The following is a 52,798-nucleotide window of genomic DNA, read 5'->3' on the forward strand; positions in this document are numbered from 1 at the left end:
GGTGCAGGGGCCTCTGCTCGGCTCCCCCGGTTGGATTCGAACCAACAACCCTTCGATTAACAGTCGAATGCTCTGCCGTTGAGCTACGGGGGAATGTGCCGCGAACCGCCGGAGCCGTTCGGACAACGGATGGAACTCTACCAGAGCCCCTGCCTGCGCGCCACCCGGCCGCGGGGCGCCGTCGTCGTCCTACCCACGCCCGGGGACCGGGCCCTTGCCAGGCACGGTTCCGGCGGGCCTACGGTGCGCGGACACCCCAAAACCATCAGGAACGGACCCGAAGGAGAGACGTGTCCATGACCATCACGACCCTCACACGCAAGACCGCCCTGACCGGCACGGGCATGCTCGCCGCCCTCGCCCTCGCGGCCTGCGGCACCACCTCCGACAACGGCGACGACGGCTCCGCCTCGCCGGGGGTCGACGCCTCCTCGGCGGTGGCGAGCACCCCCACCACGGACGACGCGTCGGGCTCGGCGTCGTCATCAGCCTCCTCCGCTTCGGCCTCGTCGACGGCCGCCGCGGCCGGCAGCGGCTCGGCCACCGGCCAGGCCGACGAGCCCGCCCACGCGGTGATCGACGCGGTCCTGGAGAAGTACGCCGACGGCATCATCGTCGCGGTGGATGCCGACGACGATGACACGACCTGGGAGGTCGACGTCGTGGTGGGCGAGGAGGTGAAGGAGCTGGACGTCACCGCCGACGGCGACATCACCGAGACCGACCGCGAGTCGGATTCCGAGGACGTCCAGAAGGCGAAGGAGGCCGAGGTCACCGCCAAGCAAGCCCTCGACACCGCCCGGGAGGGCCGTGACGGGGTGACCCTGGACGAGATGGACCTGGACGACGACAACGGTACCCTCCAGTGGGAGGTCGGGTTCGACCGCGAGGACGGCTCCGACGGCCCCGAGGTCGAGATCGACGCCACGTCCGGCGAGGTGCTCACGGTCGACGAGCACTGACGCCGCGCGGCTGGCGGACCGCCGTTTCCCGAACGAAAACGCCCCTGAAGCCGCCGTTTCCCGAACGAAAACGGGTGGGGGTCAGTCGTCGGCACGGAGGGCCCGGCGGCGCGCCTCCAGTTCCATGAGCTCGCTGTTGAGGCGGGTGAACTCGGCGGGGTCGCCCTCGGGGCCGAGCCGCTGCAGTCGCCCGAGCAGCTCCTCCTTGCGGTGCACGATCTGCAGGGCGAACAGGCGGTTCATGATGTCCCGGCAGTACCGGTCCACATCCTCGGGAGTGCGGGCGGGCAGGTCGCGGACGGCCAGCTCGGAGACGACGCCGGCCACCTCCTGGGGCACCGCGTCCCGCACGGCGTCCACCCAGCGCTGCGGTGTCGCCCCCGCCGACCCGGCCACCTTCACGCCCTGGTGGACGGCGGCGTACTGCGGGACCGTGAAGCGGGCGGCGTACAGCGCGGTCCACTGCTCCGCGGAGAGCAGGGTGGGGTGCTGCAGCACCACCTCGAGGGACTCCCGCTCCCGGCGGGCGACGGGGTCACGCGGGTCCACCGGCACCACGATCCGCGGCGCCGGGGCGGCAGCCTCCCCGTGGCGGCCCTGGGGCCCGACCGCCTGCCCGTCGCTCGCCGGGGTCGGCCGTGCCTCGGGCTCGGGCCCCCGCCGCGGTGCGCGCCCGGCCGCGGCCACGGCCCGGTGTACGGCGTTCGGGTCCAGGCCGAGCCAGCCGGCCAACTCCCGCTCGTAGCCCGGGCGCAGGACGGCGTCCTTGATCCCCGCCACGATCGGCGCCGCGTGGCGCAGGGCGCCGGCGCGGCCCTCCACGGTGTTCAGGTCGTAGTCCTTCAGCCCCGCCCGGATCGCGAATTCGAAGAGCGGCCGCCGCGAGGCGATGAGCGCGCGCACGGCCTCGTCGCCCTTCTGCATGCGCAGGTCGCACGGGTCCATGCCGCTGGGCTCCACGGCCACGAACGTCTTGGCGAGGAACCGGTGGTCCTCGTCGAACGCCTTGAGCGCGGCCTTCTGCCCGGCCTCGTCGCCGTCGAAGGTGAAGATCACCTCGCCGCCCGTGCCGTCGTCGGAGATCAGGCGACGGGCCACCTTGATGTGGTCCGCGCCGAACGCGGTGCCGCACGTGGCCACGGCCGTCCCGACGCCGGCCAGGTGGGCCGCCATCACGTCCGTGTAGCCCTCGACGAGCACCAGCTGGCGTTCCTTGGCGATCGTGCGCTTGGCCAGGTCGATGCCGTAGAGCACCTGGGACTTCTTGTAGAGCGGCGTCTCGGGGGTGTTCAGGTACTTGGGGCCGGGATCGTCGTCGTAGAGCTTGCGGGCGCCGAAGCCGATGGTCGCGCCGGTCATGTCCCGGATGGGCCAGAGCAGGCGGCCGCGGAACCGGTCGTACAGGCCGCGCTGTCCCTCGGACACCAGCCCGGAGGCGCGCAGCTCCTCGTCCCGGAAGCCGCGCTGCCGGAGGTGGTCCAGCAGATGCGACCACCCCTGCGGGGCGTACCCGAGGCCGAACTGCGTCGCGTGCTCCTGCGTGAATCCCCGCTGGGTGAGGAAGTCGCGGGCGGCCTGGGCCTCGGGCGAGCCGAGGGCACGACGGAAGAACTCGTCCGCCACCTTGTTCGCCTCGAACAGGCGACGACGGCGCCCCGTCTCCGCCTTGTCCGGGCCGGTGCCGCCGTCCTCGTAGTGCAGCTCCACCCCCACGCGGGACGCCAGCCGCTCCACGGTCTCCGTGAACGTGGTGTGCTCCAACTCCATGAGGAAGCTGATGACGTCCCCGTGCGCGCCGCAGCCAAAGCAGTGGTAGGTGCCCACGCCGGGGCGCACGTGGAACGACGGCGTCCGCTCATCGTGGAACGGGCACAGCCCCTTGAATGAGCCCACGCCCGCCGAGCGCAGAGTGACGAACTCCTCCACGACGGCCTTCAGATCCGTGCGCTCGCGGACGAGGTCGATGTCCTTGCGCACGATCAGTCCAGCCATGCGGACCATTCTAGGGACGGGGCGGGGCGGTCAGCCCCGAGCGGAACCGGCCTCCGTGGACGGCTCGGCCTCCGCTGCGGCCTGTGCAGGACCGGTCCCCGCCGTGCGGGGCGCTTCGGTCCGCGCCGCGCCCGCTCCCTCGGACGCGGGGCGCCCGGTGGCGGGGTCGATGACGGGCAGCGCGCCGGTGGCCGCCTCGACCAGCGGATGGAACAGCGCGGCCGAAGCCAGGCCGCCGTGACGGCGGCGCGCCGAGGACACGAACGAGAGGCTCATGTCGCCCACCATAGCGACTCGCGACCGTGATTCCGGTCACGGGAAGGCAACATTCTGGGCGGTCAGGTCACGGTTCGACGCGCGCCCGCCCCCGCGGACTGCCCGTGCAGCGGCAGCAGCCGGGGCACCAGCCGGACGAGGCTCACCATCACCCCGAGCTCCACGAGCGTCTGCGTCACCACCACGAGCGGGGCCGGGTCCAGGCTCGCCGGCAGGGCCAAGGCCAGCGGCAGCATGACCAGGGAGTTCCGCGTCGCGCCCGAGAACACGAGTGCCCGTCCTGCGGGCACGTCGAGATGCGTCCACCGCGCAGCCACCACGCCGAGGGCCACCATCACGGCGGCGAACGCCGCGAACAGGGGCACGACGGCGGCCAGCGCGGGCAGCCGCTCCCCCGCCCCGCGGATCTGCGAGGCGACCACCGTGAACAGCGTGACGACCATGAGCGGGACCATCGCCGCCGTGAACCCGCACCCCACCGCGGCCGCGCACCGCACCCCACTGGAGCAGCGCCGCGAGCGCGAGCGGCGCCAGGATCAGCAAGACCAGGGCACGGACGAACGGCCCGGCGTCGACCACGGCCACCGCCGCCTCGCCGGCGACGACGCGCAGCAGCACGGGCAGCACGGGCAGGACGGGCAGCACGACCAGCTGGACGAGCATGAGCAGTGGAGCCGCCGCCAGCAGCCGCTCGGCCGCCCCGCCCGCGAGCGCGGTGAACGCGATGACGTAGTCCACGCACGGGGCCAGCAGCACGAGGAGCACGCCCACGAGCAGCACGTCGTCGTGGGCCACGAACCGACTCAGCCCGAACACCACCGCCGGCACCACCAGGAACGTCGCCAGCAGGAGCGGCGCGAGGACCGGCTCGACGAGCACCGCCCACGCGCCGGCCCCGGGCACGGCCCACCCGACGACGGCGCCCGCGGCGATCCCGGCGGGGGCTGACCCCTACGCTGGGGGCCATGCCCACCGCCCCCGCACCGTCCGAGGCCGCTGCCACCCCGTTGCACGTGGCCGTGCGCACGCTCGACGCCGCGGCGCTCGCGGCGGCCGGACACACGGCGGCGACCGCCGTGGCCGCGGTGTACGCACACGCGGTGGTGCGCGGGGCGGCGTCGTTCTGGCTGGACTCGGCCCTGCCGGACCCGGCCGAGGCCCGCTGGTCCGTGGCGGGCGACGGCCTGGACGTGCTCGGCGAGGAGCAGGGCCGTGTGCCCTCCCCCGGACCGCGCCTGGTCCGGCACGACGACCCCGCCGATCCGGACCGCGCGTGGGCGGGCCTCGCGGCTGCGGCCGCGCCCCGGCCGGTGGTCGGCGGCGAGGGGCTGCCCCTGCGCGGCGGCCTGGTCGGCTGGTTGGGCTACGAGCTCGGCCTGGCGGATCTGGGGGTGACACCGCCCTCACGTCGAGCCGAGGACCCCGCGCCCCTGCCCGCGCAGTTCTGGGTGCGCCCGTCCCGCTACGTCGTGGCCGACCACGCGGCCGGGGTGCTGCACTGCTGCGTCGTCTCCCTCGATCCGACCACCGCGGAGGCCGGGGCCGACCGCTGGGCGGCGGACGTGCGCCGCGCCCTCGCCGCGGCCCGCCGCGCTCTCGAGACGGCGGCGGGCGACGCCGTCGTCCCCCCGCCGCAGGACGCCGTCCCGGGGCCGCGGGCCGATGAGGAGGCGCCGGGCACGTGGCGCGAGGACCGGGCGGCGTACGCCGAGCAGATCGCCCGCTGCCGCGCCGCGCTGCACGCCGGCGACTCCTACGAGCTGTGCCTGACCACCCGCTTCGACGCCGATCCCGGGCTGCGCGTGGACCCGCTGGTCCTCTTCCACGAGCTCGCCGCGCACCAGCCGGCCCCGTATGCGGCGCTGCTGGAGCACGGCACGGGCTCCCGCCGGTGGGCCGTGGTCTCCGCCTCCCCCGAGCGCTTCCTCTCCGGGCGCGAGGGCCGGTACAGCACCAAGCCGATCAAGGGCACCGCCGCCCGACTGGCCGACCCGGCCGGGGACGCCGAGGCCGCCCGCGCGCTCGCCGCCGACCCCAAGACGCGCGCCGAGAACCTCATGATCGTGGACCTGCTGCGCAACGACCTCTCCCGCGTGTGCGAGCCCGGCTCCGTGCAGGTGCCCTCCCTCATGGCGGTGGAGAGCTACGCGAGCGTCCACCAGCTCGTCTCCACGGTCACGGGGACCGCGCGGGCCGGCATCGAACCCGTGGACGTGGTGCGGTCGCTGTTCCCCGGCGGGTCGATGACGGGCGCGCCGAAGCGCCGCAGCGTCGAGCTGCTGGCCGCGTGGGAGGCCTCCCCGCGCGGGGTCTACTCCGGGGCGCTGGGGATGCTGAGCGCGGACGGGACGACGTCGTTGTCCGTCGTGATCCGCACGGCCGTGCTCGCCGGGGGCCGCTGGTCCGTGGGGGCCGGCGGGGCGATCGTCGCGGACTCTGACCCGGCCGCCGAGCACGACGAGGTCCTCATCAAGGCCCGCGGCCTGCGCCGGGCCCTCGCCCGCGCCGCCGGCACGGGCCTGCCGACGACGGCGCCCGACGTCGCCTGACCCCACCCTGTGGTTCGGGGGCGATATTCGGCGGTATTCCGACGGAATAACGCCGCAAACCGCCCCCAAACGAGGGGGGCGCCCACCCGTGCGGCCTGCCTAGGCTGGGGACATGGCCGATCCGCACCCCGTCCTCGCCGCCTCCGCCCCCGACCTCGACCCTGACGCGCTGGACGCCGTCCGCGCGCTCGTGGCCGCCGCCGAGCGTCCCGTGGTGCTCTCCGGGGCGGGGATGAGCGCCGAGTCCGGCATCCCCACGTTCCGCGACGCCCAGACCGGCCTGTGGGAGCGGTTCTCCGCGGAGGAGCTCGCCACGGAGGAGGCGTTCCTCGCGGATCCCGCGCTCGTGTGGTCCTGGTACCGTTGGCGTGCCCGGATGGTGCGGGCCCGCCGACCGAATCCGGGGCACGACGCCGTCGCCGCCTGGCAGCGCCGCACACCCGGCCTGGAGGTGGTCACCCAGAACGTGGACGACCTGCACGAGCGCGCCGGCGCCCGGGTCCTCGCGCACCTGCACGGGTCCCTGTTCGAGCACCGCTGCGCGGACTGCGGGGCCCCCGCCGACGTCGGCCCGGGCGCGCCCGCGGACGAGGCGACGACCGGCTCCGAGGCCGACCTCGAGGCGATGCTCCGCGAGGCACCGCCGGCCTGCACCGTGTGCGGGGACGGGCTGATCCGCCCGGGGATCGTGTGGTTCGGGGAGATGCTGCCGGCCGAGCCCTGGGACCGGGCGTTCGCCGCGCTCGAGGACTGCGACCTGTGCGTCGTCGTCGGGACGTCGGGCATCGTTCAGCCGGCGGCGTCCCTGCCGTTCGTGGCGCTGGGGGCCGGGGCCGCCGTCGTCGAGGTGAACCCCGTGGAGACCGAGCTGAGCGGCGCGGTGACGCACGCGCTGCGCGGCTCGGCCGGGGCGGTGCTGCCCGCGCTCGTCGCCGGCGTCTGGCCCGGGCCGTCGGGGGCCTTGTCGACTGCGAGGCACGTCACATGGTGACGCAATAGACAACACACGCATGACTTAATAGGCTCCCCTTGCCGGCCCGCCAGGAACCCCTGGCCCGCGGCGCCGCCCCCGCCACTCCTCCCGAATCGAGATTGCCATGCCCCAGTCCCGCGCCCTCTCGCGTGGTGTCCGCCTCTCGGCCGTGTCCGCCACGCTGCTGCTCGCCCTGACCGCCTGCGCCGGCGGCACCGGCGGCTCCGGCTCGGACTCCGCGTCCGGCGCGGCGTCCGGCTCCGCCTCCGCCGCCGAGTCGGACAAGAAGGTCACCCTGTACTCGGGCCGCAGCGAGGACCTCGTCCAGCCGATCCTGGACGAGTTCACCGACGAGACCGGCATCGAGGTGGAGGTCCGCTACGACAAGACCCCCGCCATGGCCGCGCAGCTGATCGAGGAGGGCGAGGGCTCCCCCGCCGACGTGTTCCTCTCCCAGGATGCGGGCGCGCTCGGCGCCGTCGCCAAGGAGGGCCTGTTCACGCCCCTCGCCCAGGAGACCCTGGACCGCGTGCCCGAGACCTACCGGGACGACGAGGGCGACTGGGTCGGCCTGACCGGCCGCGTCCGCGTGCTGGCCTACAACGAGGAGAAGGTCCCCGAGGCCGACCTCCCGACGTCGGTCGACGAGCTGACCGATCCGAAGTGGAAGGGCCGCGTCGGCGTCGCCCCCACCAACGCGTCCTTCCAGACGTTCGTCACCGCCCTTCGCCTGCAGAAGGGCGAGGACGAGGCCCGGACCTGGCTCGAGGACTTCGCCGCCAACGACCCGCAGCGCCGCGAGAAGAACGGCGAGATCCTCGCCGACGTGGACGCCGGCACCCTGGACACCGGCCTGGTCAACCACTACTACCTGTTCGAGCTGGCCCGGGAGAAGGGCGTCGCCCCGGAGGAGCTGGGCGCGTCCCTGCACTTCTTCCCCGACGGCGACCTCGGCTCGCTGGTGAACGTGTCCGGCATGGGCCTGGTGGGCGAGCAGGAGGACGGCGACGCCGCCGCCCTCGTGGAGTACCTTCTCTCCGAGGACGGTCAGTCGTACTTCGCCGAGGAGACCGGCGAGTACCCGCTCGTGGAGGGCGTGGAGCAGCCGGCCGGCTTCCCGGAGCTCTCCGAGGTCAAGGCCCCCGACGTGGACCTCAACGACCTGGACGACCTCCAGACCACCATCCAGATGATCCAGGAGGCGGGCCTGCTCTGACCCCCCGAGCGCCGGAGCCGGCCGTCCGCCGCACGCGCGGACGGCGCGCTCCCGCGGCGCTGACCGCCGCGGCCCTCGTGGCCGCGGCGGTCGCGCTCGTCCCCATCGGCTACCTGTTCCTGCGCACCGCCCAGGGCGGGTTCGGCCCCTGGCTGGACGCCGTCGTGAGCCCGCGCGTGGGCGCCCTGGCCGCCACCTCGCTCGCGCTCACCGCCGTGGTGACCGCGCTGTGCCTGGTGATCGGCGTGGGCGCCGCCTGGCTCGTCACCCGCACCGACACGCCCGGCCGCGGCCTGCTGGCCGTCCTGCTGGCGCTGCCGCTGGCCGTGCCCTCCTACGTGGCGGCGTTCACGTGGGTGTCCGTCTCGGACCTGCTGCCCGGCGTGGAGGCGGGGCGCTTCGAGGGGTTCTGGGCCGCGGTGACGGTGATGACCCTCTACACGTACCCGTACGTATACCTGCCGGTGGCGGCCGCGCTCTCCCGCATCGACCCCGGCCAGGAGGACGTGGCCCGCTCGCTCGGCCGCGGCCCCGCCGCCACGCTGTTCACCGTCACGCTCGCCCAAGTGCGCCCGGCGATCGCCGGCGGCGCCCTGCTGGTGGCCCTCTACGTGCTCTCCGACTTCGGCGCCGTGGCCATCCTGCGCCTGGACACCTTCACCCGGGCGATCTTCACGGCGCTCGAGGTGGGCTTCAACCGGCAGCTCGCCCTCACCCTGGCCACCGTGCTCGTGCTGCTGACGGTGCTGGTGCTCTGGGGCGAGTCCCGCACCCGCCGGGCCGACGACGGCGTCCGCTCCGGTCGCACGGTCCGCCGGGTCAGCGTGCACCGGCTGGGCCGGTCCCGCTGGGTCGGCACCGGGCTCCTCGCCGTGGTCACGGGCGCCGCGCTGGGCGTGCCCGCGGTGAGCCTGGTCCGCTGGATGGGCGAGGGCACGTCCCTGTCCGCCGTCCGGGACCGCTGGCTCGACGCCGTCTCCGGCTCCGTGGTCCTGGCGGGCGCGGGCGCGGCGCTCACCCTCGCCCTCGCCCTGCCGATCGGCATCCTCGCCGCCCGCCACCCGGGGCGCGTCTCCCGGATCGCCGAGCGCGCCGCGTTCCTCGCGCACGGGCTGCCCGGCGTCGTCGTGGGGCTCTCCCTCGTGTTCCTCGGGGTCTCCCTGGTCCCGGCGCTCTACCAGACCACGTGGATGGTGGCCTTCGCCTACGCCACCCTGTTCCTGCCGCTGGCGGTCACGTCGGTGGCCGGGGCCGTCGCCCAGTCCTCCCCTGCCCTCGAGGAGGCGGCCCGGTCCCTGGGCTCCTCGGGCGCCGAGGTGCTGCGCCGCGTGACCCTGCCGCTGGCGCTGCCGGGGGTGGGCGCCGGCGTCGCGCTGGTGGCCCTCACCGCCATGAAGGAGCTGCCCGCCACGCTGCTGCTGCGGCCCACCGGCATGGACACGCTCGCCACCCGCCTGTGGAACGCCACCAGCGTGGGCCGGTACGCCGAGGCCGCCCCCTACGCGCTCACCCTCGTGCTGCTCGCCGCGGTGCCCACGTGGGTGGTGGTCCACCGCACGGGGATCGTCGCGGCCGTGCGCGGCCGCTCGAGCGCCCCGTCGACCCCGAACGAGGTGTCAGAATGACCGCCATGCCCTCCCCCGCCGCCTCGACCCGCGCGTCCCGCCCGGCCGGTCCCCGGCCCGGCGTCGGCCACGCCGTGTCCGTGGCCGACCTCGGCGCCTCCTACGGGGAGGGGCCCGTCCTGGAGGGCGTGCAGTTCGACCTGGAGCCGGGCGAGCTGCTCGCCGTGCTCGGCCCCTCCGGCTGCGGGAAGACCACGCTGCTGCGCTGCCTGGCCGGCTTCGAGCGCATCGAGTCCGGCCGCATCAGCCTTGCCGGCTCCGTGGTGGCCCTGCCCCGCGTGCACGTGCCCGCCCACCGCCGGCACGTGGCCGTGGTGCCCCAGGACGGCGCCCTGTTCCCGCACCTGAGCGTGGCGGAGAACGTGGGCTTCGGGCTGCGCCGCCGCCGGCCCGGGCGGATGGCCCGCATCCAGGAGTGCCTCGAGCTCGTGGACCTCGCCGGCCACGGCGAGCGCATGCCGCACGAGCTCTCCGGCGGCCAGCAGCAGCGCGTGGCCCTGGCCCGGGCGATGGCCCCGCGCCCGCCGCTGATCCTGCTGGACGAGCCCTTCGGCGCCCTCGACGCCTCCCTGCGCAGCGGCCTGCGCCGGGACGTGCGCCAGGCGCTGAAGGAGGACGGCGCCACGGCCGTGCTCGTCACCCACGACCAGTCCGAGGCCCTGTCCATGGCCGACCGCGCGGCCGTGATGCGGGCCGGGCGCCTGCGCCAGCTGGGCACGCCGGACGAGGTGTACGCGCACCCGGCCGACGCCTGGGTCGCCGCGTTCGTCGGGGAGGCCTCCCTGCTGCCGCTGCTGGACGTGACCGGGCCGGAGCGCGACGGCGGCCGGCGGATCGGGCGCACCGCCCTCGGCCCGGTGCCCCTGCACGGGGCGCGTGCGGCCACGGCTGTGCCCGGGGACCTCGTGGTGGTCCGCCCCGAGCACGTGCGCGGCACCCTCGACCCGACCGTTGACGTGGACGGGGTCGAGGCCGCGCGCGTCTGGACGCCCGCCACCGTGGTGGACGTGGACTACCGCGGCCACGACTCGGTGGCCACGGTCCAGCTGGCCGACGGCACCCGGGCCCAGGCCCGCGTGGAGGGGGCGCTGCCCCCGCTCGACGCCGCCTGCGGGGTCCGGCTCGCGGGCCCGTGCGCCGTCGTCGCCCCGGGCGAGTGACCGGCCCGGGGCGGCCCCTCAGATCCAGACGCGCCGGAACTCCGCGCCCTGCACCAGGGTGTGATGCCACTCGACGGCGGTCGAATCGGTGAGCGAGGCGATCTGGTCGATCACCACGCGCCGCCGGGCGGCGTCGTCGGGGGCCTGCGCCCAGTCGAACGTGAACATCGGCTCGAGGTACCGGTCCCCCGTCGCGTCGAGCAGCGCCACGAGCTCCGCGAGCACCTCGCGCTGCCGCGCGTAGAGCGGCTGGCGCTGCTCGGCGGTCATCACGTAGGCCGCCGCGATGCCCTTCATCACGGCGATCTCGGTCTCCGTCTCCTCGGGCACCACGACGTCGGCGCCGTGGCGGGTGAGCGGCTCGTTGCCGAACACCTGGCGCGTGGCGTCGAAGGCGGCGCTGCAGAACCGGCCGATCAGCTGGCTCGTCATGTCCTTCATCGCCGCGAGTGCCCGCCGGGAGCCGTCCATCTCGGAGACCCACACGTCGGTGGCCTCGAGGCGGGCCAGGGCCGCGTCGACCTCGGCCGGGTCCGTGTGCGGCAGGTACCACTGGCGGGTGGTCTCCACGACGCGCTGCCGATGCTCCGGGATGGCCAGCCACTTGAGCTGGAACACGGCGTTGACCACGCCGTCCTCGACGTCGTGCACGGAGTAGGAGATGTCGTCCGCGAGGTCCATGACCTGGGCCTCCATGGACGTGCGCGTGCCGGACACCCCGGCGCGGAACCAGCGGAACACGGGCAGGTCGTCCTCGTAGACGCCGAACTTGCGCGAACGCGTGCCGTCGGGGCGCAGCGGGGCGTCCTCACGGGTCCACGGGTACTTGCATGCGGCGTCGAGGGCGGCGCGCGTGAGGTTCAGGCCCGCGGAGGAGCCGTCCGCGAAGAGCTTCTTCTGCTCGAGGCGGGCCAGCAGGCGCAGGGTCTGGGCGTTGCCCTCGAAGCCGCCGACGTCCTCGCTGAGCGCGTCGAGCGCCTTCTCCCCGTTGTGCCCGAAGGGCGGGTGGCCGAGGTCGTGGGACAGGCAGGCGGTGTCCACGAGGTCGGGGTCGCAGCCCAGCGACCGGCCGAGCTCACGCCCCACCTGCGCCACCTCGAGCGAGTGCGTCAGGCGGGTGCGGGCGAAGTCGTCCGCGTCCGGGGCGACCACCTGGGTCTTGGCCCCCAGCCGGCGCAGGCCCGCGGAGTGCAGCACGCGGGCACGATCCCGCTCGAAGTCCGAGCGGTACGAGGACTTGGGCGGCTCGGGCAGCCACCGCTCCCGGTCCCACGGCGTGTAGCCGGGGGTCTGCACGGCGCGGCCGGCATACGGGGGCCGGCCCTCGGGGCCGAACAGCACCGGCTGGTGGGCGGCGCCGGTCCAGGGCGACGACGGCGCGGCGGGCACTCCGGCGGCGGGCTCCGGCGTCGTGGGCTCAGCCACCGGAGACGTCCAGCTCGGCGGCCGCGATCATGGCCTGCTGCTCGGCATTGAGCTCGCGGGAGTCGAGCCAGCCGTCCGGCAGGTGCGGGCGCTTGGGGGCGCCGGCCCGGCCGCGCGGGCCCTCGGCGGCCTCGCCCGGGTAGGGCTGGTCCCGGTCCACGCGGGCGAGGATCTCGCGCAGCGTGGCCAGGTCCGGGACGGTCGCCAGGGCGGTGCGGATCTCCGAGCCCACGGGGTAGCCCTTGAAGTACCAGGCCACGTGCTTGCGGATGTCCCGTAGCGCCTTGAGCTCGTCGCCGCCGAAGGTGTCCACGAGCAGCTCGGCGTGGCGGTACAGCGTGTCCGCGACCATGCCCAGGGTCGGGTGGAACCGGTCCTGGCGGCCCTCGAACGCGGCCTGCAGATCCCCGAACAGCCAGGGCCTTCCCTGGCAGCCGCGGCCGATCACGACGCCGTCCACGCCCGTGCGCTCGACCATCGCGATGGCGTCCTCCGCGGACCAGATGTCGCCGTTGCCGAGCACGGGGATGTCCGGCAGGGCCTCGCGCAGCCGGGCGATGTCGTCCCACACGGCGGTCCCCGAGTAGAACTGGCGGGTGGTGCGGCCGTGGAGGGCGACGGCGGCGACGCCGAGGTCGCGGGCCGTGCGGCCGGCGTCGAGGAAGGTCAGGTGGTCCTCGTCGATGCCGCGACGCATCTTCACGGTCACCGGGATGTCCTTCTTGGCCGCCTCGGTGACGGCGGCCTTCACGATCGAGGCGAACAGCTCCGACTTCCACGGCAGGGCCGAGCCGCCGCCGCGGCGGGTCACCTTGGGCACGGGGCAGCCGAAGTTCATGTCGATGTGGTCGCAGCGGTCCTCCTCGACCAGCATCCGCACCGCCGCGCCGGTGGTGACCGGGTCCACGGAGTAGAGCTGCACGGAGCGGGGCACCTCGTCCGGGTCGTGCTGGATGATCCGCATCGACTCGGGCTTCCGCTCGACCAGCGCGCGGGCCGTGACCATCTCGTTGACGTAGAGGCCGCCACCGTACTCGCGGCACAGGCGGCGGAACGCCGTGTTGGTGATGCCGGCCATCGGGGCGAGCACCACGGGGACGTCGATGGTCAGCGGCCCCAGCCGCAGCGGGGGCAGGGCCAGGCGGTCCGTCGTCGGGGCGGGGTGGCGGGCCTCGTGGAGCTGATCGTCGTCGGTGATGCGGCGGCCCGCACCGGCGGACTTGGCGTAGTGCGCTGCGTGGGGGTCGACGACGTCGGGGGCGCCGTCGACCGCCGCCGCGGCGGGGAGGGTGTGGGAAGAAGTCATGTCGGACCCCATTCTTCCATTCCGCCCGGCACCCGCGTCACCGTGCCCCACGACGAGGCCCGCTGGGAGGCGATCGCAGAGGCACCCCGCCGGGACGGGCAGACCGTCCTCCCGGCGGGTCAGGCCTCCGACGCCGGCGCCGCGTCCCCGCCGTCGAGCACCGCCAGCAGGTCAGCACCGGCGAACATCTGAGCGGTCTGACGCGCCGAGGGGGTGCCCGCGTCCGGGTCCGCACCGGCCGCGAGCAGATGCCGCATCGAGGCGACATCCCGTTTGAACGTGGCGCAGGTCAGGGCGCGCTGGCCGCGATCGTTGGCGTGCTCGATCTCGGCGCCGGCCTCGATCAGCATCGCCACCGTGTCCGGGTGCTCGTGATAGGCGGCGAGCGTGAGGAAGGAGTCGCCCGCGTGGTTGCGCAGGCGCGTGCTCACCCCGGCGTCCAGGTACGCCTTCAGCTGGGCCGTGTCCCCGTCACGCGCCATGTCGAAGAGCCGGTTCGCCAGCTCGATGTCCTTCTCGCTCCACTGCTCACTCATGCCCGCCAGTATGGCGGACGCCGCGACGATCGACCGCTCCGCAGCGACATCTCCGCGGGTCTGCCCGCAGGTGATGTCGCCGGCCGGCGGTCAGACGAGCACCGGGAACAGCCCCGCCCGCCCCGCGGTTGCACCCGGCATGACCCGCAAGCACCTCGGCTTCCTCAACTTCGGCCACTGGATCCACCGTCCCGGCGCCGAACCGGACGCGCGGCAGGCCCTCGACGACGTCGTCGCCATGGCCGTGGCCGCCGAGGACGCCGGGCTCGACGGCGCCTGGCTCCGCGTCCACCACTTCCAGCGGATGTTCTCCTCGCCGTTCCCGATCCTCGCCGCGATGGCCGCCCGCACCGAGCGGATCAGCCTCGGCACCGGCGTGATCGACCTGCGGTAGCGCATGTCGGGGTTGCAACACTCGTCCACGTAAGCTTGGTTGCATGGTCGAACTGGTAGCGCTGAGGAAGACGAACGAGGTGGCGGCCTACGTCCGCGCCTCCATGGACCGCAAAGGCGACCGCTGGACGGTCGATACACAACTGAGGAAGATCAGGGCATTGGCCGAGGCCAAGGACTGGAACGTGGTCGAGGTCTACGAGGACAACGCGGTGTCGGCGACGAAGAAGCGTCGAGCTGGCACCCGCTGGGCCGAGATGTTGGACGACGCCCGAGCAGGTCGATTCTCGATGGTCGTCGCCGTGGACATGGACCGACTGCTGCGGAGCACGAAGGACCTCAACACGCTGATCGACCTCGGCCTGCGCGTCGTCACAGTGGACGGCGAGATCGACCTCTCGACGGCCGACGGAGAGTTCCGAGCGACGATGCTCGCCGCTCTCGCCCGGTTCGAGGCTCGACGCAAGGCGGAGCGGCAGATCAGGTCGAACGAGCGCCGCCGCGCCGAAGGCATCCCGGCGTCCACCTGGAAGGCGTTCGGTTGGACGAGGGAGGGCGAGCTGATCGAGGAGGAGGCCGCCGCAGTTCGGCGGGCCTTCGATGCGTTCCTCGGTGAGCCGTCGCTTTCGATCCGTCGCATCCGGGAGGACTTGAACAGCGCTGGCCACCTCACCGCCCGCGGGTCGGAGTTCTCCGTCGATGCTGTGCGGTATCTGCTGGCGAACTCGCTCTACGCTGGCTTCATCCGCCACTACAAGACCGGCGAGCTGTACCCGGTGCAGGGCGAGGCGTTCCCGCCCATCGTCGGCGAGCAGACGTGGCGGGCCGCGGTGGCGAAGCTGGAGGACAACGTGCGGAGGTCGGCGAGGCAGGGCAATCAGCCGAAGTACCTCCTGTCCACGATCGGCCTCTGTGGGAAGTGCGGCGCGACGCTCGTCTCGGGGACGAACAGCCGCAAGCAGCCGACGTACCGTTGTGGCGAGCAGTTCCATCTCACCCGCCAGCGCGAGCCCGTCGATGCGATGGTCACCGAGGCGGTGCTCACGCGCCTGTCGTCCGTGGACGTGCACGACCTCGTGATGCCGCAGGAAGCCGCCGGGCCGGATCGCGAGGAACTGCTGACCGAACGGAACGCCCTGGTCGAGCGGGTGAAGGAGCTGAGCCCGCTGCTGCGCGACATCCATCAGCCGGTCCTGGAGATCACGGCGGCGATCAACGACGTGAAGGCTCGCATCGACGAGATCGACGCGGAGCTGCTCGACCGCTCGGTGTCGGTGGCGGCGAAGCTGCTGGCGGAGGTCGATGAGCCGGTCGGCACCGCGGAGCGCCGCGAGGTTGTCGAGTCGAAGTGGAAGGCGTTGGACATGGACCGTCGCCGGATGCTCGTGGACGAGCTGGTGACGGTGACCATCGAGCCCATCATGCCGGGTCACGTGAAGTTCGACCCCGATCTCGTGCGGATCGAGCCGAGACGCGACTGACTCATGACTCGACTCGTCATTGCACTGGTGAGTCGAGTCATGGAAGAATGGTTGCAGACAAGAAGATCCCACCGGGGCCGCGACTTAGAAGCGCGGGGTTCTGCTCCCGGATGAGTAGCCGGTCAAACAGCCCAATTACCGTGGCGGGGAACCGGAAGATACTCATGTCTGAGGACTTCCGATGTCTGTCGTTATCGACGTTCCCCGCGCATCCGCGCTCGTCCGCCCTGGCCTCGATCAGGGCTCCGCTCCTTCTCCGCAGGCAGACGGCCACGATCCCGTCATCGCCGCCGCCCGCGCCGCTGGCCGCCGAGCCGGTGAGCGCCTGGCACTCACTCCGCTGACCCCGCGCCAGCGCGCCGCCGTTGCCTCTGTGATGGGCGGTGGTCGCTGATGAGCGCGAACTCCGCCGCCTTCGATCACTTGACCGGCTTCCGCTGGCGTCAGGGCGACCCGTCCCTCGCCGACGCCGAGGCCCAGCTCTACGACCTCGGCGTGCTCCGCTCTGTGCTGGAGGAGGCCGTCGAGATCGCCGTCGCCGACGCCCGAGCCGATGGGGTGACCTGGGCCAGGATCGGCGACGCCCTCGGCGTCACGCATCAGGCTGTCATCAAGCGCTACGGCCGGGGCGGTGGTCGCTGATGTACGCCGACGCACGCAACCTCAGCACCGCTCCCACCAACCTGACCCCGCCCGGAGGGCCTGGCCTGGCACCCGCCGAAGGCGGGCTGCCCGTCGTCGTGATGGCTGCCCGTAGCCGTGCTTCGCACTCCAAGAGTTACGAGACCCCCATTCGTTCCTACGGGCGCGGCAAGGGCTTGTCGATTGCCGCGCCTTGCAACAACATGCCTGGTCAGCGGCCTGTTCCGCCCTCGCTCCGTCGCGTGGTCCCGCGGGATCATATGGGGTCTCATTTGGGGGTCAATAGGGGGTCATTTAGGCGCCGCACTCCCTCTGAGGCCCTCCGCGCCGCCCGCGGCGGGGGTGGTCGCCGTGGCTAAGCAGGAGAACAACCCGACGAGCATCGGGCTCACGCAGTACCTCGATCCGTCGTACTGGGCCTGGGCTGCCGAGGACCCGAACGGGGCCGCGCTGCTCCAGCAGGGTGCCGAGGCGATCCTCGCCTACGTGGTGCAGCGGCTCGAGGCCACCGGCTGCCAGGTCGTCGAGGCCTACGGCATCGTGCACGACAGGGACGAGCGCGAGGTCTGGAGTGACACGGAGAAGGCCCTGGTGGTCGAACCGAAGCCCGAGCACCTGCACGCCGTGATCAAGTTCGCCAGCCGTGCGAAGAGTGCGCCGCTGGATCGGCTCGCGTTCGGCATCGGCGTCGAGCCCCAGTACGTCGAGAAGCCTGGCCGCGGGCGGTACGCCTTCGACAACATGCTGTCGTATCTGACGCACGTGAAGTACGCGGACAAGCACCAGTACGCGCCTTCGGAGGTCGCCACGGTGCGTGGGCCTGACTACCTCGGGATCGACGCCCAGCGCCGGGAGACGTGGCTGAAGGGCCGCGCCCACGTGAAGAAGAAGATCGTCGCCGAGAACTTCGAGGACATGCGGGAGCGCGTTCTCCAAGGTGAGATCACGCGGGATCAGATCATGCTCACGGACGAGCTGTTCGATATCTACTCGCGGCATCAGCGGGAGATCGACGACGCGCTGTCGGCCTACGGCCAGCGTCGCGCATACCGGGCGGCGGCGAAGCTGCGCGCCGGTGAGTTCTCGACGCACGTGGTGTTCGTCCATGGGGATGCCGGGATCGGCAAGACCCGGTTCGCCACGGACTTCATTACCGAGGCGATCAACGCGGCGAACGCGCACGGCGAGCGGTGGCAGGTCTACCGGGCCGCGACGGGGAACCCGCTTGATGACTGGCGGGGCGAGGAAGTGCTGCTGCTGGACGATCTGCGGGCCTCGGCGATGGATGCGAACGACTGGCTGCTGCTGCTCGATCCGTACAACGCCTCGCCTGCGAAGGCCCGCTACAAGAACAAGGGCGAGGTCGCCCCGCGCCTCATCGTCATCACGGCGACGATCGAGCCCGTCGAGTTCTTCTACTACGCCCGCCAGAAGGGCAACGTGGACGAGGCGCTGGACCAGTTCATCCGCCGGCTGGCCTCGGTCGTGAAGGTCTATCGTGCCGACGACATCAATCGTTACCTCGTGCAGCACATCGGGAAGATCGAGCCCTACGAGTGGCACCAGTGCAGCGTTCCGACCGCCGCGCACACGCCCGGTATGTACGGCAACGCGTACCACCAGAACGTCGGGTCGCGGGAACTGACCTACGGCCCGGAGACCTCGGCCGAACATGATGCGGAGGGCGCGGTTGCTGAGCTGCTGGGTGGGCTCGCGGTGCGGAGCCCTGACGTGCCGCTGGCGCTGATCGGAGGTGCCGCATGAGCACCGAACGCGATGCGCTCTTCCAGGGGGTCGAGGGGGCCGGAGGCCCCTCGCAAGCAGCCGGGGAGGACATGAGCGCCAGCGAAACGTCCGACACGGCTACTGCTTGCCACTCTGGCGTACAGGTGGAGCAGCAGACCGACTCCCAGGTGAACACCGGTCGGGCTGATGCGGAGGCTGTGCGCCAGAGTCACGGCGGCGCGAAGCGTCGTCGTGGGGGCGGCGGGAGGCTCGACACCCGCTTCGATGACGCCACGCTCGCGGCGCTTCGCACTCGTGCGAAGCGGCTCGGGCTGGCTCCGAGCACGTGGGTGCGGACCGTCGTGCGCGATGCCCTGCACGCCTCTCGGAGCGAGGAGCTGGATGCCGCCGTGGCCGCGCAGCTGCTCGGGGTCGAGGAGCGCGTGCAGGCGTCTGCTGATGCTCGGGAGCTGGCCGCCCAGGTGCGCCCGCTCGCGATCAACGTCAACGACCTGGACCGCCGTGCTCGCGCGGGTGAGCCGGTGGCGCTGTCGGCGGAGGTGCCCGAGCTGATCGAGCTGCTGCACGAGGTCCGCGCGCTGCTCGGGGATCGGGCGGCCTCATGAGCACGACGCATTACAGTCCGAGCGCCAACGCCGCCGACACCGAGCGCTACATCCGGGGCAAGGAGGACGAGCGCGGCGTCGCGATCACGGGCGACGTGCCGGGAGGCCCCGGCGCGTTCTCGGCGCGCGCCCGCGCGCTCACCCAGAACACGAAGCGTGACGTCGAGGCGCTGCACTACAGGCAGTCGTTCAGCGACGACGAGTTCGACCCAAAGAATCCTGAGGACGTGCAGCGGGTGAACGATCTGGGTTACCAGCTCGCGAAGAAGATGCACCCCAACGCGGACTGCCTCGTGGTGAGCCATGTGGACGGACGCGGGAAGAAGCCGCACAACCACATCTTGGTCATCAACCACAGCAATCGGACGGGGAAGGCGCTCTCGGACTATCGCACGTTCCACGACCGCAAGGCCGGGAACCAGCGGGGCGTTCAGTCAGCGAACGACGAGCTCATGCGCGAGCACGGTCTCTCGGTCGTGAAGCGTCTGGAGCACGCGCCGAAGGACTGGGAGCTGCGCCGCGAGGACTTCGCCGAGGGCGGGCTCGACCGCGAGATGGGCGACCGGATGAGCGCCGCCCTGGCTGATCCCCGTGCGGTGGACAAGGCCGGTCTCGAAGCGGTGATCGAGGAGCAGAACCAGCAGCTCGGCGATGACGGGGAGCGGGTGCCGCGGATGCGGTTGCACAGCCCCGTCAGCAAGAAGGGCAAGCGCGCCGGGCAGGAGACCTGGACGCTCTACATCGAGGACCGCCGCGGCGAGTCCGGACGCGCCGAGCGCCGCAAGCGCGCGAGCGCACTCTCGGCGGACTTCACCCCGGAGGGCGCGCAGGCGTTCTTCGACTATCACCAGCAGCAGGAGGAGCAGGAACATGAGCGCAGCGCTCGACAGGCTGAAGCAGCAGAACGCGCAGAGCGGATCGCAGCAGCAGCTCGACAGTCCGGAGACGATGGAGGCGTTGACCTCGATCCTCGCCGCCGTCGAGGCGCAGAACGCGAGGCTCGACCGGCTGGCCGAGCAGCAGAAGAAGCTCGCAGGGTTCGTGAAGGTCATGGACGAGGAGACGACGAGGCGGCTGGAGCGGATCACGGCCTCGGCGTCGACCTCCTCGCCCTCCAGCGACGCGTCCGCGAGGATCGCGAGTATCGAGAGCAGGCTGAACGAGATCGCGAGCACGCTCGGCGAGTTCGCGCAGAGTCTCAACGGCGAGAGCTTGAACGCCGCGTCGCAGAGCTTGGTCGCGGAGGCGCAGAGGAATCACGCGGCTACGGCATCGGCGATTGAGGGGCTCAAGGCGCAGGCCGCGGCGAACCAGAAGCTCGTCAGCCAGGTCGGCGGCGCGGTGCAGCGGATCGAAAAGCGCACCGAGGAGCGAGTCGTGAAGGCCGTCGAACAGGTCGCCGGGGAGGCGTCTGCCACGATCGCGGCAAACCTCGACGCATCGAACGAGCGCGCCGAGCGGATCATCGCTGCCACGGCGAAGCTGGAGGCCCGTCAGCTCTGGTCGGCCGCCGCCGCGATGTGCCTCGCACTCCTGCCGGTGGTGGTGGTCGTCGCCGGGCTCTGGATGGGCATCGCTGGGCTCATCACAGGCGCTCAGTGGGCGCTGGACGTGGACGGTAGCGTGTGGCTCGGGATCGGGCGCTGGCTCGTGATCGCCGCGGGCCTCGCGGCGGCCGGCTACGGGGTCTTCGCGTCCGTCCGCTGGGTTGCTGGCCTCGTGGAGACCTGGAAGGGTCGCGGGATGCCGACGTGGCCGAACTGGCGACGATGACTGGAGCCACTCGAACTACTGACCCCGGTCAGTAGTCGAACGATTGCCGCAGCAGCCGGTCGAGCGACGTCGGTGCCGCCGCAGTCGCCGGAGGACGATCGCCGCTGTGACGGCCACCCCGACTGCGATCCCGGCACCGATGAGCCAAGGGTTGCCGAGGAAACCTCCGATACCTGCGAGGGCTCCGCCCGCGGCGAGGAGAGGCAGGCCGCAGCAGATCAGCAGCGGAAGCGCGCAGCATGCCAACAGGAGCAAGCCCGTCCCAGCACCGACAAGCACGCCCGCGCGATGCGAGTCGTGGTCCTTATCGCCGCTCATCGTCTGTTCCTCTCCCAGCTGAGCGTTCCCCCCGATTGTCTGCGTGCGCGTTCACGCGCAGCACGACAGGAGCGACGGATCGGTGGTGAAGGCCTTGGCGGCGATCCGGATGCCCTCGGCCATGGTCAGGTAGGGGGCCCAGGCGTCGGCGACCTCGGCGACCGTCTTGCCGAGCACGTGGACCCCGGCGGCGGCGAGCTCGCCGGCGTCCTTGGCGACGGCGGTGATGCCGAGAATCTTCCCGGTGTCGGCGTCCACGACGATCTTGACGAAGCCGCGGGTGTCGCGGTTGACCAGTGCGCGGGGCACGTGGTGCAGCGGCAGGACGCGGCAGTCGCAGCGGATCCCGGCGGCGACGACGTCCTTCTCGGTCATCCCGACCGCGCCGATCGCCGGGCCGGTGAACGTCACCCTCGGCAGTCGGGCGTAGTCCACGGCCCGGTCGGCGTCGGCGAACGCGTTCTCGGCGACGAGGGTGCCGTGGTGGGCGGCGACGTAGACGAACTCGGGGTGGCCGGTCACGTCGCCTGCGGCCCAGATCCGCGGGTGGGAGGACTGCATCCGGTCGGAGACGACCACCTCGCCGAGGTCCCCGGTCTCGACCCCGACCCTGTCGAGGCCGAGCCCGTCGGTGACCGGTCGTCGTCCGAGGGCGACGAGCACCTGGTCGGCGCGGAACTCCTCCCGCCCCCCGGCGACGTCCGCGGTGACGACGGCCTGCCCGGTCGCGGCGTCGCGGGACACCCGCGTCGGCAGCGCGCGGCGGACCACCCGGATGCCCTCGTCGGCGAACACCTCCTCCAGCGTCCTGGACACCTCCGGCTCCTCCTTCGACGCGAGCCGGGACCGGACCAGCACGGTGACCTGGGAGCCGAGCCGGGCGAACAGCTGCGCCTGCTCCAGGGCGACGTAGCCGCCGCCGAGCACGAGCAGGGACTCAGGGAGTTCGGTCAGCTCCATCGCCGTGGTCGAGGTCAGGTACCCGGTCTCGTCCAGGCCGTCGATCGGCGGGGCCCACGGCCGAGAGCCGGTCGCCACCAGGAAGTGCCCGGCCTCGATCGTCTCGGTGCTGCCGTCGTCCCCGGCGACCTGGAGGACCGGAGCGTCGGGGGTGCCGGCGAACGCGGCGTCGCCGCGGCGGACGGCCCACCCGTAGGAGTCGGCGACGTCGGCGTACTTCTCGCCCCGCAGCGACTCGACCAGCGCCTGCTTCCCGGCGATCAGGGCGGGCATGTCCACCGGCCCCGCCGTCGTCGCGATCCCCGGGAACCGGTCGGCGGCGTCGGCCGCGGAGTGCCGTGCGTCGGCCGCGGCGATCAGGGCCTTCGACGGCACGCAGCCGGTGTTCACGCAGGTGCCGCCCAGCGTCCCGCGCTCGATCATCACCACCGACTTGCCGAGCGTGGTCGCGCGGATCGCGGCGGCGAACGCACCACCGCCCGATCCGATGATGGCGAGGTCGTACTTCGTGGGCATCGCAGCTCCTGTCAACACTTGGTCTTCCGGTCTGTCTCAGCCATACTGGACCTTCCAGTGCAGGGGAAGGTCAAGAGGACTTCTGCCGAAAGAAGAGGGGGCCTGCGATGCGCATCGGGGAACTCGCCGAGCGGGCGGGAACGACGGCGAAGACGCTGCGGTTCTACGAGGAGCAGGGCCTGCTGCCGCCGGCCGAGCGCACGCCGTCCGGATACCGCGACTACGCGCCCGAGACGGCCGCCCGGATCGACTTCGTCCACCGCGGCCAGGCCGCGGGCCTCACCCTCGCCCAGATCCGCCAGATCCTCGACATCCGCGACGACGGCGCTGCTCCCTGCGAGCACGTGCGCGACCTCCTCGACGCACGCCTCGCCGAGATCGAGCAGCAGATCGCCCAGCTCGCCGCGCTGCGCGACACCATCACCGAGCTCAGACGCGACGCCGCGCAGCCCGACCCCGACTCGTGCAGCGCGGACCAGGTCTGCCGGTACCTGTAAACGGCAGAGCCGGTCGCACCAACGCCACAAGCCCGACATGCGGTATGAGAACCCCCTGTACATGGCCGAGGCCGCGGCCACCACGGACCTCATCTCCGGCGGCCGGCTCGAGCTCGGCGTCTCCCGCGGCTCACCCGAGGCCGCCCTCGACGGCCAGGCGCAGTTCGGCTACGCCCTCGACGAGGGGCAGACCTGGGCCGACGTGACCCGAGAGCGCGGACGCCGGTTCCTCTCGGCCGTGCGCGGCGAGGGCATCGCGACGCCGGACCTCACCTCCGGCTGGGCGCACAGCTCGCAGCCGCTGCGGATCGAGCCGCACTCCCCCGGGCTCGCGGACCGCATCTGGTGGGGGTCCGGCTCCGTGGGCTCGGTGGCCGGCGCCGCCACGGACGGCTACAACATGCTCTCCTCCACCCTGCTCCTGCAGGACGACGGCCGACCCTTCCACGTGCAGCAGGCCGACCAGATCGCCCGCTACCGGGAGGCCTTCGCCGCGGCCGGCCACACGGGCCCGGGCCGCACGGCGGTCACGCGCTCCGCGTTCGTCATCCAGGACCGGGAGGACGAGCTGTACTTCGGCCGGGAGCGGGCCTCGCGCGACTCCTCCGGCATGCTCGAGGGCGGCGCCGCCCGCTCCGGCCCGACCTATGCCGGGTCCGCCGAGGAGGTCGCGGAGAAGCTCGCCGCCGACGACGCCGTCGCCGCCGCCGACTGGGTCCTGTTCGCCAACCCCAACCAGCTCGGGGTCGAGTACAACGCGAAGATCTTCGCCGGCTGGGCGGAGGTCTGGCGCCTGCTCGGCTGGGATGCATGAGCGAGGCCCCGCCTCACCTTCCGGCCGCCGACGACGGCGTCGCCCGAGCCCGTCGCGCGCGCTGGGCCGTCACCGCCGCCTTCGCGACGAACGGCGCCCTGCTCGGCGCGCTCATCCCGCACTACCCGGAGGCCAAGGCCGCGTTCGGCCTGGACCCGGCCGCGTTCGGCCTGCTCGTCATCGCGCTCGCCGTGGGCGGCACGCTCGCCGGGCCCCTGCCCGCGCCGATCCTGCGCCGGTTCGGCGCCCGCCGCGTCATGCTCGCCGGCAGCGTGGCCATCGCCCTGCTCACGACGGCGGCCGGTCTCGTCCTCGACGTCGCCGGGGCGGGCGCGGGGGCCGGGCACGGTGCGGGCACGGCCGCGGCCTGGCCGCTGTGGGTCTTCGCGGGCCTCGTCGTGGCCTCGGGCGTGCTCGACGCCGTCGTGGACACCGCCCAGAACGCGCAGGGCCTGCAGGTGTAGACCCGGCTGGCCCGGCCCGTGCTCACGACCATGCACGCCGGCTGGAGCCTCGGAGCGGCCGCCGGTGCCGGGCTCGGTGCGGCGGTCATCACCGTGGGCGGCCCCGCGGCCCTGCACCTGGGGCTCAACGGCGCCGTGTGCGTCGCGGTGCTGCTGGGGGTCCGGCGCCTGTTCCTGGCGGAGGCTCCCGTGGACTCGGCGTCCGCCCGCGGCGCCGCGGATCAGTCACCCGCACCGTCGGAGACGTCCACGCCGCCTGCCCCGGCCGCCCAAGCCCTCCCCCGCCGCGCCGCCGTGGCCGTGCTCGTCCCCGCCGTGGTGATCGCGATGGCCGGGTTCGGCGTGGAGGAGTTCGGCAACGCGTGGGCCACCCTGTTCCTGATCACGGAGCGCGGCCTGGATCCGGCCGCGGCGGTGCTCGGCGCGTCGACGCTGCTGGGCGCGCAGTTCGTCGGACGCCTCGCGGGCGACCGCACCCTCGCCGCCCTGGGACGCCGCGGGGCGCTGACGGCGGGGCTGGGCGCCGTCGTCGTGGGGCTGGGGCTGGCCCTGGCGCCGCTGCCCGAGCCGGTGGCCGTGCCTGCCGCGTTCGCGGGGCTGGCCCTGGCGGGGCTCGGCTGCGCCGTGGTGGTGCCCGTGGCCTATGCGCTCGGCGACGAGGCGCCCGGGCTCCGGCCGCAGACCGGGCTGGCGGTGACGAGCTGGTGCATGCGGCTGGCCGGGGTTGGGCTCAGCCCGGCGGTCGGGGCGCTGGCCGGCGCCGTCGGTCTTGCACCGGCGCTGACGGTGTTCCTGGGCCTGGCCGCCGTCGGGGCGGTGCTCGCCGCCCGGCTGCCCGCCGCCCCGTAGGAACCGCTCAGTCGTCGTCGACCTCGCCGGCGAGGGCCTGGGCCGCCAGGTGCTCCTCGGTCGCGGCCTCCCAGATCTCCTTGGCGGCGGAGCCGTTGAGCAGCACGAGAAGCACGCCCACGATGATGTCCGCCCAGCCCGACGCCGTCAGCACCGTGATCCCGGACAGGGCGATCAGCACGACGCCGGCCACGAGGTCGTTGCGCGCCGCGAGCCAGGCCGCCCGGGTGAGGGAGCCGCCGTCGGTGCGGACGCGGGCCAGCAGGGCCACGCACACGATGTTCACGAGGAGCGAGCCGACGGCCGCCCCCAGCAGCACGCCCGCGGCGGGCGGCTCGGGGTCGCCGATCTTCGTGGCTGCCATGACGAGCGCCGCCACGGCCGGGAGCACGATGATCCCGGCCATGACCTTGCCGATGACCGCCTGCCGGGCCGCCGTCCACCCGAGCGCCACGAAGATCAGCAGGTTGACGGCGAAGTCCTCGAAGAAGTCGACGGAGTCCGCCACGAGGGCCACCGAGCCGATCCCCAGGGCCAGGATGATCTCGACCACCAGGTAGGCGCCGTTGAGCAGGGCCACCGCCAGGACGGTGCCCCGCAGGGTGCGGGTGCGCCGGCGGTCCGCTACGGCCGCCCGGTTCACGCGCCCGGCGCGTCGTCCACGAACACGTACGTGTCCACCAGCGTCCGCGCCGCGTTGCCGCCGATGAGCCCGTCCACGATCCGCTCCAGCGGGGCCATCGCCTCGTCCACCTCGATCTGCACGGGGTACTGGGCCACGAGCAGGGCGAGCAGGTCGGCCACGGCCTGCAGCGCGTCCTCCTCCCCCAGCTCCGGATCCCAGCCCACGAGCACATCGGCCGGCGCGTCCTGGCGCTCCGGGGTGTAGGACACCGCGAACGCGCGGATGCGCCCGCCCTCGGCCTTCGGCGCGTCGCGGAGCACGACGGCGCCCGCGGCCCCGGTGGCCGGGCCCAGCAGCAGCTGCTGGGCGGCCCCGACGCTCAGGGTCGACGGGTCCCAGGCGTGCACGGCGTCATAGAACGCGGTGACCGCCTGCGTCAGCTCGACGGAGCCGGTCGAGGCCTCCTCGAGGACCACGCCGTCCGGGTGCTCCTCCCCGCGCACGTCCGGCAGGCCGATGGCCCCCGGGGCGATCGCGACGCGGCGGGAGCGCTGCACGGGGGTGAAGCCCTCGGCCACGAGGAACGCCTCGGTGCCGGCGGCCAGTGCGGCGGTCTGGGACCGCACGGCCTCCGTGTCCACGGGCGGCTGGCCGGCCGGGCCCTCGGCGTCGGTCTGCGGGTCGGCACCGCTCACGCCGGGCACCAGGGCGTCCTTGGCGAATCGGGCCTTCAGCGCGGTCGTCGGGATGGCGCCGGCGGCGTGCGCCTCCGCGGCGAGCCCCCGCAGGGCCGCCACGAGCGCCCGGCCGATGCCCCGGCGCCGCTCGGCGGCCGCGGTCTCGACGTACAGCCACAGCCGCCGCGGGTGCACGGACGAGGCATAGACGACGCCGGCCGCCACCGGCACGCCGGCGGCCTCGGCCACGAGCGCGCGGCGCCAGGGCCGTTCCGCGTCCTCGGCGAGCATCGCCCGGTCCTGGTGCTGCTGCGCGTTGGCCGGGTCACCCCACACCTCGAGCAGGGCCAGGTCGTCCCCGGGCCGCCAGGGACGCAGCACGATCTCCCCGCCGGCGACCGCGGCGGAGTCGAACAGCGCGCCGCCGTCGTCGTGTCCCGCGGCCCCGGCCGCTCCCGTCACGTCCCCGCTCACTTGACCAGGCGCTCCAGCAGGTAGGACTTCACCTGGGACAGCGCCACGCGCTCCTGGGCCATGGTGTCCCGCTCGCGGATGGTCACGGCCTGGTCCTCGAGGGTGTCGAAGTCGACGGTGATGCAGAACGGGGTGCCGATCTCGTCCTGGCGGCGGTAGCGACGGCCGATCGCGCCGGAGTCGTCCGTCTCGATGTTCCACAGGCCGCGCAGCTCCGCCGCGAGGGACTGGGTGGCCGGCTGCAGCTCGGGCTTCTTCGACAGCGGGAGCACGGCGGCCTTGACCGGGGCCAGGCGCGGGTCCAGCTTGAGCACGGTGCGCACGTCCACGCCGCCCTTGGCGTTCGGGGCCTCGTCCTCGGCGTAGGCGTCCACGAGGAACGCCATCATGGCGCGGGTCAGGCCGAAGGACGGCTCGATCACGTACGGGGTGTAGTGCTCGTTGTTGGCCTGGTCGAAGTACTGCATCTTCGTGCCGGAGTGCGTCGTGTGCTGGCCCAGGTCGTAGTCGGTGCGGTTCGCGATGCCCATCAGCTCGCCCCAGCCGTCGCCGCCGGTGAAGCCGAAGTCGTACTCGAGGTCGATGGTGCCGTCCGAATAGTGCGCACGGTCCTCCGCGGGGACGTCGAACTTCCGCAGGTGCGCGGGGTCGATGCCGAGGTCGATGAACCAGTCCCAGCAGTCCTCGACCCAGCGGTCGAAGTGCTGTTTCGCCTCGGCCGGCGGCACGAAGTACTCGATCTCCATCTGCTCGAACTCGCGGGTGCGGAAGATGAAGTTGCCCGGGGTGATCTCGTTGCGGAACGCCTTGCCGATCTGGCCGATGCCGAACGGCGGCTTCTTCCGGGCCGCGCCCAGCACGTTGAGGAAGTTCACGAAGATGCCCTGCGCCGTCTCCGGGCGCATGTAGTGCAGGCCCTCCTCGTTGTCCACGGGGCCGAGGTAGGTCTTGACCAGGCCCGAGAACAGCTGCGGCTCGGTCCAGGCACCCTGGGTGCCGCAGTCCGGGCACACGATCTCGGCCATGCCCTCGGCCGGCCGGCCCTTCTTGGCCTCGAACGCCTCGAGCAGGTGGTCCTGGCGGTGGCGCCTGTGGCACTGGGTGCACTCCACGAGCGGGTCGGTGAAGGTCTCGACGTGGCCGGAGGCCTCCCACACCGCGCGCGGCAGGATGATGGAGGAGTCCAGGCCCACCATGTCCTCGCGGGAGCGCACGAAGGTCTTCCACCATTCCGCCTTGATGTTCTCCTTCAGCTCCACACCCAGGGGCCCGTAGTCCCACGCGGAGCGCGAACCGCCGTAGATCTCACCGGCCTGGAACACGAAGCCTCGGCGCTTGGCGAGGTTGATGACGTTGTCCAGCGGGGACTTGGCAGCCATGGGGGCATCACTTCCGTACTCATCGGCGGGGCGGGAGGGGATCACGACGACGACGGCGCCCGGCCGCCTTCGAGGCGGCGGGCCCGTTCCGGCGCGGCGCGCCGGTCGATCCCGTCCAGCCTACCGGCCATGATGGACACCATGACCGAGACGAACGCACCCGACGCCCAGCCCCTGCCCATCCGTGACGAGTCCATCCGCCTCGGCCAGGCGCTCAAGCTCGCCTCCCTCGTGGAGGACGGGGCCATGGCCCGCGACGTCGTCACCGACGGACTCGTCACCGTCAACGGCGCGGTGGAGACGCGCCGCGGCGCCCAGCTGCACGACGGGGACGTCGTCGAGTTCGCCGGAGAGGCGTTCGTCGTCCAGGCCGGGCAGGCCTGAGCCGACGCCGCGGCGGGCGGCCGCGGCGCCGTCGTCGAGCAGGTCCGGCGCGTCAGCCGCGGGGCGGCACCATGTGGGCGAGGTACTCCTTCACGTGGCCCAGCTCCTGCTCGTTGATCGCGTGGCCGAGCCCGGCGTAGACGATCTTCATGAGGTCCACGTGGGCGTTCAGCCAGGCATGGGTCTCCTCGACCCGGGGCTCGGAGATGATCGGGTCCTCCTGGCCGCGGCCCCAGAAGACCTTCGGTCGGACGCGGGCGACGTCGTCGTCGCGGGTGAACAGCTCGCGCAGCCGCGGCTCGGTGAGCTCCGGGTCCACCACGAAGCCGGACAGCGCCACGGTGCACGCGTAGGCCTCCGGGTCCAGGCGCAGCAGCGACGTGGCCATCGCCATGCCCTGCGAGAAGCCGAGCAGGGAGACGGTGCGGAAGTCCCCGCGCACCGCCTGCACCCAGGCGTGCAGGGCCTCGACGGCCTCGCGGACCGGCTCGGCGGTGGAGCCCAGCTCGCCCGTGACGGGGTCCTGGGAGAGCGGGAACCAGGCGTGGGAGCCCGGCTGCAGGGGCAGGGGCGCGCGGACGGCGGCCACCGTGACGTGCTCGGGCAGGTGCGGGACGAGGCCGAACAGGTCGTCCTCGTTCGCGCCGTAGCCGTGCAGGACGATCAGCAGGTCCTCGGTGCGCTCGCCCTCGGGGCGGGACCAGCGGACGACGGGCTCGACGGCGGGGGTGGGGTTCGCGTTCACGTCCGCCAGCCTAGCGAGCGGCACGGTCGGCCCCTCCCGGAGGTTGACCCCTCCCGCGCGACGTGGGCAGAATCCTACCCGTGGGTAACCCATCCTCCTCCCAGCCTCCGCACGCCTCCGACGCGACCCCGGTCGACGACCCCGCCGCCCATCCGTGGCGCCGCTACGTCGCCATCGGGGACTCGTTCTCCGAGGGCATCGGCGACCCGGACCCGGACCGTCCCGGCTACCACCGCGGCTGGGCCGACCGCCTGGCCGAGGAGCTCTCCCGCCTGACGCCGCCCGGCGAGGACCTGGCCTACGCCAACCTGGCGGTCCGCGGGAAGCTGCTGGACCAGATCGCCGAGGACCAGGTGGAGCCGGCGCTCGCCCTGCGGCCGGACCTCATCAGCGTCTGCGCGGGCGGCAACGACATCCTGCGCGGCGCGGACCCGGACGAGATCGCGGTCCGGTTGGACGCCGTCGTCGAGCGTCTGGCCTCCGACGGCGCCACCGTGCTGCTGTTCAACGCGACCGACGTGAAGGGCACGCCCGTCATCGGCCGCATCCGCGGCACCGTGGCGATCTACAACGAGAACGTGCGCACCATCGCGCTGCGGCACGACGCGCTGGTGCCGGACATGTGGTCGCTCAAGGACCTCGCCCGGCGGGAGATGTGGGCCGAGGACCGCCTGCACTTCTCTGCGCTCGGCCACCACACGATCGCCGCGATGGTGCTGGACACCCTCGGCGTGGAGCACGGCCTCGAGCACCTGCGCCTCTCCCCGCCGGCGCCGCGCACGTGGCGCGCGGCCCGCGCGTCGGACGCCGCATGGGTGCGCACGCATCTGGCGCCGTGGGTGGTCCGCCGCCTCCGCGGCGTCTCCTCCGGCGACGGCGTCACGGCCAAGCGCCCCGTCCCCGAGCCGCTCTTCGGCGCGCCGATGCCGCAGGGCTCGGACCACACCGAGCCGCTGGACATCGTCGAGCCCTGAGCCCGGCCGGCGGGGACCGGTGGCCGTTTCCCGAACGACAGTGCCGCGACACGCCGCCGTTTCCCGAACGAAAGTTCAGAGGGCGAGGGTGCGCTTGAGCGTGTCGGCCACCTGGCCGTATTCGGTGAGGAAGCCGTCGTGGCCGATGGGCGAGGCGATCGTGTGCACCGGCGGCCGCGCGGGCAGCGCCGCCGCGAGCGCCTCGGACTCGGCCGGCAGGTAGAGCCGGTCCGAGTCGACGGCGGCCACGAACGCCCGGCCCCGGTAGTCCGCGAGCGCCGCCGCCACGCCGCCGCGCCCGCGCCCGACGTCGTGGCCCATGAGGGCCTCGGTGACCACGAGGTAGGAGTTCGCGTCGAACCGGTCGGTGAGCTTGGCCGCCTGGTGGTCCAGGTAGGACTCCACGGCGTAGCGCCCGCGCCCGCCCGGCACCCCGACGACGGCGCCGAACGGGTCCTCGACGCCCTGCGGTTCCCGGCCGAACCGCTGGCCGAGCTCTCCCGCCGTGCGGTAGGTGGTGTGGGCGATGCGCCGGGCGATGCCCAGGCCGGCCACGGGGCCGGGGCCGGGGTAGTAGTCGCCGCCCTGGAAGTCCGGGTCGAGGCGGATGGCCGCGGTCTGGGCCTGCCCCCACGCGATCTGGTCGGCGGAGGAGGCCGCGGTGGCGGCCAGCACACCCACCCCGGCGACGCGCGCGGGGTGGGTCGCGGCCCACTCGAGGGCGCGGGCCCCGCCCATCGATCCGCCGATCACGGCGCGCCAGGCGCCGATCCCGAGGTGGTCGGCCAGGCGCCGCTCGGCCTCGACCGCGTCCCGCAGCGTGAGGAACGGGAACCGGGAGCCCCAGGGCCGCCCGTCGGGGGCGGGCGTCGAGGGCCCGGTGGAGCCGTGGCAGCCGCCGATCATGGCGGGGGCGACCACGAACCACCGGTCCGTGTCCACGGCGCGGCCCGGGCCGACGAGGGCGTCCCACCAGCCCGGCGTCGGGTCCTCCTCGTGCGCGGCCACGTGCGCGTCGCCGGTGAGGGCGTGCAGCACGAGCACGGCGTTGGAGCCGTCGGCGGCGAGGGTGCCCCAGGTCTCGTAGGCCAGCTCGACGTCGGGCAGCAGCCCGCCGGTCTCGGTGCGCAGCTCGCCGACCCGCAGGCGGTGGCGGCCGCCGCGGGGCAGCGCGGTGCGCGACGGACGCGTGGCGACGGCGGTCATGCCCGCTCCCCCGCGTCGTCGTCGCCGCGGCGGGCGGCGGCCGCGAAGCCGCGCTCGAGGTCGGCGAGGATGTCCTCGACGTCCTCCACTCCGAGTGAGAGCCGCACCAGACCGGGGGTGACGCCGGCGGCGCGCTGCTCGTCGTCGGTGAGCTGGGAGTGGGTGGTCGAGGCCGGGTGCACCACGAGCGAGCGGACGTCACCGATGTTGGCCACGTGGTGGTGCAGGGTGAGCCCGTCCACGAACGCGGCCCCGGCCTCGCGGCCGCCCGCGATCTCGAAGGAGACGAACGCGCCCGCGCCCTTCGGCAGGTAGCGCTGGGCCCGCTCGTGCCACGGGCTGGACTCCAGGCCGGCGTAGACCACGTGCTCGACGTCGTCGCGGCCCTCCAGCCAGCGCGCCACCGCGGCCGCGTTGGCCACCTGCCGCTCCATGCGCAGGGACAGGGTCTCCAGGCCGAGGTTCACCAGGAAGGCGTTGAACGGGGAGATGGCCGAGCCGTAGTCGCGCAGCAGCTGCACGCGCGCCTTGAGGATGAAGGCCAGGTTGGCGCCGAGCGGCGAGCCCACCCCGAGGTCCCGCGCGTACACGAGGCCGTGGTAGGACTCGTCCGGCTCGTTGAAGCCGGGGAACCGCTCGGCGTGCTGCGCGTAGTCGAACGTGCCGGCGTCGACGATCACGCCCGCGATGGCCGCGGCGTGCCCGCCGAGGTACTTCGTGGCGGAGTGGGTGACGACGTCCGCGCCGTGCTCGATCGGTCGCAGCAGGTACGGGGTGGCCAGCGTGTTGTCCACGATCAGCGGCACGCCGGCCTCGTGGGCGGCGTCGGCGACGGCGCGCACGTCCAGGACGTCCCCGCGCGGGTTGCCGAGGGTCTCGCCGAAGAACGCCTTGGTGTTCGGCTTCACGGCGGCGCGCCAGGACTCGAGGTCGTCCGGGTCGGTCACGAACGTCGTCTCGACGCCGACCTTGGCGAGGGTGTGCTTGAACAGGTTCTGCGTGCCGCCGTAGAGGCTGGCCGAGGCGACCACGTGGTCGCCGGCGCCGGCGAGGTTGAGGATCGCGAACGTCGTCGCCGCCTGACCGGAGGCCAGCAGCAGCGCGCCCACACCGCCCTCGAGCGCGGCGATCTTCTCCTCCACCGGGCCCTGCGTCGGGTTGCCGATGCGGGTGTAGAGCGGGTCGAGGTCCTTGAGCGCGAACCGGTCCGCGGCCACCTGGGCGGACGGGAAGTCGTACGAGGTGGTCTGGAAGATCGGCAGGGCGGTCGCACCGAAGGCGTGCTGGCCGACGGCGACGCCCGCGTGGACCTGCGCGGTGGAGAAGCCCCAGGCGTCGGGGGTCGGGGTGGGCTGGTCGGTCATGGCGGACCCTCCTGAAGGGTTCAGGGGCCGGACCCGGCCGCCCCGCCCGCCGGCCGACGTGCCGATCCGCGGACCGGCGTCGTCGAGGTGCCGGAGATGACCCGGCGCCGTCGAGAGGGGCCGTGGGATCGGCCCGCGCTTGCCGGCGTCCGTTGTGGGGCCGGCCTGGTCGTCACCCGGGGCACCCCACCGCGGAAGGAGGGTTGCCGGTCAGCATGCCGGGGCCTGTTGCTGACTCTCGTGACCGTGCCTCCGAGTGTAGCCCGCCGCCCCGCCACGATTTCGTCACGCGTGTCACACGTGGATACGCTCTCCGCACGGGGCGCCCGACCCGTCAAGGGCTCGACGCCCCTGGACTCGCACCAGGTCAACCCCCGGGGCAGCCCGGGAACGGAGAGGAACAGCGCAGTGCACACCTGTCGCATGGACCACGTGTCCTACGCCGCCGGCCCCGAGGGCCTGGACGCCACGGTCGCCCGCATCGCCGAGACGCTGGGCATCGAGCGGATCAAGGGCGGTGTCCACCCACGTTTCGGCACCCAGAACGCGCTCTTCCCCATGACGGAAAGGCAGTATCTGGAGGTCGTCGAGGCCCTGGACCACCCGGCCTCCCTCAGCGCGCCGTTCGGCCAGCTCGTGCGCGCCCGCACCGAGCAGGGCGGCGGCTGGATGAGCTGGGCGGTGGCCACCCCGGACATCGGCCGGTTCGAGCGCCGCCTCGGCCGCGAGGCCGTCCCCGGCAACCGTCGCTTCCCGGACGGCCGCGAGCTGTCCTGGCGCCAGATCGGCATCAAGGGAACCCTCGCGGACCCGCAGCTGCCGTTCATCCTGCGCTGGGCCGACGGCCAGGAGGACATGCACCCCTCGCAGGCGGCCGAGCCGCAGGCCACCATCGAGCGCCTGAACATCGCCGGCTCCCCCGAGCGCCTCGCCGAGTGGCTCGGCGACGACGAGGACGGCCAGGTCCAGGACGTGAACATCGAGTACGTCGCGCCCTCCGGCACCCCGGGCATCGTCTCGGTCACCTTCCGCACCCCGAAGGGCGAGGTCACGCTCTGAGCGCGGGGGCGGGGCCGCTCAGCCGAGCAGCCCCGCCCGCGCCAGCAGCGGGTAGCCGACGAACCCGACGGCGTCCAGCAGCGCGTGCGCGATGACCAGGGGCATCACCCGGCGCACCCGCAGGAACACGAGCGCGAACACCACGCCCAACAGGGCGTTGCCCACGCCCGGCCCGATCCCCTGGTACAGGTGGTACGCCCCGCGCAGCAGCGCGAGGGCGAGCACCACCACGGCCGCGCGGGTCGGCAGGTACAGCCCCTCGGCGCTCACCCACGACGACGGCACGGCCGGCGCCGGATCGCGCGCCAGGCCCGCGGCGCGCAGCCGCTGCAGATACCCGAGCCGGTCGACGAGCCAGGCGCCCACGATGACCTCCTCCAGCAGTCCGTGCCGCAGCGCGGAGAGCAGCAGGACCGGCACCTGATACCAGCTCTCCCCGAGCGCCGAGCCGACGATCGCCGTCGTGATCCCCAGGGCCCGGCCGGCGGCGTAGACGCCGAGCGTGCCCAGCCCGATGGCCGCGAACAGGCCCAGGCCCCAGGCCAGGTCGCGGCCGGGGCGGCGCAGGTCGAGGCCGAGCACCCGGAACGGGTTCCGGCCGCGCAGGTGCATCAGGTGCAGCACGAGGGCCACCGGCACCAGCGCGAACCCGATGCCGAGCAGCTGATAGGTCAGGTCGAACACCCAGCGGTCGGCCAGGGCCGGGTTGAGGACGGTGGTCTGCTCGCCGAGCGGGGCCTGGGTGGCCTTGTCGATGAGCTGGACGATCGCATAGACCGCCGACTTCCCCAGGGAGAGGCCGAGGACGATCGCGATCTCCCACCGCACCGTGCGCGCGGACGGGGCGGGCAGCGCGGGGGCGGGTCGGACGGCCGGGGTGCGGGACGTGCGCGGGGTGGCGGGCATGCCCTCCAGTATCGGCCCGCCCCTCTCCCCCCGGGCGCTTTCGAACGTGAGGTGGGGCCTTTCTCCCGTTCGAAAGTCCCCATTCCCCCGATGTCACGTTCGAAAGTCCGGGAGGGCGGAGGGAGGGTTAGCGTGGTCGTGTGGTCTCCCCGCCTGCCCCCAGCGAGCTCGAGCTGGTCCACCGCGCCCTGCAGCACCTCCGCCCCGGCCTCGACCCCGCCCTCGCCCGCCGGCTCCGCACAGCCGACTGGGCCGCGGCGTCCGTGGAGGAGGGCGGGCAGTTCCACCGCGTGCTGGTGCTCGAGGACGTCGGCGTCCTCCGGATGACGCGGGCCCACGAGGTCGGCGCCGCCCCCGCCGCGCGGTGGGCGCCCGAGCGGGACCCCGCGGCGCACCTGCCCCGGCGCCTGGCCCTCCTCGACGGGCTCGCCTCGGCCCTGGCCGAGCGCGACGTGCCGTGGGCCGTCCCGGTCGCCCTCTCGGACCCCGTCCCCGCGGGCCCGGGCGCCGCGGTGCTGCAGCGCTTCCTCCCGGGCGGGCCGCACCCGCCGCACGAGGGCGATCCGGCCGTGCTGCGCGGCGTCCTCGACGACCTCGCCGCCGTGGACGTCACCGACCCGCGGATCGCCCCGCACCTCGGCCGCCCGTTCGCGTTCCGCGGCCCGTGGACGCCGGAGCGCGCCCGGCACGTCGCGGCGCTGCCGGGGGCGGTCGCCGCGCGCCTGGGCGCGTGGGAGGGGCACGACGTCGACGCGCGGCTGGGCGCCGAGGCGTGGCCGGACGCGGTGGCTGCCCTCGCGGACGCGGTGACGACGTGGACCGCCGCGCCGCCCGTGCCGCCGTCGCTCGTGCACGGCGACCTGGCCGGGCACAACATGCGCTGGCGCGCCGTGCCCGAGGACGAGGACCCGCGCGCCCCGCTGCGCTGGGCGTTGGCCGGGGTGCTGGACTGGGACCTCGCGTGCGCGTGGGACCCGGCCCTCAACGTCGCCTACCTGGCGCTGTGGCACGGCGAGGAGAAGGTGCCCGACCTGGCCCGGGACGCGGCCGAGGCGCGCCGGGCCCGCGTGTGGCTCGGGGCGATGGCCCTGGAGACGCTCGACGACGCGGCGGCCCGGGACGTGATCGTCGGCGGGCTGGCCGCGGGGTCCTGGCGGCGCCTGCTGCGCAAGACCCTGCCCCGCGTGGCGCGGGCCCTCACCGCCCTGGACGGCTGAGGGCCCGCGCGGTCGTCAGGACACGCCCAGGCGCTCCAGGACGATCTCGCGGACGCGGCCGGCGTCGGCCTGCCCGCGGGTGGCCTTCATGACCGGGCCGATCAGGGCGCCGACGGCGGCCATCTTGCCGCCCTTGATCTTCTCGGCCACGTCCGGGTTGGCGGCGATCGCGGCGTCGACGGCCTCGGTGAGCGCGCCGTCGTCGGACACCACGGCCAGGCCCTTCGCCGAGACGACCTCCTTCGGGGCGCCCTCGCCGTCGGCCACCAGACCGAGCACCTGCTTGGCGATCTTGTCGTTGATCGTCTTCGCGGCGATCAGCTCCTCGACCTCCACCACGTGCGCCGGGGTGATCCCCAGCTCGGCGACGGCGACCTCACGGGCGTTCGCCAGGCGGGCGATCTCGCCCATCCACCACTTGCGGGCGGCCGCCGCGGAGGCGCCGGCCTCCACGGTCGCGACGATCTCGTCCAGGACGCCGGCGTTGACGACGTCGCGGAACTCCTCGTCCGAGAAGCCCCACTCGGCCTTGAGCCGCTTGTTCCGCACGGCCGGCAGCTCGGGCATGGCCGCGCGCACGCGCTCGACCCACGCGGCGTCCACGTGCACGGGCACGAGGTCCGGCTCGGGGAAGTACCGGTAGTCGTCCGCGTCCGACTTCGGGCGACCCGAGGTGGTGCTGCGGGTGTCCTCGTGCCAGTGGCGGGTCTCCTGCGTCACGGTGCCGCCCGCGGCGAGCACCGCGGCCTGGCGCTGGATCTCGTGGGTGACCGCGTGCTGCACGGCGCGCGTGGAGTTCACGTTCTTCGTCTCAGTGCGGGTGCCGAACTCGGTGGCGCCCTTGGGCATCAGCGAGACGTTCGCATCGCAGCGGACGTTGCCGCGCTCCATCCGCGCGTCGGAGATGTCGATGGCCTGCACGATGTCCCGGATCGCGGTGACGTAGGCGCGGGCCAGCTCGGGGGCCCGCGCGCCGGCGCCGACGATCGGCTTGGTGACGATCTCGATGAGCGGCACGCCCGCACGGTTGTAGTCGACGAGGGACGCGGAGGCGCCCTGGATCCGTCCGGAGCCGCCCACGTGGGTGAGCTTGCCGGCGTCGTCCTCGAGGTGCGCGCGCTCGATCTCCACGCGGAAGACCTCACCGTCCTCCAACTCGACGTCCAGGTGGCCGTCGAAGACGATCGGCTCGTCGTACTGGGAGGTCTGGAAGTTCTTCGGCGTGTCCGGGTAGAAGTAGTTCTTCCGCGCGAACCGGCAGGTCTCGGCGACCTGCGCGTCCAGGGCCACGCCCAGGCGGATCGCGTACTCCACGACCTCGCGGTTGAGCACCGGCAGGGTGCCGGGCAGGCCGAGGTCGAGCGGGGTCACGTTGGTGTTCGGCTCGTCGCCGAATGCGTTGGGCGCCGAGGAGAAGATCTTCGTGGCGGTGTTCAGCTCCACGTGCACCTCGAAGCCCAGCACCGGGTCGAAGCGCTCCATCGCCTCCGCGAAGTCCATGGTCTGCTCTGCGTGGCTCATGCCCGGCCTCCTGCCGTGGTCGCGGTGGTGGCGCGCTGCGCGCCCTTCTCCAGCTCGGGGGCCTCGGCCCACACCGGCCCACCCCGGCGCTGGGACACGAGGCGCTCGAGCGCGGCGCCGGCCTCGTACAGGCGGGCGTCCTCGCGCGCCGGGGCCATCAGCTGCAGGCCGTAGGGCAGCCCGTCGACGACGCCGCCCGGCACGGACATGCCCGGGACGCCGGCGAGGTTGGCCGGGATGGTGGCCAGGTCGTTGACGTACATGGTCATCGGGTCGTCCGTCTTGGCGCCCAGCTCGAACGCCGGGGTCGGCGCGGTGGGCGTGAGGAGGACGTCCACCCGCTCGAAGGCGCGGGCGAAGTCCTGCTGCACGAGCGTGCGGACCTTCTGCGCGGAGCCGTAGTAGGCGTCGTAGTAACCGGCGGAGAGCGCGTAGGTGCCCAGGATGATGCGGCGCTTGACCTCGGCGCCGAAGCCGGCGGCGCGGGTGGCGCCCATGACCTGCTCGATCGTGCCGCCGCCGTCGGGCACCACGCGGTGGCCGTAGCGGACGCCGTCGAAGCGGGCCAGGTTGGAGGAGGCCTCCGAAGGCATGATCAGGTAGTACGCGCCGAGGGCGGCGTCGAAGCTCGGGCAGGAGACCTCCACGATCTCCGCGCCGGCCTCCCGCAGGGCCGCGACGTGCTCGTCGAAACCGGCTCGGATGCCCGGGTGGAACGCCTCCGCCGGCAGGTCCGTCACGACGCCGACGCGCAGCCCCGCCAGATCGCGGCCGCGGGCAGCGGCGGTCAGGTCCGCCGGCGCGTCGGCCAGGGACGTGGAGTCCTGCGGGTCGGGGCCGCCGATGACCTGCTGCAGCGCCGCGGCGTCGGCCACGGTGCGGGCGGCGGGGCCGATCTGGTCCAGTGAGGAGGCCATCGCGATCAGGCCGTAGCGGGAGACGGCGCCGTAGGTGGGCTTCACGCCGACCGTGCCGGTGAACGCGGCGGGCTCACGGACGGAGCCGCCGGTGTCCGAGCCGAGGGCGAAGGGGGCCAGGAAGGCGGCGACGGCGGCCGCCGACCCGCCGCCCGAGCCGCCGGGCACGCGGTCCCCGTCCCACGGGTTGCGGGTGATGCCGAACGCGGAGTGCTCGGTGGAACCGCCCATCGCGAACTCGTCGAGGTTGGTCTTGCCGAGGATCGGCAGGCGGGCCTCGCGGAGGCGCGCCACCACCGTGGCGTCGTACGGGCTGAGCCAGCCCTCGAGCATGCGGGAGGCGGCCGTGGTCGGCTGGCCGCGCGTGACGATGTTGTCCTTCACGGCCACGGGCACGCCGGCCAGCGGGTGCAGGGCGTCGGCCTCGGGGCCGCCGGCGGCGCGGATCGCGTCCACCTCGGCGGCGACGGCGAGGGCCTCGTCCGTGTTCACGTGGAGGTAGGCGCGCACGCCGCGGTCGCCGTCGGCGTCGGCGCGCACGTCGCCGTCGTGGGCCGCGATGCGGTCCAGGTGGGCCTGGACGAGCTCCACGGACGTGGTGGTGCCGGCACGCAGGCGCTCGGCCATCTGCAGCGCGGTGAGCCGGACGAGCTCGTCGGCGCCGAGGGTCGCGTTCACGTCGAACGTCTCGGTCATGGGGGTGATCACTCTCCGTCCAGGATGGCGGGGACCTTGAACTGGCCGTCCTCGGAGTCCGGCGCCTGGTCGAGGGCCTCCTCCTGCGTGAGCATGCCGGCGGGCACATCCTCGCGGAACACGTTCTGCAACGCGATGGGGTGGGACGTCGGCGTCACGTCGTCGCCCGCGGCGGCCTGGACCGCGGAGACGTGCTCCAGGATCTTTTCCAGGTCGCCGGACATCGTGTCCAGCTCCTCGTCGGTCATCCGGATGTGGGCCAGGCGAGCCAGATGCTCCACCTGATCCCGGGTGATCTCAGGCATGGATCTCCTCGTGTGACGGGTCGGGGCGGGGTGGACGACGCCGGCGCGGCGGCGGCCACATCGGAATCGAGTCTAGTGCCGGGGCCTGCCCGGCCGCCGCCACCGCTTCGAGGCGGGAAATCCGTCCCACCGCGGCGCTCCGGGCCCGCATGACAGGGATTTCCCGCCCCGAATGGGGTCCCGGCGCCGATCTCCCGCCCGGGGTCAGTCCAGCCCGAGCCGGTAGACGAGGAACGGGCCGGTCTCGTCGGCCGGGTCGAGGTCCGGCACCACGTCCGCGAGGAGCCAGTCCCGCTCCGGGACGCGCACGAAGCCGGCGCGCTCGTACATCCGGTGGGCGTCGGTCATGGAGGGCATGGTGGTCAGCACGACGGCGTCCACGCCCTCCTCGGCGCGGGCCCGCGCCACGATCTCGGCCAGCAGGGCGCCGCCCACCCCGCGGCGGTGGAACCGCGGGTGCACGGCGAGCATGCGGAACTCGTACTCCCCGTCGCCGGAGGTCTCGGCCAGGGGCGAGCCGGGCGGGGTGAGCACCACGGACCCGGCCACCTCGCCGTCGACCTCGGCCACGAGCACCTCCGCGCGGCCGGCCCGGTCGGCCACGTCCATGAGGGTCTTCACGTAGGCGTCGTCGGGGGCGATGTGGCCGCCGTCGACATAGGACGCCAGGGTGAGCTCGGCAACCGCTTCGTGATCCTCGGGGCGCAGCGGGCGGACGAGGGCGCTCATGCGTCGCCTCCGGCGTGCTGGCGCAGCGTGTCCTTCAGGCGGGCGCGGGTCGCGTCCGTGGCCACGACGTAGTCGCGCCGGCGCAGCCAGGCGGTGGGCACGGCCTGGTGGGGGTGGCCGTCGCGCGACTCGTGCAGCCCTTCGAGGAACGTCGCGGCCGCCGGCTCCTGCCAGATGTTGACCCAGTGCACGCGGCCGCGCTCCTCGGGGGTGAGGGCCTTGAGCAGGGTCATGCAGTACTGGCAGCCCGGGCGCCAGAACACGACGACGCCGCCCGCGTCCACCGTGCCCTGCGCCTGCGCGTAGGGCCGGGAGCGCACCCGGGTGGCTCGTAGGGACGGGAGCATCAGCACGATCATCAGCAGAGCGGACACGATCACGGCGACGTTCCGCTGGGCCGTGCCCCAGATCGCGAACGCGATGCCCGCTGCGATGAAGGCCGCGGGGTAGGCCCAGGGGTGACCGAGCAGGCGCCTCATGCGATCGCCTGCCTCGCGCGGGCCAGGGCGGACGCGTCCACGTCCCCGGCCACCATCCAGTCGGGCTCGCCCGTCCCGTCGCCCGACGCCGGCCGGGTCACCGGCACGCCGGCCTCCTCGGCGATCAGCGCGCCAGCGGCCCAGTCGTACTCCTGCGTGCCGTACTCCGCGTAGGCGTCCAGGGTGCCGTCCGCGACCATGCACAGGTCCAGGGCGGCCGAGCCGATCCGCCGCACGTCCCCGAAGCCCGGCAGCAGCTCCTCGAGGGCCGCCAGCTGCAGCCGACGCCGCTCCGGCTGGTAGCCGAAGCCGGTGGCCAGCAGGCGTCCTGAGCGGCCCGGCACGGGGCCCGTCAGCCGCACCGGCTCCGCCCGGTCCGGGGCGTGGACGCCGGCGGTGGAGGCGTCCACGGTGCTGAACGCCCCGCCGTCGGCAGACGCGTACCAGGTCCGCCCCAGCCCCGGCGCGACGACGGCGCCCGCCAGCCAACGCCCCTCGCCGCGGGCGTCCGGTCCCCACACGGCCACGGAGGTGCAGAACTGCGGCAGGCCGCGGATGAAGTTGGTGGTGCCGTCCAGCGGGTCGATGGACCACCGGAACCCGGAGGGCTCGGCCGGGACGGTGGCCCCGTGCTCCTCGCCCGTGATCTCGTCCTGCGGCCGGTAGGCCGTGAGCACGCGGCGCACGGCGTCCTCGGCGCGGCGGTCGTAGTCGGTGACCCAGTCCGACCCGGAGGACTTCGTGTCCGCGCCGAGCTGGCCCGGCGTCAGCGGCACCGCCGGGTGGTGGCCGGCCCAGCGCTCGCCGAGCACGTCCGCGCCGGCGCGCGCGGCGGCCTTGGCGACCACGAGCAGGCCCGGGACCGTGGTGCGCGCGCTCATGCCGAGGCCTCCCCCTCTGCGGCGTCGTCGGTGGCGTCGTCCGTGCCCGCCGGGCGCACGGCGTCCGGGCCACCGGCCAGCAGCGCCGTGAACCCGGCCTCGTCCAGCACGGGCACGCCGAGGGACTGCGCCTTGTCCAGCTTGGAGCCGGCGGCCTCGCCGGCCACCAGGAAGTCGGTCTTCTTGGACACGGACCCGGAGGCCCTGCCGCCGCGCACGAGGATCGCCTCCTTCGCGGAGTCGCGGGAGAAGCCCTCGAGCGAGCCGGTGACCACCACGGTCAGGCCCTCGAGCGTGCGCGGGGTGGACTCGTCCTGCTCGTCCTCCATGGCCACACCCGCCGCAGCCCAGCGGTCCACGATCTCCCGGTGCCAGTCCTCGGCGAACCACTCGATGAGCGCGTCCGCGATGATCGGACCGACGCCGTCGATCTCGGCCAGCCGGTCCCGGTCGCCGGCCTCGGCCGCCGCGCGCAGCGCCGCCATCGAACCGAACGCCGTGGCCAGCGAGCGGGCCGCCGTCGGGCCCACGTGCCGGATGGACAGCGCCACGAGGGTGCGCCACAGCGGCTGGGACTTGGCCTTCTCGAGCTCGTCGAACAGGCGGAGCGTGTTGGCCGTGGGCGCGGACGGCTTCTTCGCGGTGCCGGCGGTGAAGAAGTACGGCTTGAGCGTGAACACGCCCGAGGGCACCAGGCGGCCGTCCACCTTCGTACGGCCCTCGCGCCACACGCGGACCTCGCCGAGGGAGCGCTGCAGGTCCGTCAGCCCGTCCTCGCCGCGGGGGCCCGTGATCTCCTCCGGCGTGCCGGAGGCGAGGTCGAAGATCTGCGCCTCCGCCGTGATGGGGCCGGGACCCTCGGGGCGCACCTGCCCCTCGTGCTCGGCCGGGTCCTCGCCGGGGCCCTGGACGAGCCAGCGGGCGGCCTCCTCGCCGAGCGCCTCCACGTCGAAGGCGCCGCGGCTGGCCAGGTGCTCGACGCGGCCGGCCAGCTGGGCCGGGCAGGAGCGGGCGTTGGGGCAGCGCAGGTCCACGTCCCCCTCCTTGGCCGGGGCCAGCGGCGTGCCGCACGAGGGGCAGTGCGCGGGCATGACGAACTCGCGCAGCTCCCGGCCCGCCTCGATCGCCTTCTCGCGCAGCGGCAGCACGGGGCCCACGACCTCGGGGATCACGTCCCCGGCCTTGCGCACCACCACGGTGTCCCCGATCAGCACGCCCTTGGCCTTGACCACGTCCTGGTTGTGCAGGGTGGCCAGGGAGACGGTGGACCCGGCCACGGTGACCGGCTCCATCACCGCGAACGGGGTCACCCGCCCGGTGCGGCCCACCGAGACCGCGATGTCCCGCAGCAGCGTGTGCACCTCCTCCGGCGGGTACTTGTACGCCGCGGCCCAGCGGGGCACGCGGGAGGTGTGGCCGAGGTAGCGCTGGTCCGCGAACGCGTCCGCCTTCAGCACGATGCCGTCGATCTCGTGGATCAGCTCGTGCCGGCGCCGGCCGTACTCCTCGATCACCGCGACGACGGCGGCCAACGCCTCCTCGTCCGCACCCTCCACCACGCGGGTGTAGGGGCTCACGGGCAGGCCCCAGCCCGCGAGCGCGTCGTACACCTCGTGCTGGGACTCCAGCCCGAACGCCTCGACCGAGCCGATGCCGTGCACGAACATGGCCAGCGGGCGCTGCGCGGTGACCGCCGGGTCCTTCTGACGCAGGGCGCCGGCGGCGGCGTTGCGCGGGTTCGCGAACGGCGTCTGGCCCTCCTCCGCACGGCGCGCGTTGAGCTCGGCGAAGGCGGCGGAGGACATGAACACCTCGCCGCGCACCTCGAACTCGGCGGGCCAGCCCTCGCCGGAGAGCTCGTGCGGGATGTCCCCGATGGTGCGCACGTTGGCGGTGACGTCCTCGCCCGTGACGCCGTCGCCGCGGGTGGCGGCCTGCACGAGCCGCCCGTCCCGGTAGCGCAGGGCGACGGCGAGCCCGTCGATCTTCACCTCCACGAGCCAGCGGGGCGCCACGCCCGGTCGCACCTGCGTCAGGGCCTGCGCCGCGCGGCGGAACCAGACCTCGAGCTCCTCGACGGAGAACAGGTCCTCGAGCGAGTACATGCGGGCCCCGTGCCGGACGGGGGCGAACGCCTCCGAGACCTCGCCGCCGACCTCCTGGGTGGGCGAGTCGTTGGCCACGAGCTCGGGGTGCAGGGCCTCGAGGTCCTCGAGGCGGCGGTACAGCGCGTCGTACTCGGCGTCCGAGATCTCCGGGGCGTCCCGCTGGTAGTAGGCGGTCCGGGCGGCGCGGACCCGCTCCACGAGGTCCTCGTACTCCTCCCGCAGGTCCGCGGCGGGGATGTCCTGCGGATCGGGCTGGGCGGCGGATTCCTTGGGGGTGCTCACCCGGCCCAGCGTAGTCGGCGTCCCGGACGGCGCACCCGGGTCAGGGGATGCGCACGAGCACCGCCGTGATGTTGTCCCGGCCGCCGCGCCACAGGGCGGCGCCGATGAGCTTCTCGAGGGCGTCCTCGAGGGTGTCGGCGTCGTCGATCAGCGCGCGGATCTCCTCGTCCAGCAGCTCGCCGGTCAGGCCGTCGCTGCACAGCAGGACGAGGTCCCCGGAGGCGAGGGGGACCTCGGCCACGTCCACCGTGAGCGCCTCGCGCGAGCCGAGCGCGCGGGTGATGACGTTGCGGCGCGGGTGGACGCGGGCTTCGGCGGGGGTGAGCTCCCCCGCGTCGACGAGCATCTGCACCGCCGAGTGGTCCACCGTGAGCTGCTGGAGCACCGGCGAGCCGACGGGCCGCAGGTACACCCGGGAGTCGCCGACGTTCGCCACGGCCCAGCGGCCGCGCTCCGTGTCCAGGCAGGCCAGGACGGTCAGGGTGGTGCCGGAGCGCCCCAGCCCGGCCTCGACGACGGCGGCGTCCGCCTCGTGGATCAGGTGGCCGAGCTCCTGGGGCGTGTGGGCCGTGCCCGGGGCGAGCACCTCGGGGGCGCGGCGGCGCAGGGTCTCGATCGCGGCGGCCGAGGCCACCTCGCCGGCCTCGTGCCCGCCCATGCCGTCGGCCACGGCGGCGAGCACCAGCGGCTCCCCGACGAGGGTCCACGCGTCCTCGTTCAGGTCGCGGACGGCGCCCACGTGGGTGGCGCCCGCGGCCTGGGGCCGCGGCGCGGACGGGGTCTCGGGGCGGGGGTCCACGGGGTCCTCGATCAGTCGGCGAGCAGGGTCTGGGCCGACCCGTCCAAGAGCAGGGAGGGGCGGACCTCTCCGAACCCGCGGACGATCCTGGGCGGCTGCGGGACGAGCACGAAGCGCTCGTCCCGGGACAGGGCCGCAGCGGTCATGGCGTCCACGAGCACGGTACCCGGATCGGCCAGGGACGTCAGCCGCGCGGCGAGGTTCACGGTGGGCCCGTAGATGTCCCCCATGCGGGAGAGCACCCGTCCCCATGTCAGGGCGACGCGCGCCGAGGGCAGCTCCTCGTCCGCGGCGATGGTCTCGGCCAGGGAGAGTGCGATCGCGGCGCCGGCCTCGGGGGTCTCGGCGTTGAACATGACCTCGTCGCCGATGGTCTTCACGAGCCAGCCGCCGCCGGCCGAGATGGTCTCCGCGGCGAGGGACTCGAAGCGCAGCACCATGCGGGCCAGCGTCCGGTCGTCCATGGTCCGGGAGAGCGTCGTGTAGGAGACCATGTCCGCGAAGCCGACGGCGCGGGCCAGCGGCAGCGGCGCATCCGACTCGGAGCCGTCGCGGCCCTGGGCGCTGGCCGCCAGCCCGGCCTCCACGCGCACGGTCAGGCGCTGGACGGCGCGGTTGAGCTGGCGCCGGTAGACGATCCGCATGGCCTTCTCGAGCGGTCCGACCATGTCCGGGAGCATGTCGACGACGGCCCGCCGCGCCTCCGGGTCCGTCAGGTCCTCGGAGGCGATCTTGTCCTCCACGAGCGCCTCGATCTGCCACACCACCATGCGGTCCGTCATCTGCCCGATCGAGCGGGCCAGCGAGATGGCGGTGTCCTCGTTCAGCGTCCCCGAGCGCACGAGCGTGAGCACGGACTCGAACGCCTCGATGTCCGCCTCGGTGAAGGCCTTGTGCCCCTCCGGCGACGTCGGATAGCCCAGCGCACGCCAGATCTTCCGGGCGGAGGCCATCGAGACGCCGAGGCGCTGCGCCACCTCCCGTGAGGTGTAGGCGCGTGGGCCCACCACCAGGCCGGCGTCGAGCGTGCGCATCGCGCTCGTCCAGCCGGCGGGCTGGGCGGAGCGCTCCTCGACGTCGCGGGCGGTCTCGTCCTCGGCCGGCGGGACGATCGGCAGCGGTGCGGTGTCCGGTGTCTCCGGACGGCTCATCGGAGGCCTCCTGTCGGGACGGGGGCGGGCCAGGTCGCGGTGCGGGCCTGGCGGGTGAGGTGGGCCAGGGCCTCCTCGAAGCGCGCGGCCTCGGGGACGTCGCGCAGCCGCCAGTGGACCTGGCGGGCGGGCTCCTGGAAGAGGATGTGCAGGTCTCCGGCACCCGAGCCGCGGCGGCGCCGCTGCACGTCCGCGATGGACACGAGCGGCATGGCGGCACCGGAGCCGCCGATGCCGGCGCCCTGGAGGATGCGGCGGTCGGTGAGCACGGTGCGCCGGAAGACCCAGCGCCACAGCGGGCGGACGGTGCCGGGGAGCAGGACGAGCGCCGCGACCACCCACGCGGCCGCCTCGAGCACGGCGCGGTTCGCGGCGACGAGCCCGGGCAGGTCGGGGCGTGCGAGCACGCCGACGGCCAGGCCGAGCAGGAACGCGACGGCCACGAGGACCGCGGCGGGGCGCAGCAGCGCGCGCGGGTGGGTGCGGGTGCGCACCATCACCTGCTCACCGGGCTCGAGCCGCACGGCGGTCACCTCCTGGCCGGGACGGGTGTGTCATGCGCCGCGATGGACGTCTCCGCGCAGGTGGGCCACGTCCCCCGCACTGACCTCGGTCTCGATTGTGCCATGATCCGGTGTGACGTGCCTCACGCGCAGGGTGCCGCCGGGGCCGAGGCCCACGGCCGTGCCCTCCAGCACGCCGCCGCCGGGCAGCTCGGCGCGCACCGCGCGGCCCAGCGTGGAGAGCCGGTCCGCCACGGCCGCCACGGCCGGGTGACGCCCGTCCACGGCCGCCGTCTGCCCCGCCACGCCCGCCGCGAAGCGGTCCACGGCCGCCACGACGGCGTCGCGCAGCTCGACCGCGAGGTCCCGGGGCGCGGGCACGGCGTCCGCGCCGATCCACTCCGCCAGGTCCGAGGCGGTGTCCACCGGGGCGGCCCCGCGGTGGTCCAGGTTCACGCCCATCCCGACGACGACGCCGGGCCCCTTGCCGTCCGAGGACAGCGCCACCGTGGCCAGCACGCCGCACAGCTTGCGCCCGTCCGTGGCGAGCACGTCGTTCGGCCACTTCACGTGCGTCGGGACGCCCCGGGCCGCGAGGCGCTCGGCGACCGTGGCGGAGGCGACGAGCGAGAGCCAGCTCAGGTGGGCCGGGGAGACCGGCACCCCGCCGGACTCGGGACGCAGGTACACGGACAGGGCGAGCGCCGCCCCCGGGGCGGCGCTCCACACGCGGGAGTGTCGACCCCGGCCGGCCCGCTGGTCCGCGGTGGCCACGGCCGCACCGTGCCGGTGCCCCTCGCGGTCCAGCCGCGCGAGGAGCTCATCCTGCGTGGAGCCGGCGGAGTCCAGCCAGGTCAGATCCGGTGTGGGGGCGTCGTCGGGGTGCATGCCCCTAGATATACACGGCGTCCCCGGGGGCGGGCTGGGCGGGCCGATCCGCCGCCGGGGCGCGCGGACGGGCGGCCCGGGCCGACGTCCTCGCCGTTTGTGGGCTTCCTCCAACCGTGGGCGTCCGCGGCGGCCCGTACACTGGCCGACTGAGCCTCCGCATCTGGCGGACCACCACAAGGAGGACGTGTGACCGATCCCGATCTGACCACCACGGCCGGCCGGCTGGCCGACCTGCATCGGCGGCTCGAGGCGACGGCCGCGCCCGGCGGCCCGGACGCCGTCGAGCGCCAGCACGCTCGCGGCAAGCACACCGCGCGCGAGCGGATCGACCTCCTCCTGGACGAGGGCTCCTTCGTGGAGCTGGACGCGCTGGCCGTGCACCGCACCACCGCGTTCGGCATGGACGCCAAGCACCCGGCCGGCGACGGCCTGGTGTCCGGCTTCGGCACCGTGGACGGGCGCCAGGTGGCCGTCTACTCCCAGGACTTCACCGTCTTCGGCGGCTCGCTGTCCGAGCGCAACGGCCAGAAGATCGTGAAGGTCCAGGAGTTCGCCGCGCGCAACGGCTGCCCCGTGATCGGCATCCTCGACGGCGGCGGCGCGCGCATCCAGGAGGGCGTGGCCTCCCTCGCCCAGTTCGCGGACATCTTCCGGAACAACGTCCTGGCCTCGGGCATGATCCCGCAGATCTCGCTGATCATGGGCCCCTCCGCCGGCGGCGCGGCCTATTCTCCGGCGCTGACGGACGTCGTGGTGATGGTGGACCAGACCTCGCACATGTTCATCACCGGCCCGGACGTGATCAAGACCGTCACGGGCGAGGACGTGGACATGGAGACCCTCGGCGGCGCCCGCTCGCACAACGCCACCTCCGGCACCGCCCACTACATGGCCTCCTCGGAGGAGGACGCGATCGCCTACGTGCAGGAGCTGCTCGAGCTGCTGCCCTCCAACAACCTCGCAGAGGCCCCGACCTTCGAGGCCGCGGACCCGGAGCCCACGGACGAGGACCTCGCCCTGGACGAGATCATCCCGGACTCCGCCAACCAGCCCTACGACATGCTCGAGGTCATCGCCTCGATCGTGGACGAGGGCCACCTGCTGCAGCTGCAGGAGCTGTACGCGCCCAACGTGATCACCGGACTGGCCCGCCTGGACGGCATGAGCGTGGGCGTCGTCGCGAACCAGCCGATGCAGTTCGCCGGCACCCTGGACATCGCCGCCTCGGAGAAGGCCGCGCGGTTCGTGCGCTTCTGCGACGCGTTCAACATCCCGATCATCACCCTCGTGGACGTGCCCGGGTTCCTGCCCGGCACGGACCAGGAGTTCAACGGCATCATCCGCCGCGGCGCCAAGCTGATCTACGCCTACGCCGAGGCCACCGTGCCGAAGCTGACCGTGATCACGCGCAAGGCCTTCGGCGGCGCGTACATCGTGATGGGCTCCAAGAAGCTCGGCGCGGACCTGAACCTGGCCTGGCCGAGCGCCCAGATCGGCGTGATGGGCGCCCAGGGCGCCGTGAACATCCTGTACCGGCGCGACCTGAAGGCGACGGCGGAGGCGGGCGGCGACGTCGACGCGCGCCGGGCCGAGATCGTGGCCGACTACGAGGCCGAGCTGCTCAACCCGTACCAGGCCGCCGAGCTGGGCTACGTGGACGCCGTGGTGCCCCCGCACGCCACCCGCGGCCAGCTCATCCGCGCCCTGCGCGCCACCCTGCACAAGCGCGAGGCCCGCCCCGCCAAGAAGCACGGGAACATGCCGCTGTGAGCGCCCTGCTGGGCCCGGGCGCCCCGGACGAGAACGACGAGTCGACGCAGGCCACGCCGGCGTCGGCCGACCCGCTGCAGCTCAGCGGCCCGGAGTTGGAGCCGGAGGAGATGGCGGCGCTGGCCGCCGTCCTCGAGGCGGCCGCCGCGGCCCGGGCCGAAGCCGCCCGGCTCGCCGCCGCGGCCGCCGACCCCCGCCCCCTGGACCGCACGCTCCGCCGTCGCGGCGACCTGGGCCTGTGGGCCCGGCCCGGCCGCGGCCAGTGGCGTCAGGGCGCGGGCCCGCAGTGAGCCGGGGGGCGGGCGCCAGCGCCTAGAGTGCCGGTATGACCCAGCACACCTCCGAGGCCGCCGCCGACGGCGCCCGCACCCCGTCCGCCATCGACGCGCTCGCCGAGCGCTACGTGACCGACCTCCTCGCCCTGCATCCGGACACCGCCACCGAGCTCGGCTTCCCCGGCCGGGAGACCGAGTACACGGACTTCTCCCCCGCCGGCGCCCGCGCCGACGACGAGCTCAACGCCCGCCTGCTCGAGGACTTGGCCGCGCTCGAGCCGCAGGACGAGACGGACCGCGTCACGAAGGCGGCCATGCAGGAGCGCATCGGCCTCGAGCGGGAGATCCACGCGACCGGCCGCACCGAGCTGAACAACATCGCCTCCCCCGCCCAGGGCATCCGCGCGGTCTTCGATCTCATGCCCACGGACACCGCGGAGCAGTGGGGCCACATCGCCGGCCGCCTCGAGAACCTGCCGGCCGCCCTGCGCGGCTACACCGAGTCCCTGCTCGCCTCCCGCGACGCCGGCCACGTGGCCGCGGTGCGCCAGGTGGACATCGTGGTGGAGCAGGCCCGTGCCCACGGCGCCGCGGGCGGGTTCTTCCCGGGCCTGGTCGAGCGGGCCGAGGCAGCCGACGTCGTGGACGACGCCCTGGCCGCCCGCATCCGCTCCGGCGCGGACACCGCAGCGCAGGCCTACCGCGACTTCGCGGGCACGCTCGAGGCCGAGCTGCGCCCGCACGCCCCGGAGGCGGACGGCGTCGGGATCGAGTACTACCGGCTGGCCTCCCGCGTCTTCCTCGGCGCCGAGATCGACCTCGAGGAGACCTACCGGTGGGGCCAGGAGGAGCTGGCCCGCATCATCGCCGCGCAGCAGGCGGACGCCGAACGCATCCGGCCGGGCGCCACGATCGAGGAGGCGCGCGCGATCCTGGACGCGGACCCGGAGCGCACCCTGAAGGGCACCGAGGCCCTGCGCACGTGGATGCAGCGGCTCTCCGACGACGCGGTCGAGGCCATGAAGGAGCACTTCGAGATCCCGGCCCCGATGGACCGGCTCGAGTGCATGATCGCCCCCACCCAGGAGGGCGGCATCTACTACACCGGCCCCTCGGACGACTTCTCCCGGCCCGGCCGCATGTGGTGGTCCGTGCCCCCGGGCGAGGACGAGTTCACCACGTGGGCGGAGACCACCACGGTCTACCACGAGGGCGTGCCGGGCCATCACCTGCAGATCGCCACCGCCATGATGAACCGGGCGAACCTCAACCTGTGGCGCCGCAGCTTCTGCTGGACGTCCGGCCACGGCGAGGGCTGGGCGCTGTATGCGGAGAAGCTCATGGAGGAGCTCGGCTTCCTCGACGACCCGGGCGACCACCTCGGCATGCTGGACATGCAGCGCATGCGCGCGGCCCGCGTGGTGTTCGACATCGGCTACCACTGCGGCTTCGACGCCCCCGAGTCCGAGGGCGGCGGCGCGTGGACCCCGGAGAAGGGCTACGCGTTCCTGTCCAAGCACCTGAGGATCTCCGAGGGCCAGCGCCGCTTCGAGTTCACGCGGTACCTCGGCTGGCCGGGGCAGGCGCCGGCGTACAAGGTGGGTCAGCGCATCTGGGAGCAGATCCGCGCCGAGCACGAGCAGACCGAGGGCGCCGACTTCGACCTCAAGGCCTTCCACACGCGGGCCCTGCGCCTGGGAGGCATGGGCCTGGACACCCTGCGGGAGGCGCTCGCGTGATCCCGCACGACGACGGCGCGGCCGGCCTCGGCACGGGCCTGCGGCTGGTGCTCGGCTCGGCCTCCCCCGGCCGAGCGGAGGTCCTGACCCGGGCGCGGGTGCCGTTCCGCGTCGTCGTCTCGGGGGTGGACGAGGCGGCCGTGGGCGCGGCGGCGGGCGACCCGTCGCCGGCGGAGCTGGCGGGCCTGCTGGCGGAGGCCAAGGGCCGCGACGTGGCCGCCCGGGTGGCGGCCGCCGGCGTCGACGCGCCCACGCTCGTGCTCGGCTGCGACTCCGTGTTCGAGTTCGACGGCCGCGCCCACGGCAAGCCCTATGAGCCCGAGGTCGCCGTCGAGCGCTGGCGCGCCCAGGCCGGCCGGCAGGGCGTGCTGCACTCGGGCCACTGGCTGGGCCTGGTGCTGCCGGAGTCCGGGGCCGCGTCGGGGATGGCGGAGGAGGCGGGCGTGGTGTCCGCCGTCGTGCGCTTCGGCGCCGTCACCGAGGCCGAGATCCAGGCCTACGTGGCCACGGGCGAGCCGCTGCACTGCGCGGGCGCGTTCACGGTGGACGGTGCGGGCGCGGCCCTCGTGGACAGCGTGGACGGGGACCCCAACGCGGTGATCGGCCTGTCCGTGGCGTGGCTGCGGCGGGCCACGGCGGCCCTGGGCCAGGACTTCACCCGGTTGTGGGAACCCTCCAACGCGCAGCGCTGATCCGGCGCGACAGGGCCGCGTGCCTCGGAGGGTTCCGCCACAACGAGTAGGGTGCTGGTCAGAGTCGGCGCCGTCCCGCGCCTTTCGCCCCACCGGGTGAGGGGCACGACCCCGGACGTGGCGCCCGCACCCCCAGCCGTGATCGTCCGAGGAGTCCATCGCCCATGAGCATCGCCGACGCACCGCAGGCCTCGGTCGTCCCGCCCGTCGACCCCGCGGCGGAGCGCCGGTTCTCCCGGGTGCTGATCGCCAACCGCGGCGAGATCGCCGTGCGCATCATCCGGGCCTGCCAGGACGAGGGGCTGACCTCCGTGGCCGTCTACGCCGAGCCGGACCGGGACGCCCTGCACGTGAGGCTCGCAGACGAGGCCGTGGCCCTCGGCGGGGAGACCGCCGCCGACTCCTATCTGGTGATCGGCAAGATCCTCGACGCCGCCGAGCGCGCGGGCGCGGACGCCGTGCACCCCGGCTACGGCTTCCTCTCCGAGAACGCGGACTTCGCGCGCGCCGTGACCGACGCCGGGCTCGTGTGGATCGGACCGCCCGCCGAGGCGATCGACCGGTTGGGCGACAAGGTCTCGGCCCGCCAGCTGGCCACCAAGGTCGGCGCCCCGCTGGCACCGGGCACCACCTCCCCCGTGACCGGCACGGAGGAGGTCGTCGCGTTCGCGGACGAGTTCGGCCTGCCGGTGGCCATCAAGGCGGCCTACGGCGGCGGCGGCCGCGGCATCAAGGTGGCCCGCACGCGCGAGGAGATCCCCGAGTTCTACGAGTCCGCGGTCCGTGAGGCCGTGGCCGCGTTCGGCCGGGGCGAGTGCTTCGTGGAGCGGTTCCTGGACAAGCCGCGCCACGTGGAGACGCAGTGCCTGGCGGACGTGCACGGCGACGTCGTCGTGATCTCCACCCGCGACTGCTCGCTGCAGCGCCGCAACCAGAAGCTCGTGGAGGAGGCCCCGGCGCCGTTCCTCACGG

General features: G+C 73.8%; 51 protein-coding genes, 1 tRNA gene, 1 pseudogene and 1 riboswitch. Of the genes and pseudogenes, 27 read left to right on the plus strand and 26 right to left on the minus strand.

Translation table 11 applies throughout. From position 1 onward, the window contains the following. Positions 1 to 21: 21 nt before the first annotated feature. Positions 22 to 93, minus strand: a tRNA-Asn gene (locus tag NR072_RS00880). A 203-nt stretch (positions 94 to 296) separates the two neighbouring features. Here NR072_RS00880 and NR072_RS00885 point away from each other — a divergent pair. Further along, positions 297 to 962 (plus strand): PepSY domain-containing protein, encoded by a 666-nt coding sequence (locus tag NR072_RS00885; protein WP_237069233.1) that lies wholly within the window; start codon positions 297 to 299, stop codon positions 960 to 962. A gap of 81 nt (positions 963 to 1,043) precedes the next feature. Here NR072_RS00885 and dnaG read toward each other — a convergent pair whose 3' ends face one another. The 3 genes and pseudogenes from dnaG to NR072_RS00900 all read right to left on the minus strand — a co-directional run bounded on the left by dnaG (position 1,044) and on the right by NR072_RS00900 (position 4,163). Continuing rightward, the gene (gene dnaG / locus NR072_RS00890; protein WP_210079213.1) at positions 1,044 to 2,954 is read right to left on the minus strand and encodes a DNA primase; all 1,911 of its coding nucleotides are present in this window, start codon (positions 2,952 to 2,954) and stop codon (positions 1,044 to 1,046) included. Positions 2,955 to 2,984: 30 nt separating this feature from the next. After that, a complete protein-coding gene (locus NR072_RS00895; RefSeq protein ID WP_044659704.1) occupies positions 2,985 to 3,230 on the minus strand; it encodes a hypothetical protein in 246 nt (81 codons plus the stop codon). 62 nt (positions 3,231 to 3,292) lie between these two features. Beyond that, a pseudogene (locus NR072_RS00900) lies at positions 3,293 to 4,163 on the minus strand (arsenic resistance protein). Between the two features lie 32 nt (positions 4,164 to 4,195). Between NR072_RS00900 and NR072_RS00905 the strand changes: the two are divergent. The 5 genes from NR072_RS00905 (at position 4,196) to NR072_RS00925 (ending at position 10,753) form a co-directional block, all read left to right on the plus strand. Continuing rightward, complete coding sequence (locus NR072_RS00905; protein WP_256835836.1) at positions 4,196 to 5,779, plus strand: anthranilate synthase component I family protein; 1,584 nt, start codon at positions 4,196 to 4,198, stop codon at positions 5,777 to 5,779. A gap of 112 nt (positions 5,780 to 5,891) precedes the next feature. Next, a complete protein-coding gene (locus tag NR072_RS00910) occupies positions 5,892 to 6,770 on the plus strand; it encodes an NAD-dependent deacylase (RefSeq protein ID WP_254184211.1) in 879 nt (292 codons plus the stop codon). A 106-nt stretch (positions 6,771 to 6,876) separates the two neighbouring features. Then, positions 6,877 to 7,968 (plus strand): iron ABC transporter substrate-binding protein, encoded by a 1,092-nt coding sequence (locus NR072_RS00915; protein ID WP_036317448.1) that lies wholly within the window; start codon positions 6,877 to 6,879, stop codon positions 7,966 to 7,968. 77 nt (positions 7,969 to 8,045) lie between these two features. Next, a complete protein-coding gene (locus tag NR072_RS00920; protein WP_010079202.1) occupies positions 8,046 to 9,593 on the plus strand; it encodes an iron ABC transporter permease in 1,548 nt (515 codons plus the stop codon). A gap of 5 nt (positions 9,594 to 9,598) precedes the next feature. After that, complete coding sequence (locus NR072_RS00925; RefSeq protein WP_197458565.1) at positions 9,599 to 10,753, plus strand: ABC transporter ATP-binding protein; 1,155 nt, start codon at positions 9,599 to 9,601, stop codon at positions 10,751 to 10,753. An 18-nt stretch (positions 10,754 to 10,771) separates the two neighbouring features. On the opposite strand, the gene NR072_RS00930 is transcribed toward NR072_RS00925, so the two are convergent. From NR072_RS00930 to NR072_RS00940, 3 genes are all read right to left on the minus strand, one after another. Then, entirely contained in the window at positions 10,772 to 12,178 is a 1,407-nt protein-coding gene (locus NR072_RS00930) for a deoxyguanosinetriphosphate triphosphohydrolase (protein WP_041103528.1), read from the minus strand. After that, positions 12,171 to 13,484 (minus strand): tRNA dihydrouridine synthase DusB, encoded by a 1,314-nt coding sequence (gene dusB, locus NR072_RS00935; RefSeq protein ID WP_230594468.1) that lies wholly within the window; start codon positions 13,482 to 13,484, stop codon positions 12,171 to 12,173. Before dusB ends, NR072_RS00930 begins: the two co-directional genes overlap by 8 nt. Before the next feature lie 119 nt (positions 13,485 to 13,603). After that, positions 13,604 to 14,020: an ankyrin repeat domain-containing protein gene (locus NR072_RS00940; protein WP_002856236.1), complete on the minus strand. Its 417-nt coding sequence runs from the start codon at positions 14,018 to 14,020 to the stop codon at positions 13,604 to 13,606. Positions 14,021 to 14,159: 139 nt separating this feature from the next. Here NR072_RS00940 and NR072_RS00945 point away from each other — a divergent pair, with 139 nt between their 5' ends. The 8 genes from NR072_RS00945 (at position 14,160) to NR072_RS00975 (ending at position 20,660) form a co-directional block, all read left to right on the plus strand. Continuing rightward, positions 14,160 to 14,414, plus strand: coding sequence for an LLM class flavin-dependent oxidoreductase (locus NR072_RS00945; protein WP_100058355.1), 255 nt, complete (start codon positions 14,160 to 14,162; stop codon positions 14,412 to 14,414). Between the two features lie 43 nt (positions 14,415 to 14,457). Then, positions 14,458 to 15,894, plus strand: coding sequence for a recombinase family protein (locus tag NR072_RS00950; RefSeq protein WP_070708917.1), 1,437 nt, complete (start codon positions 14,458 to 14,460; stop codon positions 15,892 to 15,894). 181 nt (positions 15,895 to 16,075) lie between these two features. After that, entirely contained in the window at positions 16,076 to 16,288 is a 213-nt protein-coding gene (locus tag NR072_RS11450) for a hypothetical protein (RefSeq protein ID WP_080555871.1), read from the plus strand. Beyond that, entirely contained in the window at positions 16,288 to 16,536 is a 249-nt protein-coding gene (locus NR072_RS00955; RefSeq protein WP_007321353.1) for a hypothetical protein, read from the plus strand. Before NR072_RS11450 ends, NR072_RS00955 begins: the two co-directional genes overlap by 1 nt. A 342-nt stretch (positions 16,537 to 16,878) precedes the next feature. After that, a complete protein-coding gene (locus tag NR072_RS00960) occupies positions 16,879 to 18,300 on the plus strand; it encodes a Rep family protein (RefSeq protein ID WP_170079787.1) in 1,422 nt (473 codons plus the stop codon). Beyond that, entirely contained in the window at positions 18,297 to 18,887 is a 591-nt protein-coding gene (locus tag NR072_RS00965) for a hypothetical protein (RefSeq protein WP_010079211.1), read from the plus strand. Before NR072_RS00960 ends, NR072_RS00965 begins: the two co-directional genes overlap by 4 nt. Beyond that, positions 18,884 to 20,170: a relaxase/mobilization nuclease domain-containing protein gene (locus NR072_RS00970; RefSeq protein ID WP_024034594.1), complete on the plus strand. Its 1,287-nt coding sequence runs from the start codon at positions 18,884 to 18,886 to the stop codon at positions 20,168 to 20,170. Before NR072_RS00965 ends, NR072_RS00970 begins: the two co-directional genes overlap by 4 nt. Beyond that, positions 20,121 to 20,660: a hypothetical protein gene (locus NR072_RS00975; RefSeq protein WP_080555874.1), complete on the plus strand. Its 540-nt coding sequence runs from the start codon at positions 20,121 to 20,123 to the stop codon at positions 20,658 to 20,660. Before NR072_RS00970 ends, NR072_RS00975 begins: the two co-directional genes overlap by 50 nt. Before the next feature lie 369 nt (positions 20,661 to 21,029). On the opposite strand, the gene merA is transcribed toward NR072_RS00975, so the two are convergent. Next, positions 21,030 to 22,454: a mercury(II) reductase gene (gene merA / locus NR072_RS00980; protein ID WP_010079213.1), complete on the minus strand. Its 1,425-nt coding sequence runs from the start codon at positions 22,452 to 22,454 to the stop codon at positions 21,030 to 21,032. Between the two features lie 107 nt (positions 22,455 to 22,561). Between merA and NR072_RS00985 the strand changes: the two genes are divergently transcribed. From NR072_RS00985 to NR072_RS01000, 4 genes are read left to right on the plus strand one after another with little or no spacing between them, the layout of a single operon-like run. Beyond that, on the plus strand, positions 22,562 to 22,951 hold the full coding sequence (locus NR072_RS00985; RefSeq protein WP_010079214.1) for a heavy metal-responsive transcriptional regulator: 390 nt from the start codon (positions 22,562 to 22,564) through the stop codon (positions 22,949 to 22,951). Positions 22,952 to 22,988: 37 nt separating this feature from the next. Further along, on the plus strand, positions 22,989 to 23,765 hold the full coding sequence (locus NR072_RS00990; protein ID WP_256835849.1) for an LLM class flavin-dependent oxidoreductase: 777 nt from the start codon (positions 22,989 to 22,991) through the stop codon (positions 23,763 to 23,765). Continuing rightward, positions 23,762 to 24,229: a hypothetical protein gene (locus tag NR072_RS00995; protein WP_256835851.1), complete on the plus strand. Its 468-nt coding sequence runs from the start codon at positions 23,762 to 23,764 to the stop codon at positions 24,227 to 24,229. Before NR072_RS00990 ends, NR072_RS00995 begins: the two co-directional genes overlap by 4 nt. 18 nt (positions 24,230 to 24,247) lie before the next feature. Next, positions 24,248 to 25,078, plus strand: a complete 831-nt coding sequence (locus NR072_RS01000; protein WP_223247515.1) for an MFS transporter — start codon at positions 24,248 to 24,250, stop codon at positions 25,076 to 25,078. A 7-nt stretch (positions 25,079 to 25,085) separates the two neighbouring features. Here NR072_RS01000 and NR072_RS01005 read toward each other — a convergent pair whose 3' ends face one another. The 3 genes from NR072_RS01005 to NR072_RS01015 are packed head-to-tail and all read right to left on the minus strand — an operon-like array spanning position 25,086 to position 28,233. Further along, a complete protein-coding gene (locus NR072_RS01005) occupies positions 25,086 to 25,721 on the minus strand; it encodes a cation transporter (RefSeq protein ID WP_256835853.1) in 636 nt (211 codons plus the stop codon). Next, positions 25,718 to 26,854 carry a GNAT family N-acetyltransferase gene (locus tag NR072_RS01010; RefSeq protein WP_122054121.1) on the minus strand — a complete coding sequence of 379 codons (1,137 nt, stop codon included), beginning with the start codon at positions 26,852 to 26,854 and terminating at the stop codon, positions 25,718 to 25,720. Before NR072_RS01010 ends, NR072_RS01005 begins: the two co-directional genes overlap by 4 nt. After that, on the minus strand, positions 26,851 to 28,233 hold the full coding sequence (locus tag NR072_RS01015) for a glycine--tRNA ligase (RefSeq protein ID WP_122054119.1): 1,383 nt from the start codon (positions 28,231 to 28,233) through the stop codon (positions 26,851 to 26,853). Before NR072_RS01015 ends, NR072_RS01010 begins: the two co-directional genes overlap by 4 nt. 141 nt (positions 28,234 to 28,374) lie before the next feature. Here NR072_RS01015 and NR072_RS01020 point away from each other — a divergent pair, with 141 nt between their 5' ends. After that, a complete protein-coding gene (locus NR072_RS01020) occupies positions 28,375 to 28,617 on the plus strand; it encodes an RNA-binding S4 domain-containing protein (RefSeq protein ID WP_036317588.1) in 243 nt (80 codons plus the stop codon). Positions 28,618 to 28,669: 52 nt separating this feature from the next. On the opposite strand, the gene NR072_RS01025 is transcribed toward NR072_RS01020, so the two are convergent. Then, positions 28,670 to 29,362: an alpha/beta hydrolase gene (locus NR072_RS01025; RefSeq protein WP_036340883.1), complete on the minus strand. Its 693-nt coding sequence runs from the start codon at positions 29,360 to 29,362 to the stop codon at positions 28,670 to 28,672. 80 nt (positions 29,363 to 29,442) lie between these two features. Between NR072_RS01025 and NR072_RS01030 the strand changes: the two genes are divergently transcribed. Beyond that, positions 29,443 to 30,336: an SGNH/GDSL hydrolase family protein gene (locus tag NR072_RS01030; protein ID WP_041103533.1), complete on the plus strand. Its 894-nt coding sequence runs from the start codon at positions 29,443 to 29,445 to the stop codon at positions 30,334 to 30,336. A 75-nt stretch (positions 30,337 to 30,411) separates the two neighbouring features. Here NR072_RS01030 and NR072_RS01035 read toward each other — a convergent pair whose 3' ends face one another. Together NR072_RS01035 and NR072_RS01040 are read right to left on the minus strand one after the other, a co-directional pair. After that, the gene (locus NR072_RS01035) at positions 30,412 to 31,542 is read right to left on the minus strand and encodes a homoserine O-acetyltransferase (RefSeq protein WP_101965803.1); all 1,131 of its coding nucleotides are present in this window, start codon (positions 31,540 to 31,542) and stop codon (positions 30,412 to 30,414) included. Continuing rightward, a complete protein-coding gene (locus NR072_RS01040; RefSeq protein ID WP_101965802.1) occupies positions 31,539 to 32,906 on the minus strand; it encodes a bifunctional o-acetylhomoserine/o-acetylserine sulfhydrylase in 1,368 nt (455 codons plus the stop codon). The genes NR072_RS01035 and NR072_RS01040 overlap by 4 nt, the downstream gene beginning before the upstream one ends. A gap of 130 nt (positions 32,907 to 33,036) precedes the next feature. Then, positions 33,037 to 33,152, minus strand: a riboswitch (SAM riboswitch). Between the two features lie 177 nt (positions 33,153 to 33,329). Between NR072_RS01040 and NR072_RS01045 the strand changes: the two genes are divergently transcribed. Continuing rightward, a complete protein-coding gene (locus NR072_RS01045) occupies positions 33,330 to 33,965 on the plus strand; it encodes a VOC family protein (RefSeq protein ID WP_101965801.1) in 636 nt (211 codons plus the stop codon). An 18-nt stretch (positions 33,966 to 33,983) separates the two neighbouring features. On the opposite strand, the gene NR072_RS01050 is transcribed toward NR072_RS01045, so the two are convergent. Beyond that, the gene (locus tag NR072_RS01050; protein ID WP_256835857.1) at positions 33,984 to 34,871 is read right to left on the minus strand and encodes a CPBP family intramembrane glutamic endopeptidase; all 888 of its coding nucleotides are present in this window, start codon (positions 34,869 to 34,871) and stop codon (positions 33,984 to 33,986) included. Positions 34,872 to 35,011: 140 nt separating this feature from the next. Between NR072_RS01050 and NR072_RS01055 the strand changes: the two genes are divergently transcribed. Next, a complete protein-coding gene (locus tag NR072_RS01055; RefSeq protein WP_101965799.1) occupies positions 35,012 to 36,088 on the plus strand; it encodes a phosphotransferase in 1,077 nt (358 codons plus the stop codon). Positions 36,089 to 36,103: 15 nt separating this feature from the next. Here NR072_RS01055 and gatB read toward each other — a convergent pair whose 3' ends face one another. From gatB to NR072_RS01110, 11 genes are all read right to left on the minus strand, one after another. Then, entirely contained in the window at positions 36,104 to 37,609 is a 1,506-nt protein-coding gene (gene gatB, locus NR072_RS01060; protein ID WP_060973929.1) for an Asp-tRNA(Asn)/Glu-tRNA(Gln) amidotransferase subunit GatB, read from the minus strand. Next, a complete protein-coding gene (gene gatA / locus NR072_RS01065) occupies positions 37,606 to 39,222 on the minus strand; it encodes an Asp-tRNA(Asn)/Glu-tRNA(Gln) amidotransferase subunit GatA (protein ID WP_256835859.1) in 1,617 nt (538 codons plus the stop codon). The genes gatB and gatA overlap by 4 nt, the downstream gene beginning before the upstream one ends. Before the next feature lie 8 nt (positions 39,223 to 39,230). Beyond that, a complete protein-coding gene (gatC, locus tag NR072_RS01070; protein ID WP_049146890.1) occupies positions 39,231 to 39,527 on the minus strand; it encodes an Asp-tRNA(Asn)/Glu-tRNA(Gln) amidotransferase subunit GatC in 297 nt (98 codons plus the stop codon). A gap of 204 nt (positions 39,528 to 39,731) precedes the next feature. Then, positions 39,732 to 40,256, minus strand: coding sequence for a GNAT family N-acetyltransferase (locus NR072_RS01075; RefSeq protein WP_036340610.1), 525 nt, complete (start codon positions 40,254 to 40,256; stop codon positions 39,732 to 39,734). Continuing rightward, positions 40,253 to 40,735: a hypothetical protein gene (locus NR072_RS01080; RefSeq protein WP_256835860.1), complete on the minus strand. Its 483-nt coding sequence runs from the start codon at positions 40,733 to 40,735 to the stop codon at positions 40,253 to 40,255. The genes NR072_RS01075 and NR072_RS01080 overlap by 4 nt, the downstream gene beginning before the upstream one ends. Then, complete coding sequence (locus NR072_RS01085; protein ID WP_256835861.1) at positions 40,732 to 41,616, minus strand: inositol monophosphatase family protein; 885 nt, start codon at positions 41,614 to 41,616, stop codon at positions 40,732 to 40,734. Before NR072_RS01085 ends, NR072_RS01080 begins: the two co-directional genes overlap by 4 nt. After that, the gene (ligA, locus tag NR072_RS01090; RefSeq protein WP_256835862.1) at positions 41,613 to 44,006 is read right to left on the minus strand and encodes an NAD-dependent DNA ligase LigA; all 2,394 of its coding nucleotides are present in this window, start codon (positions 44,004 to 44,006) and stop codon (positions 41,613 to 41,615) included. The genes NR072_RS01085 and ligA overlap by 4 nt, the downstream gene beginning before the upstream one ends. Positions 44,007 to 44,046: 40 nt before the next feature. Next, positions 44,047 to 44,805 (minus strand): PP2C family serine/threonine-protein phosphatase, encoded by a 759-nt coding sequence (locus tag NR072_RS01095; RefSeq protein ID WP_020625514.1) that lies wholly within the window; start codon positions 44,803 to 44,805, stop codon positions 44,047 to 44,049. Positions 44,806 to 44,816: 11 nt separating this feature from the next. Next, entirely contained in the window at positions 44,817 to 45,956 is a 1,140-nt protein-coding gene (locus NR072_RS01100) for an adenylate/guanylate cyclase domain-containing protein (RefSeq protein ID WP_122054111.1), read from the minus strand. Then, the gene (locus tag NR072_RS01105; protein WP_170079797.1) at positions 45,953 to 46,480 is read right to left on the minus strand and encodes a PH domain-containing protein; all 528 of its coding nucleotides are present in this window, start codon (positions 46,478 to 46,480) and stop codon (positions 45,953 to 45,955) included. Before NR072_RS01105 ends, NR072_RS01100 begins: the two co-directional genes overlap by 4 nt. Positions 46,481 to 46,510: 30 nt before the next feature. Beyond that, positions 46,511 to 47,347 (minus strand): biotin--[acetyl-CoA-carboxylase] ligase, encoded by an 837-nt coding sequence (locus NR072_RS01110; protein WP_170079798.1) that lies wholly within the window; start codon positions 47,345 to 47,347, stop codon positions 46,511 to 46,513. A gap of 189 nt (positions 47,348 to 47,536) precedes the next feature. Here NR072_RS01110 and NR072_RS01115 point away from each other — a divergent pair, with 189 nt between their 5' ends. From NR072_RS01115 to NR072_RS01135, 5 genes are all read left to right on the plus strand, one after another. Beyond that, positions 47,537 to 49,120 (plus strand): acyl-CoA carboxylase subunit beta, encoded by a 1,584-nt coding sequence (locus NR072_RS01115; protein WP_036383096.1) that lies wholly within the window; start codon positions 47,537 to 47,539, stop codon positions 49,118 to 49,120. Beyond that, complete coding sequence (locus NR072_RS01120) at positions 49,117 to 49,410, plus strand: hypothetical protein (protein WP_101965796.1); 294 nt, start codon at positions 49,117 to 49,119, stop codon at positions 49,408 to 49,410. Before NR072_RS01115 ends, NR072_RS01120 begins: the two co-directional genes overlap by 4 nt. Positions 49,411 to 49,445: 35 nt before the next feature. Beyond that, positions 49,446 to 51,134, plus strand: coding sequence for a DUF885 domain-containing protein (locus tag NR072_RS01125; RefSeq protein ID WP_206481469.1), 1,689 nt, complete (start codon positions 49,446 to 49,448; stop codon positions 51,132 to 51,134). Next, positions 51,131 to 51,826 carry a nucleoside triphosphate pyrophosphatase gene (locus NR072_RS01130; RefSeq protein ID WP_206481468.1) on the plus strand — a complete coding sequence of 232 codons (696 nt, stop codon included), beginning with the start codon at positions 51,131 to 51,133 and terminating at the stop codon, positions 51,824 to 51,826. Before NR072_RS01125 ends, NR072_RS01130 begins: the two co-directional genes overlap by 4 nt. Positions 51,827 to 51,990: 164 nt before the next feature. Then, the coding region (locus NR072_RS01135; protein WP_306230351.1) for a biotin carboxylase N-terminal domain-containing protein at positions 51,991 to 52,798 on the plus strand (808 nt) is incomplete at its 3' end.

The organism is Micrococcus sp. Mcc89, from assembly GCF_024519795.1.
GTDB classification, from domain to species: Bacteria; Actinomycetota; Actinomycetes; order Actinomycetales; family Micrococcaceae; genus Micrococcus; species Micrococcus luteus.

Coding starts and splice junctions, on each gene's coding strand:
- merA (WP_010079213.1), bottom strand. CDS start 22,454: ATGCCCACGAAGTACGACCTCGCCATCATCGGATCGGGCGGTGGTGCG.
- NR072_RS00965 (WP_010079211.1), top strand. CDS start 18,297: ATGAGCACCGAACGCGATGCGCTCTTCCAGGGGGTCGAGGGGGCCGGA.
- NR072_RS00955 (WP_007321353.1), top strand. CDS start 16,288: ATGAGCGCGAACTCCGCCGCCTTCGATCACTTGACCGGCTTCCGCTGG.
- NR072_RS01015 (WP_122054119.1), bottom strand. CDS start 28,233: ATGGCTGCCAAGTCCCCGCTGGACAACGTCATCAACCTCGCCAAGCGC.
- NR072_RS01020 (WP_036317588.1), top strand. CDS start 28,375: ATGACCGAGACGAACGCACCCGACGCCCAGCCCCTGCCCATCCGTGAC.
- NR072_RS01080 (WP_256835860.1), bottom strand. CDS start 40,735: ATGAGGCGCCTGCTCGGTCACCCCTGGGCCTACCCCGCGGCCTTCATC.
- NR072_RS00915 (WP_036317448.1), top strand. CDS start 6,877: ATGCCCCAGTCCCGCGCCCTCTCGCGTGGTGTCCGCCTCTCGGCCGTG.
- NR072_RS00950 (WP_070708917.1), top strand. CDS start 14,458: ATGGTCGAACTGGTAGCGCTGAGGAAGACGAACGAGGTGGCGGCCTAC.
- gatA (WP_256835859.1), bottom strand. CDS start 39,222: ATGACCGAGACGTTCGACGTGAACGCGACCCTCGGCGCCGACGAGCTC.
- NR072_RS00925 (WP_197458565.1), top strand. CDS start 9,599: ATGCCCTCCCCCGCCGCCTCGACCCGCGCGTCCCGCCCGGCCGGTCCC.
- dusB (WP_230594468.1), bottom strand. CDS start 13,484: ATGACTTCTTCCCACACCCTCCCCGCCGCGGCGGCGGTCGACGGCGCC.
- gatC (WP_049146890.1), bottom strand. CDS start 39,527: ATGCCTGAGATCACCCGGGATCAGGTGGAGCATCTGGCTCGCCTGGCC.
- NR072_RS00995 (WP_256835851.1), top strand. CDS start 23,762: ATGAGCGAGGCCCCGCCTCACCTTCCGGCCGCCGACGACGGCGTCGCC.
- NR072_RS00885 (WP_237069233.1), top strand. CDS start 297: ATGACCATCACGACCCTCACACGCAAGACCGCCCTGACCGGCACGGGC.
- NR072_RS01110 (WP_170079798.1), bottom strand. CDS start 47,347: ATGCACCCCGACGACGCCCCCACACCGGATCTGACCTGGCTGGACTCC.
- NR072_RS00970 (WP_024034594.1), top strand. CDS start 18,884: ATGAGCACGACGCATTACAGTCCGAGCGCCAACGCCGCCGACACCGAG.
- NR072_RS01050 (WP_256835857.1), bottom strand. CDS start 34,871: ATGCCCGCCACCCCGCGCACGTCCCGCACCCCGGCCGTCCGACCCGCC.
- NR072_RS00985 (WP_010079214.1), top strand. CDS start 22,562: ATGCGCATCGGGGAACTCGCCGAGCGGGCGGGAACGACGGCGAAGACG.
- NR072_RS00905 (WP_256835836.1), top strand. CDS start 4,196: ATGCCCACCGCCCCCGCACCGTCCGAGGCCGCTGCCACCCCGTTGCAC.
- NR072_RS00910 (WP_254184211.1), top strand. CDS start 5,892: ATGGCCGATCCGCACCCCGTCCTCGCCGCCTCCGCCCCCGACCTCGAC.
- NR072_RS01100 (WP_122054111.1), bottom strand. CDS start 45,956: ATGAGCCGTCCGGAGACACCGGACACCGCACCGCTGCCGATCGTCCCG.
- NR072_RS00940 (WP_002856236.1), bottom strand. CDS start 14,020: ATGAGTGAGCAGTGGAGCGAGAAGGACATCGAGCTGGCGAACCGGCTC.
- NR072_RS00990 (WP_256835849.1), top strand. CDS start 22,989: ATGCGGTATGAGAACCCCCTGTACATGGCCGAGGCCGCGGCCACCACG.
- dnaG (WP_210079213.1), bottom strand. CDS start 2,954: ATGGCTGGACTGATCGTGCGCAAGGACATCGACCTCGTCCGCGAGCGC.
- NR072_RS01040 (WP_101965802.1), bottom strand. CDS start 32,906: ATGACCGACCAGCCCACCCCGACCCCCGACGCCTGGGGCTTCTCCACC.
- NR072_RS01085 (WP_256835861.1), bottom strand. CDS start 41,616: ATGAGCGCGCGCACCACGGTCCCGGGCCTGCTCGTGGTCGCCAAGGCC.
- NR072_RS01075 (WP_036340610.1), bottom strand. CDS start 40,256: ATGAGCGCCCTCGTCCGCCCGCTGCGCCCCGAGGATCACGAAGCGGTT.
- NR072_RS01045 (WP_101965801.1), top strand. CDS start 33,330: ATGGACCACGTGTCCTACGCCGCCGGCCCCGAGGGCCTGGACGCCACG.
- NR072_RS00945 (WP_100058355.1), top strand. CDS start 14,160: ATGACCCGCAAGCACCTCGGCTTCCTCAACTTCGGCCACTGGATCCAC.
- gatB (WP_060973929.1), bottom strand. CDS start 37,609: ATGAGCCACGCAGAGCAGACCATGGACTTCGCGGAGGCGATGGAGCGC.
- NR072_RS01125 (WP_206481469.1), top strand. CDS start 49,446: ATGACCCAGCACACCTCCGAGGCCGCCGCCGACGGCGCCCGCACCCCG.
- NR072_RS11450 (WP_080555871.1), top strand. CDS start 16,076: ATGTCTGTCGTTATCGACGTTCCCCGCGCATCCGCGCTCGTCCGCCCT.
- NR072_RS01035 (WP_101965803.1), bottom strand. CDS start 31,542: ATGACCGCCGTCGCCACGCGTCCGTCGCGCACCGCGCTGCCCCGCGGC.
- NR072_RS00895 (WP_044659704.1), bottom strand. CDS start 3,230: ATGAGCCTCTCGTTCGTGTCCTCGGCGCGCCGCCGTCACGGCGGCCTG.